The following is a 57,671-nucleotide window of genomic DNA, read 5'->3' as shown; positions in this document are numbered from 1 at the left end:
CGCCCATTCTGCCATGGATGGGGACAAGGCACACAACCAGGTCAAATTTCTTCTCACGGTGATTAAAACTACCGGGGAAACCTGGGTGGTTCGGTAATCAAACCCGAGAATCGGCTGAGAGCGCGGTCCCGTGCAAAGATTTTGGTATGACCCTTCGCCAGACACCGGTTGACCTGCCCGCCATGCAGGCGAACGCCGGGCAGCCGTTCGGGTTGTATGTGCACGTTCCGTTTTGCATAACCCGTTGCGGCTATTGCGATTTCAACACCTATACGCCGGCCGAGTTGGGCGGGGTCAACCCCGATGCCTGGTTGATGGCGTTGCGGGCGGAGCTGGAAATGGCGGCCGCGCGGGTGGCCGCACCCGTGCTGAGCACCGTGTTCGTCGGCGGCGGTACGCCGTCGTTGCTGGGCGGCGAGCGCCTGGCCACGCTGCTCGACGCGGTACGCGAGCACTTCACGCTGGCACCGGACGCCGAAATCACCACCGAGGCCAACCCGGAGTCGACGTGGCCGGAGTTCTTCGCGGCGATCCGCGAGGCCGGCTATACGCGGGTGTCGCTGGGCATGCAATCGGTGGCGCCGCGGGTGCTGGGGGTGCTCGACCGGATGCACACACCGAACCGGTCGGCCGCGGCCGCCCGGGAGGCATTGGCCGCGGGCTTCGAACACGTCAGTTTGGACCTGATCTACGGCACGCCGGGGGAGTCCGACGACGACCTGCTGTGGTCGGTCGACACGGCGATCGAGACGGGTGTCGACCATGTGTCGGCCTATGCCCTGGTGGTGGAGGAGGGCACCGCGCTGGCGCGGCGCGTCCGCAACGGTGAACTGGCCGCGCCCGATGACGACGTGCTGGCACACCGCTACGAACTGGTCGACGCGCGACTGTCCGACGCCGGGTTGGCGTGGTACGAAGTGTCCAACTGGTGCCGTCCGGGCGGCGAGTGCCGGCACAACATCGGCTACTGGGACGGCGGCCAGTGGTGGGGGGCGGGCCCGGGGGCGCACGGCTACGTCGGCACTACACGCTGGTGGAATGTGAAGCACCCCAACGCCTATGCAGAGGCCTTGGCCGGCGGCATGCTGCCGGTAGCGGGTTTCGAGCAGCTTGACGCGCAGGCACTGCACACCGAAGACGTGCTGCTGAAAACCCGTCTGCGCCAAGGGCTGGCGGTGGGGACGCTGGACGCCGCCGAACGCGAGCGCGCCGAAGCGGTGGTGTCCGATGGGCTGTTGGTGACCGAGGGCGACCGGCTGGTGCTCACCTCCCGCGGACGGCTGCTGGCCGACGGGGTGGTGCGCACGTTGCTGGGGTAGCCGTCAACTCATCGGGAACCAGTGCGCGACAACGCGATTCATCTCGACATAAAGCGGGATTCCGATTGTGACGCTGTAGGAGAACGTCAAGCCCAACGCAGCGGCCAGCGGCAGGGTCGGGCTCGCCTCGGGGATGGCCAGGCGCTGCACCGCCGGCACCGTGATGTAGGACGCCGAGCTGCAGAGCACGGCGAATAGCACATAGGTACCCGGCTGGAAGTGGGTGTCGGGCACGAGGTTGGCGTAGCCGTAGGCGGCCAGGATCCCCAGGAACGCAAACAAGTTGGGAGCCAGCAGGCCAAAAAGGATGAATCCGGGCCCGGCCGCGCGTAGGTCCTTGAGCTTGCGGGCTGCCGTCATGCCCATCTCCAGCAAAAACAGGCAAAGCGCACCGTGAAACGCCGCGATAAAGAGCTCGTTCTGGTCGTGAACCACGTTCTGGCCTTGCATCGCACTGATGAACCCGATGGCGATGCCGCCGACGAGCAGGATGAGCCCGGGATTGAGGAACACCTCCTGCAGCAGCGCAGGTGAGAAGATGGGCATCCTTTTGGCCTTCCCGCGAGCCGGGCTTTGGTCGGATTTCCAGCTCGGATGCTCGAGCTCCAACTCCTGCACCACACCGCGGGCGTGCTCGTCCTCGACGCTGCGGCCATGACTGGGATGTGCGACGGTGCCGGGCCCGATCCCGACGCCGGCCAGCAACGTGTAGCCGGGCTCGTCGGGCATGTATCCCGATTCGGTGAGGCCGCGGTGCCGCAACCGCACCACCAGATACAGCGCGACCAGGCAGCCCGGAATCTCCATGACGGCCAACAACACCGGCATGTAGGCGTTGAAGGCGATGCCGGCACCCGCCAGGACAGCCACGCCGGTGGCAAAGGTTCCCGCCGAGTCCGACGCGTAATAGCCGGCGACCGTCGCCCGGTCGACTCGGCGCACCCTGGTCATGTACTTCAACAGCAGGTAGGCCAAACCTCCGATCACGACGTTCAACAAGAAACCCATGACGGTGAAGCCGGCGATGTTGTCGATATCCTCCGGCCTGACTTTGGCGAGCTCTTCGCCGCCCTGCCAGCCAATCGCGACCAGCAGGTACATGGTGAGGCCTTGGTAGAGCACGTATGGGAATTCGAACCGCACCTTGAGGATCGGGATCAGGAAACCGAAGTAGAAAAACAGCAGGAGCGGCTTGAAGAGATTCTGGGTGACGTTCTGCCAGAACTCATCAAGCATTTCGTGCCTCTCGGTGATTCGGCCCGACAGTCGATAGCGGCGCGGCAGGCGGAAGCCGACGCCTAGCGTCGCTTAGCGTCCTGGAAACTCAGTAAGAGGTTGTCACTTCCGCGTGCCGAGTCAAGCCGTCTTACACGCGTCTTACCGGGACTTACAAACAATTAACTGTTTGCGCCCCTCCGCCGCCCGTTGTGGCCCAACCCGTTTCGTCGAGGGGTCAGGAAATTAGAACCAGTGTCCGATCAGTCGATTGATCTCGATGTAGAGCGGGATGCCGACCGTCACGTTGTACGAGAACGTCAAACCGAGCGATGCGGCCAGGGGCAGCGTCGGGCTTGCCTCGGGGATCGCCAGCCGCTGGACCGCCGGAACGGCGATGTAGGAGGCCGCACCACAGAGCACCGCGAACAGCACGTAAGTCCCCGGCTTGAAGTCGGTGTGGGTGAGGGAGGCGTAGGTGTGGGCGACGATGATCCCCAGCGGGGCGAAGATGTTCGGCGCCAGCAGACCGTAGACGATGAAACCCGGGCCCGCTGTCCGCAGGTCTCTCAGCTTGCGGGAGGCCGTCATACCCATCTCGAGCAGGAACAGACAGAGCACGCCCTGGAATGCCATGACGAAGAATTTGTCGTCGTCGGCGACGACCTTCTGTCCCTGCAGCCCGCTGATGAGGCCGATCAGAATGCCGCCGAAGAGCAGCACGAGGCCGGGGTTGAGGAACACTTCCTGCAGGAGCTCACGCGAGAAGAGGGGCATCTTCTTGGCTTCACCGATCGCGGGGGTGTCGTCGTCCTCCCAGTCCGGGTGGTCGAGCTTTTCCATCGAGAGTTCCAGTTCCTGCTCGACGGCACGCTCGGTCTCCAGGCTCTGGCCCTGCGGGGGCCGCGCGGCGGTGCCGGGACCGATCCCGACCTTGACCGGCGGCGTGTAGCCGGCCTCGTCGGGCATGTACCCCGCGTCGTCCATGCCCCGGTGCCGCAGGCGCGCCACCAGGTACAGCGCGACCAGGCAGCCCGGGACCTCCATGACGGCCAACATGACGGGCATGTAGGCGTTGAACGCCATGCCAATTGTGGTCAGCACGGCCACGCAGGTGGCAAAGGTCCCCGCGGAGTCCGACCCGTAGTAGCCGGCGACGGTTGCCTTATCGACTTTTCGCATCGAACTCAGGACATTCAGCAGCAGGTAGGCCAACAGCCCGATCACGAAATTGAACAGGAAGCCCAGGATCACGAAGCCGACGATGTTGCTGACCTCGCCGGATTTGATCTGGGCGAGCTCCTCGCCGCCATGCCAGCCGATGGCCAGCAGCAGGTACATGGTCAGCCCCTGGTAGATCACGTAGGGGAACTCGAAACGCACCTTCAGGACCGGGATCAGGAACCCAAAGTAGAAGAACAGCAGGAGTGGCTTGAACAGGTTGTGGGTAAAGTTGTGCCAGAACTCTTGCAGCACGTGGTGCCTCCCTTGACTGGTGCGTTTGATCACGGCAAGCACCGTCCGCGAGTGTTGGGAACCACGGACATCCCGATGACCGTGAAAAATTTAGCTCCGCCCTTTCCGTTGCGCCAATCGGGCAAACTCGGAAAAGCGCCGGAAGAAGCCGCGTTCACAGGAATGACTGACCAAGCAAAAGCCCTGGTCAAAGCCGCTTTCGTGGCCTCGTCAAGCGAGGTTTCGGACAAATTCAGTGTGAGTTTCCTGTGTATTGACTGTACGGCCAGCGAGCGGTCGTCACAGACCGAGGGCGTGCCCCGCGTTTGCCCAGGATGGCCGGATCGCTTTTGCTTTCGCGGTCGTCGTGGTGGCTGTTTGCCGGTGCAAGACGCGGCCGGCTGTCTGGTCGCAGTTGCTGGTGGCGGGGGGGTTGCGCGAAACTAGATAGGTTAGGCTAAATTTACTAGCCGTGACCGATGTCAGCATCAAGCCAAGCCCCGAGGACACCGCGTCACTGTCGGTACCGCTTCCGGACCACATCGACCCCGCGGATCTGGCCGCCGAGCTGGCGGTGGTGCTGCCCGAGCGGGCCGGCGAGGAGTACCTGCTCTACGAGCGTGACGGTCAGTGGGTCCTCGCCGCCGGTGTGCTCGCGATGGTCGAGCTGGACAGCGACGAATTGCGTGTCATTCGCGACGGTGTGATTCAGCGGCAGCATTGGTCGGGTCGCCCGGCGCCGGTGCTGGCCGAAGCGGTGGACCGGCTGTTGCTGGAGACCGACGAGCTTTACGGTTGGGTTGCCTTTGAATTCGGTGTCTACCGCTACGGGTTGCAGGAACGGCTGGCGCCGCGAACGCCGCTGGCTCGAATCTTCTGGCCCCGCACCCGGATCATGCTGAGCGACAACAAGGTTCAGCTATTCGGCGCCGGGCCGGACCAGCTCGAAGTGGTGCGCGGATTGCTCCGCGACGGCGTGCGGGCAGTGCCGAAAGCCCGCGGCGTTGATGTCGCGGCCGACTCGTCCGGCTATCGGGATCGGGTTGCGGCCGCCGTTCGCGAGATCGCCGACGGTCGCTACCACAAGGTGATTTTGTCTCGCCGTGTCGACGTGCCTTTTTCGCTGGACTTTCCGTCCACGTATCGGCTGGGACGCCGGCATAACACCCCGGTCAGGTCGTTTTTGTTGCGGCTGGGCGGGATTCGTGCTGTCGGGTATAGCCCGGAGATGGTCGCCGCGGTCAGCCGCGATGGTGCGGTGATCACTGAGCCATTGGCCGGCACCCGCGCACTCGGTCGTGGTTCGGCGCTTGATCGTGCGGCGCGTGACGACCTAGAGTCAAATGCCAAAGAGATTGTGGAGCATGCTATTTCGGTGCGTAGCTCGCTTCAGGAGATCACCGAGATCGCCGAACCGGGCACCGCGGCCGTCACCGATTTCATGACAGTCCGCGAGCGTGGGAGCGTGCAGCATCTCGGCTCGACGATCAGCGCGCGTCTGGACCCGTCGAGCGACCGCATGGACGCGCTGGAGGCGCTGTTCCCGGCGGTCACCGCGTCCGGTATTCCGAAGGCCGCCGGGGTCGAGGCCATCCTGCGCCTCGACGAAGGTCCACGCGCTTTGTATTCCGGTGCCGTCGTGGCGATTTCGTCGGATGGCGGACTGGATGCCGCACTGACGCTGCGCGCGGCCTACGAACAGGATGGCAGCGCCTGGCTGCGCGCCGGCGCCGGCATCATCGAGGCGTCCGAACCCGAGCGTGAATTCGAAGAGACCTGCGAGAAGTTGTCCACCCTGGCTCCGTATCTCATCGCCCGTCAGTAGCTCACGGGGTCGGCGCGGATTGAAGGTAGTCGGCCAGGATCCGACTGACCAGCGACTCGATGTTCGACTCGATCGACGACGCCAGGGTGGCGGTGACGGTTGCCACGGCTTGCGTGCGGAACCGGACCAGCATGGTGAGCAGCTCGGCGATCTCGGCGTCGGCCGGCAGCGGCTGGCCCGGCTGTACCCGGTCGAGGACGTGTTCGGCTCCGGCGCGCACCAACAGGTCGCTGATCTTGTCGATCTCCGGCACGATCTGCTCGTGCAGGTCGATTAGCTTGTCCAATTCGACGCCGTAGCCCCGGATCTCGTTGAACGCCTCGATCAGCTTGGGCCGGACGACGGTGGCCCGTGCCCCGTCGACTCGGATCAGCTGCAGGGCTACCAACCGCTCGAATGCACGCGCGTCGTCGACCAGCCGCGCGGCGTCGGCGAGTGGCATTGTCTCCGGCTTCTCGGTGGTCCAAGTCCCGACGATGGCCGATTCCAGGCCGAGAACATCCCCGAGGTTTTTGCCTTCCTCCCACGCGCTCAGCATCTCCTTCACATGCGCGATGTTGTAGCCGCGGTCGAGCATCGAGGTGATCAGGCGCAGCCGCGTCAGGTGGGTGTCGTTGAACAGGGCGATACGGCCGACACGCAGTGGCGGCGGCAGCAATCCGCGATCGCGGTACACCCGGATGTTGCGCGTCGTGGTGCCCGCCAGTCGGGCCAGATCGTCGATCCGGTACTCGCCGGATGCCGCGAGCTCGTGCGGGTTGCGCACCGCGGCGTCGAACAGCTGCGACACCGCGGTCTCGACGAGTTCACGAAACTCGCGGGACTGCCGCCGGACGCGCTTGGGCGCGCGGCGGACGTTGTGCAGCACGCTGGCGACGGTGCCGGGTTCGGGTCGTTTCGGTGCCATGAGCGTGCGGCGTCAGGCCGACGTGGCGGCCACGGCGGGCGCGTCGCGCGTGACCGCCCGATAGTCGGCGAACCGGAAATCCTTCATCTGGCGAAGATACTGCGTCGCGAACCCCGGATACATCGACCCGTTGAAGCCGTCCTTGGTGAGGTACCAGCTGCGGCAGCCCGACATCCATGTCGTCTTGGCCAGGCGCCGCTGGATGCGTTCGTTATGGCGGCGCTGGACGTCTGCGCGCACATCGAGGTAACGCAGGTCGTGGTCCAGGATCGTTCGGATGGCTCGGACGGCATAGTCGAGCTGACCCTCGACGTAGACGAGCAGCGAGTTGTGGCCGGGCCCGGAGTTGGGCCCGGTCATGAAGAACAGGTTCGGGAAGCCGTGCGCGTTGATGCTCTTGTATGCCCGTGCGCCGTCGGCCCATTCGGCGGCCAGCGACCGGCCGTTGAGCCCGGTGACGGGGAACGGCGGCCCGGTCAGGTGAACGTCGTAGCCGGTGGCGAACACGATGCAGTCGAGGTGGTGTTCGATGCCGTCGCTGGTGCGGATGCCGACGGGGCTGAGCGTCGCGATCGGCCAGTCGATGAGCTTGCAGTTGTCGCGCTGCAGCGCCCGGTAATAATCGCTGGAGACCAGCATGCGTTTGCAGCCCGGGGTGAAGTCCGGTGTCAGCTGCCGGCGCAGCCACGGATCCTTCACCTGGCTGCGTAGGTGGGCCCGCCCCAGGCGCGCCACCAGCGATGTCAGGGGAGTGTTCCACACCAGGGCCGTGGCGCTGGCCTCGTGACCCCAGAACAGAGCCTCGCGCGCAAGTTGTTGGGCGGCAGGAACTTTCGTGAACAATTCCTGCACGGCGCGCGGCGTCGGGAAGTCCAGCCGCGGCAGCACCCAGGCCGGGGTGCGCTGGAACACCTTGACGAACCCGGCCTGCTTCACCAGTTCGGGGATGATCTGGACGGCGCTGGCCCCCGTCCCGATCACGGCTACCCGCTTGCCGGTGAAGTCGTAGTCGTGGTCCCAGCGGGCGCTGTGCATCTTCGTGCCCTGGTAGCTGCCCAGGCCGCGGATGTCGGGGAAGGCGACGTCCGACAGCGGGCCGGACGCCAGCACAACGGTTCGCGCGCGGAAGCGCTTGCGGTTGCTGGTCTTTGCGGTCCAGACGCCCGCGGCCTCGTCGAAGGCGAGCTCGCTGACCTGGTGGCCGAACCGGATGCGCCGGCGAATGTCGAACCGGGTCGCGAGGTCCTCGAGGTGGCGGCAGATCTCCTGGGCCGGCGAGTATGCCCGCGACCACGTCGGGTTCTTGACGAACGAATACGAGTACAGCAGCGAGGGGATGTCGCAGCTCGCACCGGGATACGTTGTGTCGCGCCAGGTTCCGCCCACGCGTTCGGCGCGCTCCAAAATGACGAGATCGTCGGGGCCGTCCAACCCGGCCTCCGCCAGCCTGATCGCGGCTCCGAGCCCGGTGAAGCCGGCTCCGACGACGAGCGTCGCGTATATGTGTTCGCGCGCCATCGGTTACGCCGCCGGCTTGTGGGTCAGTTCCCGCGACCAGCTGGGCACCGGCTTCAGCAGCGGCCTGGGGTAGAAGTCCGACAGCCACACCATGGAGTTGGCCAGCAGCTGGTAGGGATGGCGGGGGTTGACCACCATCGCGGCGTGCCGTTTGAGCACCTGGTAGGCGGGCACCCGCCAGGTTCGCTCACCGCGCTCACCGAGTTGCTTGAAGCGCTTGACCGCGTTGTACAGCCGTTCGGGCTCCATGCCCATCCCGGCCATCTCGTTGCGGACCCGGTTGAGCAGCGGGACGTACATGACGGCGCCGATGATGAGGCCGGGCGAGGCGACGTTGCCGATGAATTCGATGGCCAGGCGGCGCGCCTTCGCGTGCCCGATCATGTCGAGGACCTCGAAATCGACTGCGATGTGCCGGGATTCGTCGTTGTTGATCTTCTCGAACACCTGGTGGCACACCGGGTCCTCGACGGTGTCCAGGAGGAACTTCAGCAGCGCGCCGTCGAGGGCGACCTCGAGCATGGGGATGACGGTGCCCAGCACCGACAGCGGCATGTCGTCGGAGTACGTGTCGAGCCATTGGATGGCCAGGCGGATGTTGACGTTCGGCTTCGGGAGTTCACCGTCGTCCAACATGTCCCAGCGCTTCATCAGCGCCAGTTCGGCGTTGGCGTGGCGCTGCTCCTCGGCGTGGAAGTAGCGGTAGATCTCCGCCAGCGTCGGGTTGGGCGCCTTCTTGGCCAGCGCCGCAAAGCCTCGGGCGCCGATGTTCTCGATCCAGCACAGATCGGCCATGAAAGCCTTGAGCTTGGGCCGGAACTCGGGCCGGATGGTGTTGGCGCCGGGGGCATCCCAGTCGATGTCGGCGAGCGCCCACTGGCGATCCTTGATCTTGGCGAGCATGGTTTCCATGTCGAGACTGTTCCGGACCACCGGAGCCCCCCTTCCGTCAGTTCCCGGCCGCCCGGGAGATCAGCCCGACCCCGCGGGTATATGCCTGCGGGGCAAGACGTTTGATGCTCCAGCCGATCTTGGAGTCGACCTGCGGCATGCAGTACAGCTCGCCACGGTCGTTCGCGTCGAGGCACATCCGGGCGACCTTCTCCGGCGAGAAGCCGATCCAGCGCATCAATTTGTGGGCCAGCTCCCCGGCCTCCTCGCTGATGCGCCCGGTCTCGACGATGTTTGTCTTGACGAACGTCGGGCACAGCACGGTGACCTTGATTCCGGTGCCGGACAATTCGGCCGCCAGGGTCTCCGACAGCGACACCACGCCGGCCTTGCTCACGTTGTACGGCCCCATGCCGGGGGCGGCGCCGAACGCCGCCGCCGAGGCGACGTTGATGATTCCCCGTGGCTTGCCCGGGGCTTCACGCAAAATCGGGGCGAACACGTGACAGCCGTGGATGGGGCCCCACAGGTTGATGCCCAGCGTCCACAGCCAATCATCCAGCGGCGTTGCACCGATGGGCGTGCCGCCCGCACCCACGCCGGCGTTGTTGATCACCAGGGTCGGCGGCGCGCCGAACCAATCCCGCGACCGGTCGGCGAGCTCGCGCACGTCGTCGAACTTGGACACGTCGCAGCGGACGGCCACCGCGTGGGCACCCAGTTCGCCGATCGCGTCGGCCGTCGCCTGGGCGGCGGCTTCGTTGATGTCGCTGCACACCACTGCGCCGCCGCGACGGCCGAGTTCGACGGCGAACGCCGCACCGATCCCGCTCCCCGCGCCGGTCACCACCGCCGACGCGCCGTGGCTGGTCTTCGATCGTCCCAGCAGCTTGTCCAGTGGCCCAAGCATTTTCAGCCCGCCTCCTCGGCGAGCGCCCGCGCGTCCTGCAACGCGTGGGCGATGAACCGCGCGACGTAGGCCATCGCCTTGGCCGCCTCCGGCGTCATCCGCGGCAACGCCTGAAAGACGTGCACCTGATGTGGCCAGATCTGCAGCTCGCAACGACCGCCCGCGGTTCGGATGTCGGCGTCGAGTTGGCGCGCGTCGTCCTGCAGCATCTCTGCTCCGCCGGCCTGGATCAGCGTCGGCGGAAGGGGCGGGCCGCCAGCAACATTCAGCTTCAGCCGATGGTGAGCCGGATCGACGCCGTCCTGGTAGAGGCCGACCAGACGCATCGCGCCGGCTGCGCTGCCCGCGGGATCTCGTCCTAGCCGTTCGCGTTCGAGGCACAGCGCGAAGCTGAGGTCGTACAGCGGCGAAAACAGCACCTGCGCGGCCGGCGGGTTCGCGGCGACTTCTCGCTGCAGGAGCAGGTCGACGGACAGGTGGCCGCCCGCGGAATCGCCGGCGATGACCAACCGTTTCGGCGATATGCCGCAGGTACTGACCAGCCAGTCCCAGCCGGCCCGCACATCGTCGGCGGCGGCGGGGAAGCGATAACGCGGCGCCAGCCGGTAGTCGAGGGAGAACACCGGCAGGCCGGTCAGCGACGACAGCCAGGACGTCAAGCGGCGGTGGGTTTTTGCCGAACAAACGGCGAAGCCGCTGCCGTGCACGTAGTAGATGACGCCCGCGCTGGTCGAGGACCGGGGAATCCCGCTTGTCGGCGTGCGTGGGCCGTACACCCACTCGCCCTTGACGCGACGCCCGTCGGGCTGCTTCGTGTCGACCTGTTCGACGCGGGTCCCGGCCAGCGAGGGCCCGAGCGTGCCCATGATCCTGGCGACGATCTGCCGCGACAGCCAGATCCCCCAAGCCCGTTCCGGCGGGATCAGCCCGGTGATCGGTCGCACCGTGAGGGCGCTGACCGCCGCGGCGGCGCGAGAGCGCAGCGACCCGCGGGCCGGAACGACGTCGTCCATGGGATGGAGTCAATACCAAATGGTGACATTAGTCAATGTCACATTTCGGCTCGGCAAGCGTCAGCTGTTCAGCCGCACCCTGACGGTGACGCCGCCCTTTTCGTCCCGCGTGGCGACCGCGTGCCCGGCGCGATCCTCGTCGTTGATGCGCAAGGTGAGCGGCGCCCCGTCGTCGAGGAAGTTGCGCCACCATGTCTTCGCGTCCGGCATGCCGACGCCGATCACCACGTCGTCGCCGGAGCGGCGATAGGACACCGGGATGCTGAACGTGCGTCCGGACCGACGTCCGGTGTAGGTCAGCATCGCGATGTTGCGGTTGATCAACCTGCCGAAGCGGGGGGAGTTGGCCAGGGCGGCTACCGGCGCATTGAACAGGGGCGCGCCGCGCAGCACCAGGCGGCCGAGGTTTTCTAGCTGCATTACCCAAGTATGGCGCGGGCGATCGCGCGTTTGTCGACCTTGCCGACCGGCGTCGTGGGTAGCGAGGCCATCGCGACCAGCATGTCGGGCCGTGCGTGCGCGGCCACGCCGCGCTCGTCGAGATACGCGTTGACCTCGGCAAGGGTCATCGGCGTCCCGGCGAAAACGATTGCCGCGCAGATCTTTTCGCCGAGGTCGGGGTCGGGCAGGGGGACCGCGGCGGCCGACCAGATGCCCGCGTGCGTCAGCAGCGGCTCTTCGATGCTTGCCGCGGAAATGGTCTCACCGCAGCGGCAGATGACGTCCTTGGTCCGGCCGGTGACCACCAGGTAGCCGTCGTCTCGGAGGCGCACCAGGTCGCCGCTGCGGTAGAAGCCGTCGGGATCAAAACAGCGCTGGTTGTCGCGCTCGGCGCGAAAGTAGCCGTTGAACGTGTACGGCCCGCGCACCAGCAGTTCGCCTTCTTCGCCGGGCGCCACCGGATGCCCGTCGGCGTCGACGACGCGCAGCTCGTCGGCCGGGCACAGTGGCCGGCCCTGGGTCTGGTCAACCAGATCCGGGGGGTCGTCGAGGCGGGTGAAGTTCAGCAGTCCCTCCGCCATGCCGAACACCTGCTGCAGGCCGGGGGTCAGCGCGGCGCGGATCAGTCGGGCGTCCTCGGCCTCCAGCTTGGAGCCGCCAACTTGTAAGAGCCGCAACGAGGTTGGTGTCACGGGCTCCCAGTCGCAGGCCCGCGCCCACAGCTTGGCCAGCGCCGGCACCAGCGCGGTGACGGTCACCCCGTGCCGTTGGATGGTGGCGAATGCAGCCTCCGGGCTCGGATCGCTACCGAAAACGGTTGTGGCGCCGACGGTCATCGCCCCGAGGATGCCGGGGCAGGCCAGCGGGAAATTGTGCGCGGCGGGCAACGCCACGAGATACACGTCGTCTTCCGTCAGCCCGCACAGCTGGGCGCTTGCGGTGGCGTTGTAGACATAGTCGTCGTGGGTGCGGGGGATCAGCTTGGATGCGCCGGTGGTGCCGCCCGACACCAACAGCAGCGCCGGGGACGCCGTGTCGGCGACCACCGTGGGCGGGTCGCCGGCGGGCAGCGCCGCCCCGTCGATAACGACATGGCGCAGTTGCGGATGCGCGTCGACCAGTTGCTCGGCCATGGTCCGGTAGTCGAAGCCGTTCGCCGTGTCGGCGATCACCAGTCCGACGGCACCGCTGACCTCCGCGAAGTGGCTGAGTTCGGCCAACCGGTGGCCGGGCAGGCACATCACCGGGATGGCGCCGGCGCGCAGCAGGCCGAACAGGGCGACGGCGAAGCGTCGCGTGTTGGGCAGTTGCAGCAGCACCCGGTCGGTGGGATGGATACCCAGGGCGGCGAAACCGCCGGCGGCTTGATCGGCCAGCCCATCCAGTTCGCGGTAGGTGTGGCAGCCCGTGTCGTCCACGACGGCGATGCGGTCGGGCCAGGTAGTCGCGGCATCGCGCAGCACGGAGTCGACCGTGCGCCCGGTCCAGTAGCCGGCCGCGCGGTACGCGGCGGCGCGCTCGGGCGGGAAACCCACGAATCCATCCGTACCTGCGGTTTCGGACGGCGGAGGCGGGTTTACAGGCACCTCGGCGGGCTCCCTCGGGGCAGGCATGGACTGGCTTGCGCCATAGGGTAGCGTACACAAAAGTTAGGACAGCCTGAGCTAAGCTACCCGACGGAGGTGGGTTGTGGTTGGCGCATCGTTCGCCCGGGTGCATTCCCGCTGTCGCGTGCGACGGGCGGGGGCGCGGTGAGCCGAACGGTAGCGATCGTCGGGGCCGGCGCGAAGGCGGTGGCCGTGGCCGCGAAGGCGACCGTGCTGCGCGACATGGGTGTCGACGTTCCCGAGGTGGTCGCCGTCGAGCGCACGGGCGTCGCGGCCAACTGGCGCGCCGGCGGTGGATGGACCGACGGACGGCAGCGGTTGGGCACCAGCCCGGAAAAGGACATCGGCTTCCCGTATCGCTCCAACTTGGTGCCGGGCCGCAACACCGAGGTCGACGAGCGGATGATGCGGTTCAGCTGGCAGTCGTATCTGGTTGCGTCGGATCAATTCGTGGGCTGGGTGGACCGGGGCAGGCCGGCGCCGACACACGACACCTGGGCTCGGTACCTGCGCTGGGTTGCCGACGAGGTGGGCCTGAAAGTCGTTCGCGGCGAGGTACTTCGGATTTCGCTCGACGAATCGCGCTGGGTGCTGGGCACTCAGGACTCGACCCTGAGCGCCGACACGCTGATGATTACCGGTCCGGGCCAACCGGAACGGTGCATCCTTCCGGGTGACCCGCGCGTGTTGTCGATCGCGCAGTTCTGGGAGCGTGCGAACAGCCACGACCGGATCGTCGCCGAAAACGTGGCGGTCATCGGCGGCGGGGAAACCGCGGCATCGATGCTCAACGAGCTGTTCCACCATAGGATTTCGACGATCACGGCGATCTCACCGCAGGCGACGCTGTTCACCCGCGGCGAGGGCTTCTTCGAGAATTCGCTGTTTTCCGACCCCGCCGGGTGGCGCAGCCTCACGCCGGCCGAGCGGCGTGAATGCATCGCCCGCACCGACCGTGGGGTGTTCTCCGCGCGGGTCCAGGAGTCGCTGCTGGCCGACGAACGGATCAAGCATCTGCGCGGGCGGGTCGCGCGGGTGGCCGACCGCGACAACCGGATCTGGATCACGCTGAGCACCGACACCAACGGAGAACCGCGCGAGATGCTGCACAACTTCGACCTGGTGATCGACGGCTCCGGCGCCGACCCGCTCTGGTTCGTGCCGCTGCTGCAACAACCCGCGATTGATGCGCTGACGCTCGGTCTGGGCGGGCCGTTGACCTGCGAGCGGCTGGAGGACTCCATCGGCCACGACCTGGCCGTTACCGGGGTGCTCCCGAAGCTGGTGTTGCCCAACCTTTCCGGCGTCAACGAAGGGCCGGGATTCCCGAACCTGAGCTGCCTGGGATTGCTGTCCGACCGCGTGCTGGGCGCCGAGTTGGTTGCCGGCGTTGTTCGCGAGCGTAACCTGGCCGCGAATTTCGACTGAGTTCTCCGCAGTGTGGTTACGCTGGCGGAGCGCCACCGAGCTTCGCCAGCACGTCCGCGATCGATGCCCCGCCCAGCAGATCCGCCACCTCTAGGTCGTAACCGAACTCGGCCTTCACGCGGCGGCGCAGCTCCAAGGCCTGCAACGAATCCAGGCCGATCGCGACCATCGGGGCGGTGAGGTCGATGGCCTCGGCACGGTCCTCGCCGAGAGCGGTGGCCAACATGGCCAGCAGCCGTCCCGAGATATCCGAATCCGCAGGGGCGGGCTGGATTTGGACGGGTGAGCCAGTCAACTGGGATATCAAAGGACCATAGCCGTAGGCCTCCAGCACCGGACGGGCGAGGTCGAAGTCGTACGCCAACACGATGGCGTTCCCGTGGAATTCGGATAGCCCCACCGCGAGCGCGTCGGCCGGGGTCATGGGAATGACACCGATCGCGGCCAGTTGCGCCGTGCTGGTCTCGTCGAGATCGAAGTGCACCGTCCACTGACCCCACTGCACCGAAACGCAGTCCAGGCCCTCGGCACGAAGCCGATGCGCCATGGCGTCGAGCATGCGATTGGCCGCCGCGTAGACGATCTGGCCGCGACCGCCGATCGTCGCCCGCGCCGAGGAGCACAGCAAGACGCGGCAGTTGTCGGTACGCGGACACGTCTCGAGCACCCGGGCGATGCCGACGACCTTGGCCCGCATCGCCTGGTCGACCTTTTCGACGGTGATGTCGGCGAGCTCGATCGCCGAATAGTCAACGGCGGCATGGATTATCACATCGGCCGCGGGGCCCTCGGCGGTCAGTCGTGCCACCGCCGCCTCGTCGCCCACGTCGCACCGGACGACTCGAATGTCGGTGTCCGTGGACGAACGGATCTCACGCAGCCGATCACCGACGGCAGTCTCACCCGATCTGCTCACCAGCGTGATGCACCGCGCACCCCGCCGTGCGAAGTGACCGCAGAACTCGAGGCCGAGATTGCCGGTGCCCCCGATGATCAGGACATGGTCGGGCGGGTCACCAACAGCCGCGACGGTGTCACCCGGTGCGATCCGCTTCGCGTACAGCCCGCCGTTGCGCAGCGCCAGCTCCGGCTCGTCGCCGGTGTGCAGCGCGGCGAGGATTCCGTTGGCGGCTTCGGATGCGGTGGCGCCGACGGGCAGATCGAGGTGTTTGAATCCCACGCCCGGATGATCGGCGCCGATGCTACGGAAGCCCGCACTCACCGCCGCATGCACGGGATCGGGCGGCGCGTCGTCGGCCACGGCCGCCTCGCCGCCCACCGTCACCAACCAGTAGTCGGCGATCGCGCCGTCAACGCCCGGCCACCACGTGCGCTGCGATAAAAACGATGCGACCTCGGCCGCGGCGGCGTGGTCGTCCAGCTTCGGGGTTTGCGGCAGCAGGATCACGACGGTGTCGAGAACGGTTGAGCCGCTGTCGATCACGCGAGCCGTGGCGCCGATGTCTCCCGCCGCGCGGCACACGGCGGCGGACAGTTCGGCGCAGGCACCGGTGTGATCGACGATGCCGATGGCGCGCGGCGGCACCAGTGAGCGCTGCGACAGCCGCACCCACTCCTCGACGAACAGTCGCGCCTTGGGTTCGGGGGTCGGCTCCGGCGTCGGCAGGCCAACCGGGCGGTAGAGCTGCCACAGCCGGGTGTCTTTCATCCGGGTGTTCGGGAAATCGAGCAGTGGCAGTCGGGCGGCGCCGTCGGGCTCGGTGCCCAGGCATTCCCACGGGTAGTCCAGGTCGTTGACGGCCAGTTGCGCGAGATTGCGGGTGAACTCGCTCAGATCGGTGGCCGTCCGCAGCGAGGTACCGACCACCAGCGCATCGTTGGAAGCGGCCGCGAGGTTCTCCTGGATCGCCAATTGCAGCGTGGGGTGCTCCGCCAGTTCGACGAAGGTGTCGATGCCCGCGGCCAGCGCCGCGGCGATCGCCTTGTCGAATCGAACGGTGTTGCGCAGGTTCCAGAACCAGTATTCGTCGGCCGGCAGGTCCGAAGTGATGGGTCCGCCGAGAGTGCTGCCCAGGCAGTCGATCTCGGCATCGAGGAACTTCGGATTTTGCAGTTCGCGCCGCGTAGCCGCGCGCACCTTTTCGCCGAGCCCGTTGATCAAGCTGGTGTGCGCCGGATATTGCACGCGTATGGCCCGGGCGAACGTGCCTCGCGCCGCGAACGTGTCGATGACATCCTGGACCGTCTCCCGGTCGCCGGAAATTCCGACCATGCCCGGTGAGTTGATTCCCGACAGCTGTGCCCAACCCGGGCAACGCGCCAGCACGTCTTCGCAGGCGTCGCGGTCCGCGGCGACGACAGCCATTGCGTAGTCGCCGGATTCGAATTCGTCGGCGGCTGTCGCGCGGATGCCGACGACGCTGACCGCGTCGGCCAACGTGATCGCGCCGGACACGTACGCCGCGGCGATCTCGCCCTGGCTGTGCCCCAGGGTGATGGTCGGCGTGATCCCGAACGAGCGCCACATCGCGGCCAACCCGGCCATCTGGGTGAACAGCGCCGGTTGGACGGTGCCGGCGTCATCGTCTGGCGAAACATGCTCGTCGAGAAGATAATCCAGCGGAGATTTGCCGAGCCGGTCGGCGAAGGCCTCGGCGCAGCGCTCGACTTCTTTCCGAAACGCGGGGACCGCGTCATAGAAGACCCGGCCCATCCCGGGTCGTTGGCCGCCCTGCCCGGGGAAGACATAGGCGAGTTTTCCTGCCCTGGCGGCGGTTTCGGTGCGGACCAGGCGAGGATGTTCCGCGCCGTCGAGAACGGCCCGCAGCGCGCCGAGCAAGTCGTCGCGGTCGGTGACCATGGCCAGCGCCCGGTGCCGACGAGCGACCCGCGTCCGGAACAGTATGTCGGCGATCTCCTGCGGAGCCACCTCGGGATGGTTGGCGGCATAAGCGAGTAACGCCGCCGCCTCGTCGTGCAGCAGCTCGCGGCTATCCGCCGATACCAGAACGGGAGTCCGCTGGTTCGGCAGCCGGTAGGTCAGCGGCTTCATCCGCTCACCCCCGCGGGCATGGCGATGATGGCGTGGGCGTTGGCGCCCCCGGCGCCGAACGACGAGGCCGCCCCGTAGCGGATACCGTCCTTGGGTTCCCAGGCCTGTAGTTTCGTGGCCAGTCGCAGCCCCGTCGAGTCCCAGTCCACCGTCTTGGTTGGGTTGTCCGAGAACAGGGTTGGCGGAATCTGGCCGTGCTGGCCGGCCAGCAGCAGCTTGGTCAGCCCGAGCATGCCCGACGCCGCCTGCGCGTGCCCGACGTTGGACTTGATCGAACCCAGCAGCGCCTCGGATCCGGCCGCGCCGTAGGTGGCGAACAGGGCGGTCAGTTCCTGTGGGTCACCCGCCAGCGTGGCGGTGCCGTGCCCCTCGATCATGCCGATGTCGGCCGCATCGATTCCGGCGGCATCCACCGTCTTGCTGACCAGTTGCGCCTGCGCCCGGGTGCGGGGGACCAGGATCGGCTTGCCCTTGCCGTTGTGGTTGGTGCGGATCGCCATGATGCGCCCGTAGATTCGGTGCCCGAGCTGACGGGCCCGTGATTCGCGTTCGACGACGACCATTCCCGCGCCTTCGCCCCACACGGTGCCGGTGGCGTCGTCGGAGTAGGCGCGGCAATGCCCGTCCGTCGAGATGGCGTTGAGTCGGGAGAACTCGTAGAAGGCCGTCGGTGCGCCCAACACGCATACCGCGCCGGCCAGCGCCCAGTCGCACTCGTCCAGCTGAATCGCGTTGGCGGCCAACTGCACTGCGGTCAGCGACGACGCGCACGCCGTATCGATCGATATCGACGGGCCAATTAGCCCGAGGCAGTGCGAGATCCGACCCGCGCCGCCCAGTTGTCCCATGCCGACGGTCCGGAACCCGGTGTAGTCGTCGGTCGTCGTGGTGCGTTGGCCGTACTCGGTCATCGACATCCCGACGAAGCAGCCGGCCTCGGCGCCCTCGAGCGTCGCGGGATTGATCCCGGCGTTCTCCAGCGCCTTCCACGCCACCCGCATCGCGACCCGCTGCTGCGGGTGCATCACCATCGCCTCGTGATCGGTCAAGCCGAAGAAGGACGCATCGAATGATGCTGCGCCGTCCAGGAATCCGCCGGAGTCGCAGACCTGTCGCCAACCCTCTTCGACCCGGGAAGCGGACAGGAGATCGTCGACGGTCCACCCGCGATCGCGGGGAAACGGGCCGAGCAGCTCGCGCGCCTCGGTGAGGGCCGACCACAGGGCGCCGGGGCTGTCGATTCCGCCCGGCGCCTCGACGGCCAGGCCGGAGATGACGATCGGGTCGGTCACGCGGATTGCCCGCACTGCGCGCTCGACGCCAACAGCTCGGCGACGGCATCGATGTGCGACTGGAGGTAGAAGTGCCCGCCGTCGAACATGGTCACCTTGACGGTGTCGGTGTGTTTGCCCCAGCCATACAGGTCGCCGAGGGTGATGTAGGGGTCCTGATCCCCGCCCATCGCGTGAATCGGGGTGACCACCTTGATGTCGTCGGCGCAGGAGTACGCGTCGAAGGCGTCGTAGTCGGCCTTGATGACGGGCAGCGCCAGCCGCATGAGTTCGCGGTTGGCGATCACATCGGAATCGGTGCCCTCCAGCGCCGCCAGATGGTTGAGGATTTCCTCATCATCCTTGGGGTGCGCTGGCTTGTCCGCGGCGTTGCTGGGGGCAACGGCGGCGGAGGCGTGCAGATGCCGCACCTCGATACCGTTGGCTTCGGCGAGCCGGACGAACTCGAAGGCGACCAGCGCGCCCATGCTGTGCCCGAACGTGACCACCGGAACGGCGCGGTCGTGATCGGCGAATTCGGTGAATGCGCCCGCGGCGATCTCCCCCAGCGAGCCCAGCGCGGGTTCGGTCGCCCGGTCCTGGCGCCCCGGATATTGAAAGACGATGACGCTGAACTTCGTGCTCAGGACCTTCGAGAAGTCGCGGTAGGCCGATGCGCCGGAGCCGGCGTGCGGAAAGACCAGCAACGGAATGCTCTCGGGCGAGGCCGGTTGGTGGAACTGCCTGATCCACCCCAGCGTGCGCGGCATTGCACCACCTCTCGATCACCTCGGTTCGACGGCCGCGGGGCGCCCCGAACTTAGCGAAGGCTAACATAAGCTGTTCCCGCGGTGCCGAGGAAGCTGGAAGGGTTCATTCGAATGCGGATCGTCATGTTCGGGTTTCAGACCTGGGGGTATAAAACCCTGCGGGCTCTGATCGACCTTGACCACGAAGTCCTGCTCGCGGTCACCCATCCGGCCAGTGCGGACTCGTATCGGGCCGTCTTCTCGGATTCGGTGGAGGAGCTGGCGCGGGCGCGCGGCATTGCGGTCCATCTCACCGAGCGAGTCGACGCCGAGACCATCGACCTGGTTCGGCGCGCGGCGCCCGACGTCATCGTCGTCAACAGCTGGTACACCCGGATGCCGCCGGAGCTATACAACCTGCCGCCGCACGGCACGCTCAACCTGCACGACTCGCTGCTGCCGAAGTTCACCGGGTTTTCCCCGGTTTTGTGGGCGCTGATCAGTGGTGCATCCGAGTTCGGCCTCACCGTGCACCGAATGGACGACGGCCTGGACACCGGCGACATCCTGATCCAGCACGCACTACCCATCAAACCCACCGATACCGGCACCGAGCTGGTGCTCCGAGGCATGGACCTGATACCCAGTGCGCTGCGGGATGCGTTGAGCGCGTTGGAGTCTGGCACCGCGGTCTGGCGCCCGCAGAACAAGGCCGAACGGACCTACTTCCATAAGCGGTCCGAGCGCGACAGTTTGATCGACTGGGGCTGGCCCGCCGAGGATCTGGAAAGGTTCGTGCGTGCGCTGTCCGCGCCGTACCCGCGACCGTTCACTTTCTATCGCGGGGAACGCATCGAGGTGCTCGAAGCGCGGGTCTCCGAGGCTTGCTACGGCGGGACGCCCGGCCGGGTGATCGTGCAGGAGGGTGGTGGTGCGGTGGTATCGGGGCCGGAGGCATATCGCGGCGGCAATCGCGCCCTGGTGGTCACGTTGGTCCGCACCGCGGATGGGGTCGAACGCCGCGGCGACGAGTTCTTCGTGCGCGGCGGATATCTGAACGACCGGATCTGATCCGACGAAAGTGAGACCGACGATGCCGGACAGGGCAGAAACGGCGGCCGTGGTGGACGAAGCCAAGACGATGCAGGAGCGCCGCCGCGAACTGCTGCGTCGACGCATCGCCGAAAGCGGCATGGCCGCAGCCGAATCGGCGCGCCGGCCCGAGATCCACGCCGGCGAACGCTATGCGTTGTCGGCCGGCCAGCGTCGGATGTGGTTTCTGCAGGCCATGGACCCCGCCGACGTCACGCTCAACATCTGCGTTTCCTATCGGCTCACCGGCGCCCTGGACGAGGCCCGCCTGCACTCGGCTCTCGGTGATGTCGTTGCACGCCATGCCATTTTGCGCACCGTGTACGGGGTGGACAGCGAAGGCGAACCCTACCAAGTCTTTTCCGACAGTGTTCAGATCGGTTGGCGAACCGACGATGTGACGGCGCTCCCCGCGGCCGAACAGCGGCATCGGATCGAGGCGCTGGCCCGAGAAGAGTTCGGCCGCCCATTCGACCTGACCACCGAGCCGCCGCTACGGGCGACCCTGATCCGCAGCGGCACGGACGATTTCGTGCTGCTGCTCACGGTGCACCACATCTGTTGGGACGACGATTCGTGGGACGTCTTCTTCGGGGAACTCAGTGCCGCTTACAACGGTGACCAACCAAGCACGCCCGCGCCACAGTTCGTCGCCGTCGAGGTGCTTGAATCCCCTTCGGAACCCGGCATCGCCGACGTCGGCTACTGGGCCGACGTGCTGCGCCCGTCACCCGAACCGCTGGAGCTACCCGGCGTCAGAGCCGCGCACCCGTCCAGGCGAGCCGAGCGCCGAACCCGGATTCTGCCCGCCGACCTGTTCGGCCGGGTGGAACGCTTCGCGCGCGAGCAGGCCGCCTCGCCGTTCATGGTGCTGCTGGCTAGCTTCGGTGTGTTGGTGCGCCGCTACACGGGCGCAACGGATTTCCTGGTTTCGGTACCGGTGACGGATCGTGGAGCTTCGGCGCAGGCCGCCATCGGGTACTTCGGCAACACGCTGCTGCTACGGATCTCCCCACGACCGCACGACACCTTTACCTCCTTCGTCCAGGCGGTGCGCGAGACATGCCTGAACGGCTTCGCCCATCAGTCCGTCGGCATTGATCGGGTGGTGCGCGAGATCAACCCGGAGCGCATGGGACACGACGGCATGGATCACCTTGTCCGCCTTGGGTTTAGCATGCGAAAAAGCACGAGTGGCCTTGCGTTGGACGGCGTTTGCGTGCGACAGCTGGAGCTGGGCGCGGTAACCGCACATCTTCCGCTTGCGCTCGCGGTGGTGCTGAACCCCGACGGCGTGCTCGTCGAGTTCGAATACCAGACCGACGTGCTGAGTGCCCCGCTCGTCGATCAGATGCTGGCGCACTACGTTTCGCTGCTGGACAACGCCGTCAGTGCCCCGGATCGCCGCATCACCAGCCTGGACATGCTCGACAGCGGCGAGCGGGAACGCGTCCTGCAGCAGTCGCACGGCGACCTGGTTCCGATGCCGGCCACCACGATGGTCGCCATCCTGGAATCGGCGGCGGCGGCCAAGGCGGACGCGGTCGCGCTGGCTTCCGACGAGGAACAGCTGACGTATGCCGAGCTGCATCGGCGCGCGAATCGCCTGGCGCACTGGATGATCAATCAAGGGTTCGGCCCCGACGATATCGTCGGCCTGCGCATGACCACCTCGATCGAGTTCGTCGTGGCGATGCTCGCCGTGCTGAAGGCCGGCGCGGCGTACCTGCCGATCGACCCGGCCTACCCGGACGAACGCATCGAATACCTGATCTCCGACGCCGATCCGAGAACGGTCATCGGGCGCGGCGAATTCGACGCGGCGGAAAGCGAAGCGGCACGGTTGCCCGACGTCGCGCCCACCGACGACGACCGTCGGCGTCCGCTGCTTCCCGCGCACCTGGCCTATGTCATCTACACCTCCGGCTCGACCGGCCAGCCGAAAGGTGTGGCGGTCTCGCACCAGGCGATCGCCGAGCATGTCGAGTCTTTCGCCGCCGAATGGAGCATGACCGCCGAAGACATCCTGTTGCAGTCGTCGTCGGTGAGCTTCGACGCCTCGCTGCTGGACCTGTTCATCACGTTCGTGCTTGGCGCCCAGCTGATCGTGCCCCGGCCTGATGCGTTCAGCGACACCGCCTACATCTCCGACCTGATCAGCCGCCACCGCGTCACCGTGCTGCACATGGTGCCCTCGATGCTGAGCACCTTGTTGCTGCTGCCGCAGATCCGTGACGTCGATGCATGGCGCCAGCTGCGCCACGTGCCGGTGGGCGGAGAAGCGCTACCGGGCGAGGTGGCCGAGAAATTCGCCGGCTATTTCGACGCGGAATTGCGCAACCATTATGGTCCGACGGAGGCGGTGGTCTGCTCGACGCACATGCAGGTCCAGGGCCCCCAAGGCAATCGCGTGGTGCCCATCGGGGTGCCGAACCGCAACGTCTACGCCTATGTGCTCGACGAAGAGTTGCATCCGGTTCCCGCCGAGGTGATCGGTGAGCTCTACCTGGGTGGCGTCCAGTTGGCGCGCGGATACCTGGGGCGTCCAGGTCTGACCGCCCAGCGATTCGTTCCCGATCCGTTCAACCCCGGCATGCGCATGTATCGGACCGGAGACCTGGTCCGCCGCAACATCTCCGGCCAATTGGAATTCGTCGGGCGGGCCGACGAGCAGGTCAAGATCCGCGGCTTCCGCATCGAACTCGGCGAAGTCGAGGCCGTGATCGCGTCGCATCCAGCGGTCCGACACTGCCTCGTCGTCACCGAAGACTCCGAGGCCGGGCCGATGCTGGCCGCCTACCTGGTGCCGGTGACGGGGTCCGCCGAAATCGACCTGGACGAGATACGGGCGCACGCCGCGTCGGCGCTGCCGGAATACATGGTGCCCAACGCGTTTGCGGTGATCCCCGAGATCCCGTTGACCGTGAGCGGCAAACTGGACAAGCGGGCACTGCCCGCGCCGACCCCGGTGGCGGTGCGCGCCTACCGCGAGCCGGCGACGCCCACCGAACGCCGGATGTGTGCGATCTTCGCCGAATTGTTCGGCTGGGAGCGCGTCGGCGCCGACGACTCGTTCTTCGGGCTGGGCGGCCACTCACTGCTGGCGGCGCGTTTGGTCGCGCAGATCCGTGCCGAGTTCGGGGTGGAGCTGGCCGTGCGCGCCGTGTTCGACACCCCGACGCCGGCGGGACTGGCGGCCCGGTTGATAGAGCAGTTCCGCGCCGAGTTCGACATCGACCTCGACGAGATGGACGCCGGCGAGCAGCCACCGGAGTCCGCCCGCCCGCAACTCGCTCCGGCTGTGCGCCCGCAGCGACCTCCGTTGTCGTATTCGCAGCTCGCCGCGTGGTTGATGTACCGGCTGGAGGGCGCGCGCGACGGCTTCAGCATGCCGTTGGCCCTGCGCTTCACCGGTCCGCTGGACATCGCCGCGCTCGCCGAGGCGCTCAACGACGTGGTGGCGCGGCATGAGTCGCTGCGCACCAATTTCGCTGAGCACGAAGGTGTTCCGTACCACATCGTGCATCCCGCGCTGCGGGTGGAACTGCCGGTGAACCACGTCAGCGCGGACCGGCTCGACGAGACGATCGCCGAGCTGCGCCGGCACGTGTTCACCCCCGAGTCCGGACCGCTCATCAAGGCCACCCTGTTGGCGCTGGGTTCCGACGCGCACGTGCTGGTCATACTGGTCCACCACATCGTCAGCGACCACGCCTCACTCGGCATCCTCTTCGACGACCTCGTCGTGGCCTACCGTGCCCGGCTCGAGGGCCAGGCCCCGCACTGGGCCGTCCTGCCCGCCCAGTTCGCGGATTACGCTCTGTGGCAACGGCAGGCGTTCGATGCCGACACCGAATGGGGACGGGCCCAACTGGCGTACTGGCGTGCCGCGCTGGCCGGCCTGCCCGACGAGATCGCGGTGGCGGCCGACCATTCGCGCCCGCCGGTCATCGGAAAGGTCGGGGAGGTGGTGAGTTTCATGGTGTCGGCCAGTCGCCGCGCCGCCCTCACACAGCTCGCCGAGCAAAGCGGCGCCACCGAGTTCATGGTGTATCAGGCCGTGCTGGCGGTCCTGCTGCACAAGCTCGGCGGCGGCGCGGACATTCCGATCGGCAGCCCGGTCATCTCCCGGGTCGACCCGGCCACCGACCACCTGGTCGGCCTGTTCGCCAACATGGTGGTGCTGCGCAACGATCTAACCGGCGACCCGAGTCTGCGGTCCCTGGTGGGCCGCAGCCGCGACGTGGTCCTCGATGCGTTCGCACACCAGGAACTGCCGATCGAACGCCTGGTTGAGGCGCTCAACCCGCCGCGGTCGCGGTCCCGGAACCCGCTGTATCAGACCATGATTCACTTCCGCGGCGAGGACTGGGCGCTGGTTCCCCGTGACCTCACGACGACGGGCGATACCACGGTCGTTCCGCTTCGGATCGACTTCGAGGTGTCGCTGCTGGATCTCGACGTCGGCATGAACGTAACACCCGACGGGGAACTCGACGTGCGGATCGTCGCCAATGCCGACCTGTACGAGCCGCGCACGGCCGCGCGCATCGCCGACGCCCTGAACGCGGCGTTCGACGCGTTCGCGACGACACCGGACGCCGCGCTGTCGGCCGTGGAGTTGTTGCCCGCCGCCGAAATGGACAGGCTGCTCGCACCGCCGACCCCGAAACCCGGTGCGCCGTCACGGCCTGCCGCCGAGCCCGCAGAGGCCTCCGAGCCCACGCTGCGGCTGCTGATCACCTCGTTGGAGGAGTTGCTCGACATCAGCGGCGTCGACGCGGAGGACAACTTCTTCGCCCTCGGCGGTGACAGCATCATCTCCATCAAATGGGCGGCCCAGGCCAACGCGAACGGGCTGGCCATGACCCCACCGATGGTGTTCGAGAACATGACCATCGCCGAGCTGGCCGCGGCGGTGGACGCCGCCACCAACCAGCCTGCGGCCCAACCGAATCCGGAACACGAGCAGCAATACACGCCGATGAGCGCGTCGGGCCTGAGCGCCGACGCGCTGGCCGAGCTGACCGCGTCCTGGGAACAACAGTCGTGAGGCCGCGTTCGTGACGCGGGCTCCAAAGGCTTCGCAGGCCCCACAGATCGAGGATGTCCTTGCCCTCAGCCCGCTGCAGGAAGGGCTGTTTGCGCTGTACCGGCTGGCCACTGAGCAGCACAACAGCCTCGACATCTACAGCATGCAGTTCGTGGTCGACATCGACGGACCGGTCGACGTCGCGCTGCTGCGCCGCAGCGCCCAAGCGATGCTGGACCGCCACCCGAACCTGCGTGCCGCCTTCTGGGATCGCGACGTGCCCAAGCCGGTGCAGATCGTGCCGGCCGAGGCGGAACTACCGTGGTCCGAACGCATTGCGGCGCCAACCGAATTCGATGCCATCGCGCGCTCGGAGCGGCGCCGGCCCTTTGATTTGAGCCGCGGTCCCGCGCTGCGAGTCGTGTTGCTCACGGTTCCCGGCGAGAGCCGGCGCCGCATGATTTTCACCGCGCACCACATCCTGGTGGACGGCTGGGCGCTCGCGGTCTTCTTCACCGAGATGCTGGCCGTGTATCGGGCGGGCGGGTCGGCCGAAGCGCTGCCACCCGCGCGGCCCTACCGCGACTACATCGTCTGGCTCGCCGGCCAGGACCGGGCGGCCGCCATCGCCAAGTGGGACCGGTACCTGCGCGGCGCGTCGGGCCCGCTGATGGTCGCCGACGCCGCGGCCGACGGCGTGCCGCAGAAGACGGAACTACTGTTGCCGGAGGAGGATACGGCACGCTTGCGGCAGTGGGCCGGCCGCCACGGCCTCACCCTGAACACCGCCGTGCTGTTCGCCTGGACCGTCGTACTCAGCAGGCTCACCGACCGTCGCGACGTCGTCTTCGGCACGATCGTCTCCGGCCGCCCCGAACAGCTGCCGGGCGTGGACACCATGGTCGGACTGTTCATCAACGCCGTCCCGGTGGTGCACACGGTCAGCCCCACCGAATCCGTGGTCGAACAATGCCTGCACCTGCAGCGCGAATCGTCGGCGATGCGCGACATCGGTTACCTCAGCCTGTCCGAGCTGCAGCGCGAACACGGCCGCGGCGCCCTGTTCGACAGCATGTTCGTGTTCGAAAACGCCCCCATCGAGGACGCCATCCGCGAGGTCACCGAACCGGACGGGGCCCGCTTCTCCCCGATCGAAATGGAGAGCCTGACGCACTACCCGCTGACGGTGGTTGCCCACCTGAAAGGCGACGGGCTGGTCGTCCTCGTCGAGGCGATTCGTCAAGCGCTGCCCCATCTTCGGCCCGACCAGATCGGGGAGCGATTGCTCGGCGTGCTGCGTCAACTCCCCGACATCGGTGATGGAACCCCGGACGCGCTGGATATTCTCACCTCCGCCGAGCGCGCCGAATTCAGCGACCTGCCGGCCGTCCCGTCGCCCGGGACCACGGTATGGGAGACGTTCGAGGCGCAGGCCCGCGCCACCCCCGACGCCGTCGCGTTGACCACCGGCCGCGGCGAGCGGTACACGTACGCCGCACTGCATGCCGACGCCAGCCGACTGGCAGCGGAGCTGGCGAAACTCGGTGTCGGTCCGGAAACCGTCGTCGCACTCCTGATGCCGCGCTCCAGCCGATCGATTGTCGCGATCCTGGGGGTGCTGGGTGCGGGCGCCGCGTACCTGCCCGTCGACATCACGCTGCCGGCGGCTCGGGTGGAATCCATTCTGCGGCAAGCCAAACCCGCGCTGGCCATCACCGCGGCCGATCACGCGGCATCGGCCGAGGGACTTCCCGCCCTGGTGCTCGACGATCCCGCTGTGGCCGAACGCATTTCGCAACGCCCGGCAACCGCGCCCGCGGTGCGCCGTCATCCTGAACACAGCGCCTACATCATCTTCACCTCCGGCTCGACCGGCGAGCCCAAGGGCGTCGTCGGCACCAACGCCGCGCTACTCGCCTACCTCGCCGACCATCGTGACCGGGTCTACCGCGCGGCCTCGGCACGGCTGGGCCGTCCGCTGCGCATCGCGCACGCCTGGTCGCTGAGCTTCGACGCCTCCTGGCAGCCGATGATCGGGTTGCTCGATGGTCACGCTCTGCACCTGTTCGACGCCGAGGAGATGCGCGACGCCGACCGGCTGGTGAAAGGCATCGCGCGCCAGCGGATCGACATGATCGACACCACCCCGTCGATGCTCGTGCAGCTGCGCGCCGCCGGCCTGCTGGACCATCCGCTCGAGGTGCTCGCCCTGGGCGGGGAAGCGATCGATACCGCGCTGTGGCAGCAGTTACGCGCGCTGGCGCCTGCGGTGTTCAACTGCTACGGGCCCACCGAGGTGACCGTTGAGGCGGTGGTGGCGCCGGTCAAGCAGTACGAGACACCGACCATCGGCACGGCGAACGCCGGAACCATCGGCTACGTGCTGGACTCGGCGCTCCGGATGGTGCCCGCCGGTGTGGTCGGCGAGCTTTACCTGTCCGGTGCGCAACTGACCCGCGGCTACGTCGGCCGATCATCAGTGACCGCAAGCCGATTCGTGGCCGACCCGCACCGCGCGGGAGCACGCATGTACCGCACGGGTGATCTGGTGCGTCGCCTGCCGCACGGCGGATACGCCTACCTGGGCCGCGCCGACGCCCAGGTCAAGATCCGCGGGTATCGCGTCGAGATCGGCGAGATCGAGGCCGTCCTGCGGGACCGGGCCGACGTGCACGATGCCGCCGTCGCCGTGGTGCGCCGCGCAACGGGAACCAGCCTGGTGGGTTTCGTTGTGTGGCAACAGGGTATCGCCGGCGATGCGGTCCGGCTGCGGGCCGCGCTCGCCGAACGCCTGCCGCTGTACATGGTGCCGGCCCGGATCGTGCCATTACCGCGGCTGCCGGTCAACACCAACGGCAAGCTCGACGGCCACGAGTTGGACCGGCTGGCCTCCGACGTGCTGTCGCGGGTCAGTGCGGACGGCGCGGCGGCATCCACCGAGACGGAAAAGACACTGTGCGACGTGTGCAGGGAGCAATTCAACGGCGTGACGCCGGGCATCGACGACGACCTCTTCGGTCTCGGCTTGGACAGCATCGTGGCGATCTCGTTGGTCCACAAGGCCCGGCGGCGCGGGCTCGCCATGAGCCCGCGAATGGTGTTCACCACGCCGACCATTCGCGAACTGGCCGCGGCGATCGACGACGCCGCCCCGCATCCCCCCGTCGAGGATGACGAATACGGCGAGGTGCCGCCGCTTCCGATGGTCTCCTGGCTCTACGAATACGGCAAATACCGCCGCTTCACCCACACCGTCCTGCTCGCGCTACCCAGCGAAATCGACGGCCCGGCAATCGAGTCAACGCTGCAAATGCTGCTCGACGGACACGACACATTGCGGTCGATCCTGACCGACACCGCCGAGGGTCCGCGGCTGGTCACCCGCGGGCCCGGCGTGGTCCGCGCCGCCGACGTGCTGTCCCGCGTACAGGTGCCGAGCGCGACCGATGCCGAGTTATGTTCGGCCATCACGGAATCCGCCCGCGTCGTCACCGAGGCGATCGATCCGCGCGCCGGTGCGATGCTGCGGGCCGTCTGGTTCCGCGGCCCGACGCGTGGCGACGTGCTGCTGATCACCGCGCATCACCTGGCCGTCGACGTGGTGTCCTGGCACATCATGCTGGGCGATATCGCCGAGGCGTGGCGCTCGGTGCAATCCGGCAGCGCGCCCACCACCCCGAAGATGTTGCCAGAGTTCACCTCCTACCGGCGCTTCTCGCAGCTGATGTGGGAGCGCACCGCCGAACCGGACGTGCAGAACCAGCGTGACTATTGGATCGCGCAGGTCCGCGAGCCCGATCCCGCGCTGGGCCGACGACATCCGGACCCCACCCGTGACACGTGGTCGACGCTGCGAGTGAGCCAGGTCATCACCCCGGTGCCGGACACGGAGCGCGTCGGCATACGCGAATTTCTCTTGACCGCAACAACCATCGCGGCCGCGAGTTGGCGTCGAGAGCGCGGACAGGATCCGGGAGCGGGCGCGCTCATCGCACTGGAAGGACACGGGCGCTGCGATGCGGAGCTGGACACCGATACCACGAACACCGTCGGCTGGTTCACCGCCGCATTCCCGGTGCGCCTCGGAGCGGGCGCCGGGGCCGTCGACGTCGAGCGGGCCGAGGATGATCCGGACGCGGTGCGGGCGCTGCTGGACTCGGTGACCGCTCACGTGCGCGCGATCCCGCACGAGGGAGTGGACTACGGGCTGCTTCGTTATGTCGACTGCATTCCCGAGCTGCAGCGCGGGGCCGAACCGCAGATTCAGTTCGGCTATCTGGGCCGCCTCGACCTCACCGGGGCGGCGGATCAGCCGTGGTCACTGTTGACCGCCCCATACATCGACGCGCTGCCGGTCGATCCCGAACCCGATCTGCCGCTGCGCTTCGCGCTGAACATCAGCGTGCTGGTGGGTGCGACACCCGAGGGTCCGCAGTTGATCGCGAACTGGCGGTGGAGCGATGCGCTACTCGCGCAGAACGACATTGACCGTCTGACGCAGTTCTGGCAGCGCGGCATAGCCGCGCTCGCGGCAAGCTTGGCATAGGGGAGAGCACCGACATGGAGATCAGCCGGGACGAGATCAGGGCCGCGATCGCGGCCCAGCTCGGGACCGATGTGGTCACCGAGATCGCCGACACCGACGATCTCATCCAAATGGGCCTGAACTCGATGCGCATGATGGCGCTGGCAGGGGGGTGGCGCAAGCGGGGATCCGGCATCACTTTCGCCGATCTTGCCGCCAGCCCCACCATCGAATCCTGGCACGCACTGCTGGGCAGTGACGAGAATGCCCGTGTCGCAACACCCGCGGGTCCCGAGCCCGACCAGGCACTGGAACAAGAGCCATTCCCGCTCGCCACGATGCAGCATGCGTACTGGATCGGCCGCTCCGACGAACAGGAGCTGGGTGGTGTCGCCGCCCACCTCTACGTCGAATTCGACGGTGGCCCCGTCGATCCGACGCGACTACAAGAAGCGGTGGCGCAGCTTGTCGCGGCCCATCCGATGCTGCGCACCCGATTCCTGCCGGACGGAACGCAACAGACCATGCCCAAACCGGGCCGCCCGGTCTTCGGCGTGGTCGACCTGCGCGGACAAACTTCGGACGCGGTGCACAACGCACTGGCGGAGTTGCGCGAACGGAAAACGCATCAGCGGCTGGCAATTGAGGACGGCCAGGTTCTCGACGTCACGCTGACCCTGTGGGATCAGGAGCGCAGCCGACTGCATCTGGACATCGACATGCTGGCCGGCGACGCGTTGAGCTATCGCGTGCTGGCCTCCGAGCTGGCCGCGTCGTATCACGGCACGACGCTGTCGGCCCCCGGCTACAGCTACCGTCGCTACCGCACCGAACGGCAGCCCGATCCCGCCGCGCGCGAGCGGGACCGGGATTGGTGGCAACGCCGCTTGGTCGAGCTGCCCGGCGCTCCCGAACTGTCCACCGTGCCGCTCGGCGAGCGCACGGCGGCGCATCGCACCGTCCGCTACGACCATTGGCTGTCGCCGGAGGCCAAGCAGACGTTGGTGTCCGGCGCGCACCAGCGCGGCATCACACCGGCCATGGCGTTGGCCGCGGTCTTCGCCGACACCATCGGCGGCTGGTCGTCGCAGAGCAGGTTTCTGCTGAATGTGCCGCTGTTTCACCGCGAAGCGGTGCACCCGGACATCGACCGGGTGGTCGGGGACTTCACGTCGTCGATCATGCTCGAGGTGGACGTCAGCGCCGACGTGTCGGTGGCCGATCGCGCCCGGCAACTGCAGCGCACGATGTACGAAAGCGGCTCGCACGCAAGCTATTCCGGGCTCGAGGTGCTCCGTGATTTGGGCCGGCATCGAGGCGATCCGGTGCTGGCGCCGGTCGTTTTCACCAGCGCCCTCGACCTCGGTGAGCTGTTCGCCGACAACGTGATCGAGGCATTCGGCCCGCCGGTGTGGATTATTTCGCAGGGCCCGCAGGTGCTGCTCGATGCGCAGGTCACCGAGTTGCGGGGCGGACTGCTGCTCAACTGGGACGTCCGCGAGTCGGCGTTCCCGCCCGGCCTGATCGACGCCATGTTCGCCACGTTCACCGAGGCGGTCGAACGGCTCGCCGGAGGCGATGCCGGCTGGGACGCCGATGCGGCGGTGCGTCTGCCCATTGACCAGGCCGAGGTGCGTGCCGCGGTCAACGCGACCGACGGCCCGGTCAGCGGGCGGTGTCTGCATCAAGGCTTCTTCGAGCATGCGGCGAGCAACCCCGGCGCTCCCGCCGTGGTCTGGGGTGTCGGCGACGATGCGGGCGAGTGGACCTACCGGGAGCTCGCCGACCGCGCGCTTGCTGTCGCGGGAGCCTTGCACGCCAACGGGGTACGTCCCGGCGACGCGGTGGGGATTCAGCTGCCCAAGGGACGCGATCAGGTGATGGCCGTGCTCGGCGTGCTCGCCGCCGGCGGGACCTACGTGCCGATCGGCTTCGATCAGCCGGATGCGCGCCGCGCCAAGATCCTGCAGTCCGCGGACATCGTCGCGGCGCTGACGGCCGACGGCGCAAACCTGGGCGCGGGCATTGCATGCCTATCGATCGACGCGGCGCGCGCGCATCCAGAACCGTTGACAGCAGCGGTCTTTCCCGACACCACGCAGATCGCATACGTGATCTTCACGTCCGGTTCGACCGGCCAACCGAAGGGTGTCGAGGTCGCCCACGGCGCGGCAATGAACACCATCGACGCGGTGAACGACTGGTTTGGCGTCGGCAGCGCCGATCGGGTGCTGGCGTTGTCCGCCCTGGAGTTCGACGCGTCGGTCTACGACATCTTCGGCATGTTCTCGGTGGGCGGCTCGCTGGTCGCGGTCGACGCCGACGAGAAGGCCGCGGCGACCGTATGGGTGGACCTGCTGCGCCGCCACCGGGTTTCGATCCTCAACTGCGTGCCGAGCATGCTGGACATGATCCTCGAACTCGGCGGTGACCGGCTGGGCGATTCGTTACGCGCCGTCACCCTCGGTGGCGACTGGGTGGGCGCCGACCTGGCCCGCAGGCTGGCGAGGCAGGTCCCCGGATGCCGCTTCGCCGGCCTTGGCGGCGCGACCGAAACGGCCATCCACAACACTATCTGCGAAGTGGTCGGCGAACCGCCGGCGCACTGGGCGACGGTGCCCTTCGGCGTTCCGCTGCGCAACGTCCGGTGCCGGGTGGTATCGCCGTCGGGCCGCGACTGCCCCGACTGGGTTCCCGGCGAACTCTGGGTGGGCGGCGCGAACGTCGCGGCCGGATACCGCAACGATCCCGAACGCACGGCGCAGCGATTCGTCGAACATGACGGCATCCGCTGGTACAAGACCGGTGACGTGGCCAGATACTGGCCCGACGGCACCATCGAGTTCCTCGGCCGCGCCGACCATCAGGTGCAGATTCGCGGATACCGCGTCGAGCTGGGCGAGGTGGAAAGCGCGCTGCGCGCCGTCCCCGGGGTGCGGCACGCGGTCGCCACCGTCGTCGACGCCGGCGCGCCCAAGCTGGTCGCCGCCGTCGCGGCCGATCCACATCAGGTCGGCGACATCACGGCCGCGGTCGCCGAACTGCTGCCGTCCTACATGGTCCCCACGCGCACGGTGTTTTTCGAGCAGTTTCCGCTGACCGCCAACGGCAAATTGGACCGCCGCGCGGTGGCCGCGCTGCTCGAACCGGACGCTGCCGAAGCTCCAGCGGACGGTGCTCCCCGCAACGATGTGGAGGCCGCGCTGGCCGACATCGTCGCCGAAGTGCTCGGCGTGAATGCGGTTGGCATCCATGATGATTTCTTCGCGCGTGGCGGGGATTCGGTGTTGGCCACCACTGTCATCGCCCGGGTGCGCGACTGGCTGGACACCGATGATGCGGTGGTCGCGGACCTGTTCGCCACGCGGACCGTGGCCGGTTGCGCCGAGCGGCTGAACAACCGAGAAGCTCAGCGCGGCACACCCGACCGGCTCGCCGTGATCGCGCGGCATTACCTCGATATCGCCGCCATGAGCGACCAAGAGGTGCTGCTGGAGGGTTAAGCTCGGCCTGGCGAGCCGACGATGATGCTGCCGACGCTGCACTCCTGTAGTTCGTCGGCTCCGGTGGCCGCGACGAATGCGGCTGTGTCACTGAAGCCTTGGGCGCAGGCGCCCAGGCCCATCGCGGTGGCGACCAGGTAGATGGTCTGCATCAGGACGCCGACGTCCTTGAGGATCGCGGCGTAACCGATCTGCTCATACGTCCACATGATGCGGCCCGCGCGCGCGGCCATGACGATCAGGATCTGCGGCTCGGCACCCCCGGACAGCGTCGCGGCCGCCGGTTTCATCAGCTGCGACACGGCCTTTGAAGCGTTCGAGTCTGGGCCGGCCACCGGACGCAGCGCATGCGCGAACGAGTCGTAATGGTACATGCCCGCCTCGAGCCCGGCGACATTGCGCACCACGGGGTAGAGCTCAAGTTCGTAGATGCCGCCACCGGACGGGTACGGACGCGACAGCAGCTCTTCGCCCTCACCGACCGGCACAGTCGCGCGGGTCCGTGAAGAGCGGTACAGCAATTCGGCGAGTTGGTCGACGGTGATCGGCTGTGTGTCGTCGAATGTCCTTGTGGACACTCGGTCTTCGAGGACGCTGGTCAGCGTGGGGTCGTGGGCCCGCTTGTCGGCCAGGTCGGGGACGGACAGGGCGATCGGTTCGCCGAATTGTTTCGTTGTGCGCGCTGGAGGTTGGGGGAACCGACCCTTGGCCCACTTGGTCGGGCCGAAATGCTCCCAGGTGACGTTGCGTTCTCCGAGTGTGCTGCGGCGGTGAAACCACAGATCTGGCGGGCTCCAGCTGAGCGACTCGAACCTTTGATCCTCGTCACCCACCGCAACGAGCATCCCAGCCCAGCGCAGGTCTTCGATGAACTGCGCCGCGACGGCGTCCGGCACGTCGGCGCTTTCCAACCCGTCGAGCAAGGGGAGCAGACGCGCGTCGTTGATCCGCACGTCACACCACGACAACGGATGCTCCAGGACGAAGCCCTCCGAATCACGGTGCAGCACAGTGAATTTCGATAGCACTACAGCAGAGGACGAGGACGGACGTTGCGGTGGTTGTCCACACGGCACAATGGAATACCAGTCCCGCTCGCCGTCACGCACCGCTACCGTCAGCCAGCCCCCGACCGCTAGTTGGCTAATCAGCGGGGCGACCTCGGTTGCGGTGGGCAGCTCGGAAAGCGTTGCCGGTCCTAGGTTCAGCACTTTGAGCGCCTCTAGTTGCCCCGCGGTCAACCGGTTCAGCTTCTCGCTGCGCGGAGGATTCAGCAGCACCGCTCCGGCCGGTGTGGTCAAGCAGGTGACTCCGGAGCGGAAGGCGAATCTTGTTTGATCGGGGTATGTCACGCCGCGCAACCGCGATCCTTTCTCTGTAAAAGCTGACAAGCCAGTCAGCGAATTTGGCTGCCACACAGCTGCGGCACAGATTACTCAGTCATCTTGCACAGGCGCCCTGGGTAACGTCACGGCACTGGCGCACGAAGTACCGGTCACAAACCGCACGCCATACAAAGGGGGAGACCTGACCATGCAGACAACCATGAAATCCATCGCCACCAGCGCCGCGGCGGTGGCCGCAATCGGGGTGGCGGCCGCCTTCGCAACATCCAGCGTGACCTCGATCGCGTCGGGAGCGGCGCCGACCGTGCGGGTGCAGCCGGTCGCCGTCGGCGCCCCGCTGCCGCAGGATCCCGTCCCATCGCCGGCCCCCGCCGTGAACGTTCCGACCGCGGGTCAGTTGACCGGCCTGCTGAACAACCTTGCCGATCCCAGCGTTCCGTTCGCCAACAAGGGCAACCTGGTTGAGGGCGGCATCAGCGGGACGGAGGCGCACCTTGCCGATCACGAGTTCAAGAAGGCCGCCAAGAACGGCGACCTGCCGCTGATGTTCAACGTGTCGAACATTCAACCGGGCGCGGCTCCGGGTTCGGCCACGGCCGACGTCGCCGTTTCGGGTCCCAAGATCCCGAGCCCGGTCACCCAGAACGTCACGTTCGTCAACCAGGGCGGCTGGGTCTTGTCGCGGGCCTCGGCGATGGAGCTGTTGCAGGCCGCCGGGCACTGACACCCCCAGGGCAAGCTTTCCAAATAGCTGCGGCAACGTGACCGCCCTGAGACTCAAACACCAGGTAAACGGGGAACACTGACACCGTCTCGCCAGGAGAAGACCGTCGGTCACCTCCCATCCCGGGCCTGGCGGATCGAAGGGGGAACCGTGAAATCCATCGTCATCGGCGCCGCCGCGGCGCTTGCCGTCGCTGGCGGCGCAGCAATCGCGTTGCCAATCGGTCTGGCGCAAGCGGACCCGGTGCCACCGCCGCCGGGGCAAGCGCTGCCGACGCCTGACGAGCTGTCCACCTTGTGCACGCAGGCCACCGATCCGGGTGTGTCGTACACGACCAAGACCAATCTGGTGCAGAACGGCATCGCCCCGGACGAGGGTCATCTGGCCGACCACGAACTGCGCAAGGCGTACCGGGAGGGGAAGTTTCCCGAGACGTTCGCGGTGACCAACATCGCGCCGGCCGGTCCGGACGCGGCGCAGGCTGACGTCGCCATTTCGGGTCCCAGGTTCGCCGGGCCGGTCACGAAGCACCTCGCCTTCGTCAACCAGGGGGGCAACTGGGTGCTGCAGCACGACGCCGCGCTCGCCCTGCTGCAGGCGGCGACGGGCTAACCGATCGCCGGCAGGTCGATCCGCGCGATGCGCCGGGGGTCGGCCAGTACGTCGATCGCGGCGACCCGTCCGGCGCGGACGAGGAAGCCCATGATCGCGGTGGGTTGGCCGGCGACCAGAATGACGGCGCCGGCGGCGCCGTTGACGGTGGCGGCGCGCACCTCGCGCTCGGGTCCGGCGTAGCTGCGGGCCTGCTTGGCCACGGCGGCCGCGCCTTCGACCCGGATCACGCCGCGACCGAAGTCGCCGCGCAGCACCACGCCGGGGTCCAGCGCCGACACCAGCCTGTCGAAATCGCCGTCGCGCCCGGCCGCGAAAAAGGCGTCGACGGCCTCGCGCTGCGCGGCCATGCCGGCGTCGGGAACGGGATCCGCCTGTTCGATCCGCCGGCGTGCGCGGCTGGCCAGCTTGCGCGTCGACTCGGGAGTGCGGTCCAGGATTGGTGCGATGTGATCGAACGGCACCCTGAAGACGTCGTGCAACACGAATGCCAACCGCTCGGCGGGCGGCAGGGTGTCCAGCACCACGAACAACGCCACGCCCACCGCGTCGGCCAGCAGCGCCCGGTGCTCGGGGTCGGATTCGCCCTGCGCCTCGACGATCGGGTCGGGCAGCTGCGCGACCAGCTCCTCGCGGCCACCGGCCCGCCGATCGCGCAGTACGTTCAGGCAGATCCGGGCCACCACGGTGGTCAGCCACGCATCGAGGTTCTCGATGTCCTTCGCGCCGCTACCGCTCAGCCGCAGCCATGCCTCCTGGACCGCGTCCTGGGCGTCGTCGATCGAGCCCAGCATGCGGTAGGCGATGGCACCCAATCGGGGCCGGGCCGCCTCGAATCGCTCGGTCAGTGCGGTATCCAGTGAATCCCCCACGGTCACCTTTCCGGCAGCGCGCACACCATGCCCTCGGACAAGCCCGAGGACCCGATGCCGAGCGCGAGATTGAACCGGGCACGAAGGTTGCCCAGCGTGATGACGTGGGTGAGCCCGACGAGCTGCGCGGTGTCGAAATGCGCACGCAGCGCCTCAAAAAGCTCATCGCTCACCTCGACCGGGGTGCGGGTGATCGCCGTGGCGTACTCGAGGATCAGCTTGTCGACATCGGAAAAGCAGGAGGCGTTCCGATAGTCGGACAGGGCGAGCAGTTCCGCGTCAGTCAAGATCCCCGACGCGCGCGAGATCTGCGAGCCCAGGTCGATGCAATACTCGCAGCGCGCCGTCGTCGCCGACTTGAGTTCGGCCAGCGCGCGCACCCGCGGACTCAGGATGTCCAGTTTGGTTTCCGCCTGCTCCAGTCCGCCGATCGCCCTGAGCAACCTGGGGATGTGCGCGTACATCCGCAGCGGTTCGAGCATGGTGGCGGTTTCGCGCCCGGTCATCTGCTTGAACCGACGCTTGGTGAAGAACAACGCGATCTTGGCCACCAGCCCGGCATCGCGGTCGGAGATTCCGGTGAGTCGTGCCACGACTGACCTCCTCGGCTTGTTTCGCCCCCGTTTGAGGACCCTCACTACCTCGACACGCGGCGGGACCGAAACGTGACCGGCTCTAGGCGTGGCCGGCGTGTCCGGCGTGTCCGTCTAGGTCCATGTCGAACACCCGCGCGTGCAACACGGTGCGATTCCGCAGCGCGGCGCGCACGGCCCGGTGCAGGCCGTCCTCGAGATAGATGACGCCCCGCCACCGCACCGCGTGCGGAAAGAGGTCGCCGTAGAACGTGGAGTCCTCCGAGAGCAGCCGGTCCAGGGCGAGCACCGTGGTGGTGGTGACCAGTTCGTCGAGCCGGATCTGCTGCGGAGGGATCTGGGACCAGTCCCGGTAGGACAGCCCGTGCTCGGGGTACGGCTTGCCCTCGCGCACGCCCTTGAAGATCATCGGCGGATCCTCGGGATCATGCTGGACAGGCTAGCTTGAAACGTCGGGTGAATGCCGCAGCACGGCTGCGACGGTCAGTGGCGTCTGACACCATAAAATGAACGAAATCGGAGGAGGTGAACGGGCGATGGGCAGTGCCGACGACCGACGCTTCGAGGTGCTGCGCGCCATCGTCGCCGACTTCGTGTCGACCAAGGAGCCGATCGGTTCGAAAACCCTGGTGGAGCGGCACAACCTGGGCGTTTCCAGCGCCACCGTCCGCAACGACATGGCGGTGCTGGAGGCCGAGGGGTACATCACCCAGCCGCACACCAGCTCCGGGCGGGTGCCCACCGAGAAGGGGTATCGCGAGTTCGTCGACCGGCTCGAAGACGTCAAGCCGCTGTCATCGGCCGAACGGCGCGCGATCCTGGGCTTTTTGGAGTCCGGGGTCGACCTGGACGACGTGTTGCGGCGCGCGGTGCGGCTGCTCGCCCAGCTGACCCGCCAGGTGGCGGTGGTGCAGTACCCGACCCTGTCGACGTCCACCGTTCGCCACTTAGAGGTGATCGCGCTGACACCGGCCCGGCTGCTGATGGTGGTCATCACCGAGTCCGGCCGGGTGGATCAGCGCATCGTCGAACTCGGCGATGTCATCGACGATCATCAGCTCTCCCAGCTGCGTGAGGTCCTCGGCCAGGCGCTGGAGGGCAAGAAGCTGTCGGCGGCCTCGGTCGCGGTGGCCGATCTCGCCGAGCAATTACACGGCGCCGGCAGCCTGGGCGACGCCGTCGGCCGCGCCGCCACGGTATTGCTGGAGACCCTGGTGGAGCACACCGAAGAACGGCTGCTCATGGGCGGCACCGCCAACCTCACCCGCAACGCGGCGGATTTCGGTGGTTCGCTGCGTTCCGTCCTGGAGGCCCTCGAGGAGCAGGTGGTGGTGCTGCGGTTGCTGGCGGCTCAGCAGGAGGCCGGCAAGGTGACCGTGCGCATCGGTCACGAGACGGCGTCCGAGCAGATGGCGGGCACCTCGGTGGTATCCACCTCCTACGGCACGCTGGACACCGTGTACGGCGGGATGGGTGTGCTGGGACCCACTCGGATGGACTATCCGGGAACTATCGCCAGCGTCGCCGCAGTTGCTCTCTATATTGGCGAAGTCCTGGGTGCCCGATGATCGCGCACCTGCTACGGAATTTGAGGACAGCCGCCTGAGGGGCGGCAATAGAAAGGTAAAGCGTGGCACGCGATTACTACGGGCTGCTCGGGGTCAGCAAAAACGCGACCGACGCGGACATCAAACGCGCCTACCGCAAGTTGGCGCGCGAACTGCATCCCGATGTCAACCCGGACGAAGCCGCGCAAGCGAAATTCAAGGAAATCAGCGTCGCCTACGAGGTGCTCAGCGATCCGGAGAAGCGCCGCATCGTCGACCTGGGCGGTGATCCGCTGGAAAACGCGGCCGCATCCGGCGGTTTCGGTGGTTTCGGCGGGTTGGGCGACGTCTTCGAGGCCTTCTTCGGCGGCGGCTTCAGCGCGGGCGGCACCTCGCGCGGCCCCATCGGACGGGTCCGACCGGGCTCGGATTCGCTGCTGCGGATGCGGCTCGACCTCGAAGAGTGCGCGACCGGCGTCACCAAGCAGGTCACCGTCGACACCGCGGTGCTGTGTGACCGGTGTCAGGGCAAGGGCACCAACGGCGATTCCGCGCCGATTCCCTGCGACACCTGCGGTGGTCGCGGCGAGGTGCAGACCGTGCAGCGTTCGCTGCTGGGACAGATGATGACGTCGCGGCCGTGTCCCACCTGTCGCGGTGTCGGGGTAGTGATCCCCGACCCGTGCTATCAGTGTGTCGGGGACGGCCGGGTGCGGGCCCGTCGGGAGATTAGCGTCAAGATCCCCGCCGGCGTCGGCGACGGCATGCGCGTCCGGTTGGCCGCCCAAGGCGAAGTCGGCCCCGGCGGCGGGCCGGCGGGTGACCTCTACGTCGAGGTGCACGAGCAGGCCCACGACATCTTCGTCCGCGACGGCGACGACCTGCACTGCACGGTTTCGGTGCCGATGGTCGACGCGGCGCTGGGCACCACGCTCACCGTGGACGCCATCCTGGACGGCATCAGCGAGATCACCATTCCGCCTGGCACACAACCGGGTTCGGTCATCACGCTGCGGGGTCATGGCATGCCGCAGCTGCGTTCGAGCACGCGAGGCAATCTGCACGTCCACGTCGAGGTGGTGGTTCCCGCCCGATTGGACCACCAGGATGCCGAACTGCTGCGCGAACTGAAGAGCCGACGCAGCCGCGACGTGGCCGAGGTCCGTTCGACGCACAGCGCCGGTGGTGGATTGTTCAGCCGGCTGCGCGAGACATTCACCGGGCGGTAACGCCTGCGCATGGCGGCCGGAATTTCGACGCTGTTCTACGTCGACGCGTTGCCCGCCACCGGTGAGCTGGCGGTGGTGGGCGGCGACGAAGGATTCCACGCCGCCACCGTCCGCCGCATCCGCCCCGGCGAGCAAGTGGTGCTCGGCGACGGCGCCGGCGGCCTGGCCGACTGTGTGGTCGAGCACGCCGGTCGCGACGGGTTGCGCGCCCGGGTGCTGGACCGCTGGAGCGTCGCACTCCCCGGGCCGCCGGTGACGGTGGTGCAGGCGCTGCCGAAGTCCGATCGCTCCGAGTTGGCCATCGAGCTGGCCACCGAGGCGGGCGCGGACGCGTTCGTCGCGTGGCAGGCGGCCCGCTGCGTGGCCAACTGGGACGGCGCCCGGGTCGACAAGGGGCTGCGCCGCTGGCGTGCGGTGGCCCGCTCGGCGGCCCGGCAATCCCGCCGGGCGCACATCCCGGCCGTGGATGGCGTGCTGTCCACCGCGGTGTTGACCCAGCGCATCCGCGACGAGGTAGCCGCCGGCGTGACGGTGTTGGCCTTGCATGAATCGGCGACCGTCCGGCTGACGGATGTTCCTCTGGCACAAGCGAAATCGCTGACCTTGCTGGTCGGCCCCGAGGGCGGCATCGCACCGGAGGAGGTCACCGCGCTCACCGACGCCGGTGCCGTGCCGGTGCGGCTGGGCCCGACGGTGCTGCGCACGTCGACCGCGGCCGCCGTGGCATTGGGCGCGCTGGGCGCGCTCACCACCCGCTGGGATCGACGTTGTGGGCAATGACCGGCCCGGATCCGGCTGTCGCGAATCTTTGGGGAGCGATCCTGACCAGCGGTAGACTGACGCTCAACATTCACCGGCCCAGAAAGCAGGCATCGGACAACACGTGACGCCCCGCGAGACCAGCGCTGCTGACGCAGCTGGAGCCCGGCAGGCCGACGCTCAGGTTCGCAGCAGCATCAATGTTCCGCCCGATCTCGTCGTGGGCCTGCTCGGTTCGGCAGACGAGAACCTGCGCGCCCTCGAGCGCATCCTCAGCGCCGATCTGCATGTCCGTGGCAATGCGCTCACCCTCTCGGGTGAGCCGGCCGATGTCGCGCTCGCCGAGCGGGTGATTTCCGAACTGGTCGCCATCGTGGCCAGCGGCCATCCGTTGACACCGGAGGTGGTCCGCCACAGCGTCGCCATGCTCGTCGGCACCGGCAACGAGTCGCCCGCGGAGGTGCTCACCCTGGACATCTTGTCGCGCCGCGGCAAGACAATCCGGCCCAAGACGCTGAACCAGAAGCGCTACGTCGACGCCATCGACGCCAACACCATCGTCTTCGGCGTCGGGCCGGCGGGTACCGGCAAGACCTATCTGGCCATGGCGAAGGCGGTCAATGCGCTGCAGACCAAGCAGGTCACCCGCATCATCTTGACCCGGCCGGCGGTGGAAGCCGGTGAGCGCCTTGGCTTTCTGCCGGGCACCCTGAGCGAGAAGATCGACCCGTATCTGCGGCCGCTGTATGACGCGCTGTACGACATGATGGATCCCGAGCTGATCCCAAAGTTGATGTCCGCCGGGGTCATTGAGGTGGCCCCGCTGGCGTACATGCGGGGCCGCACGTTGAACGATGCCTTCATCGTCCTTGATGAGGCACAGAACACCACGGCCGAGCAAATGAAGATGTTCCTCACCCGGCTCGGGTTCGGATCGAAGATCGTCGTCACCGGCGACATGACACAAATCGACCTTCCCGGTGGCGCGCGATCCGGCCTGCGCGCGGCTGTCGACATCCTCGAAAACATCGACGACATCCATGTTGCGGAGCTGACCAGTGTGGACGTCGTGCGCCATCGGTTGGTGTCGGAGATCGTGGACGCCTACGCGAAATTCGAAGAGCCGGGCTCGGGGATGAACCGGGCGGCCCGACGGGCGGGCGGTCCCCGCGGCCGGCGATGATGAGCGTTTCGTGAGCATCTTATGAGCATCGAAGTATCCAACGAGTCGGGCATCGACGTCTCCGAGGCCGAACTGGTCAGCGTCGCAAGGTTTGTCATCCACAAGATGGACGTCAACCCCGGCGCCGAGCTGTCGATGGTGCTGTTGGACACGGCGGCGATGGCCGATCTGCACATGCGCTGGATGGACCTGCCCGGCCCGACCGACGTGATGAGCTTTCCGATGGACGAGCTCGAGCCGGGGGGTCGTCCCGATGCGCCGGAGCCGGGGCCGGCCATGCTGGGCGATATCGTGCTGTGCCCCGAATTCGCGGCCGAGCAGGCCGCCGCGGCGGGCCACAGTCTCGGACATGAGTTGGCGCTGTTGACAATTCACGGAGTGCTGCACCTGCTGGGTTACGACCACGCCGACAGGGACGAGGAAAAGGAGATGTTCGGCCTGCAGAGCCGGCTGCTGGAAGAGTGGGTTGCCGAACAAGTCGAGGCTTACCAGCTGGACCGCCAGGAGGAGCGGGACCGCCGGCTGCTGGATAAGTCAAGGCATTTCGACCTTTGACCGGCCTGTCGCAGCTGGTCGGCGCGATCGCGTTGATCGCTCTGGGCGGCCTTTTCGCCGCGATCGACGCCGCGATCAGCACGGTGTCGCTGGCCCGGGTGCAGGAGTTGGTGCGCGACGAACGGGTTGGCGCCAGGCCCCTGCTCAAGGTGGTGACCGACCGGCCACGCTACGTGAACTTGGTCGTACTGCTGCGCATCACGTGCGAGATCTCCGCGACTGTACTGCTGGTGGTGTTTCTCTACGACAACTTCGGCCTCACCAGGGGGTTGATCGGCGCCGCGGCGATCATGGTGATAACCAGCTTCGTGGTCATCGGTGTGGGGCCACGCACGCTTGGCCGCCAGCATGCCTACTCCATCGCGCTAACGGCTGCCCTTCCGCTGCAGGCGATCTCGCGGCTGTTGATGCCGATCCCGCAATTGCTGGTCGTCGTGGGCAATCTGCTGACCCCCGGTCGCGGCCTGCGGAACGGACCGTTCGCGTCCGAGATCGAGCTGCGCGAAGTGGTCGACCTCGCCCAGCAGCGCGGCGTCGTTGCCGCCGACGAACGCCGGATGATCGAGTCGGTCTTCGAGCTCGGTGACACCCCGGCCCGTGAGGTCATGGTGCCGCGCACCGAAATGATCTGGATCGAGGACGACAAGTCCGCCGCCCAGGCCACCACCCTGGCGGTGCGCAGCGGGCATTCCCGCATCCCGGTGATCGGTGAAAACGTCGACGACATCGTCGGCGTCGTCTACCTGAAAGACCTTGTCCAGCACGCGTTTTTCTCCGACGATCGCGGCCGGCGCACCAAGGTGGCGCAGGTGATGCGTCCTGCGGTGTTCGTGCCGGACTCCAAACCACTCGACTCGCTGCTGCGCGAAATGCAGCGCGACCGCAATCACATGGCGCTGTTGGTCGACGAATATGGTGCGATAGCCGGCCTGGTCAGCATCGAAGACGTACTCGAGGAGATCGTCGGCGAGATCGCCGACGAGTACGACGACGCCGAGACGGCGCCGGTAGAAGACCTGGGCGACAAACACTTCCGGGTATCGGCGCGGCTGCCGATCGAAGACGTGGGTGAACTGTACGGCATGGAATTCGATGACGATCTGGACGTTGACACCGTGGGTGGCCTGCTGGCTCTGGAGCTGGGCCGGGTCCCGCTGCCCGGGGCCGAGGTGGTGTCACATGGCTTGCGGTTGCGCGCCGAGGGTGGTCCCGATCACCGGGGCCGGGTGCGGATCGGCACCGTCCTGCTCAGCCCGGCCGACACCGACGGCGCCGAGGAGCACCGAACGTGAACTCACGGCGAGAATTGTCACGAAAAATCGCCCTGCGTTCACGCTCGGCGAGCGAGCGCTCATGACCGAATTCCATTCGGGTTTCGTGTGTTTCGTCGGCAGGCCGAATACCGGAAAGTCGACGCTGACCAACGCGCTGGTCGGCACCAAAGTGGCGATCACCTCGATGCGGCCGCAGACGACCCGGCACACCATTCGCGGAATCGTGCACCGGGAGAACTTTCAGATCATCCTCGTCGACACCCCGGGCCTGCACCGGCCGCGCACCCTGCTGGGTAAGCGGCTCAACGACCTGGTTCGCGACACCTACTCCGAGGTTGACGTCATCGGGCTGTGCGTCCCCGCCGACGAGGCGATCGGGCCGGGGGACCGGTGGATCGTCGAGCAGATCCGTTCGGTGGCGCCCAAGACGACGCTCGTGGTCGTCGTCACCAAGACCGACAAAGTCTCCAGGGATCGGGTGGCCGCACAGCTGGTCGCGGTCGCCGAATTGGCGGGCACCGCAGCCGAAATCGTGCCGGTCTCGGCGGCCACCGGTGAGCAAATCGATGTGTTGGTCGACGTGCTGGCCGCGGCGCTGCCCGAGGGCCCCGCGTACTACCCCGACGGCGAACTGACCGACGAACCCGAAGAGGTCCTGATGGCCGAGCTCATCCGCGAGGCCGCCCTGGAGGGAGTGCGCGACGAGTTGCCGCACTCGCTGGCGGTGGTGATCGACGAGGTCAACCCGCGGGAGGGCCGCGATGACCTCATCGACGTGCACGCGCTGCTCTATGTCGAACGGGACAGCCAGAAGGGGATCGTCATCGGCAAGGGCGGGGCGCGGTTGAAGGAAGTCGGGACCGCCGCGCGTGTGCAGATCGAGAAGCTGTTGGGCACCAAGGTCTATCTCGACCTACGCGTCAAGATCGCCAAGAACTGGCAGAGTGACCCCAAACAGCTTGGCAGGCTTGGGTTTTAATCCCTATTGTGGACGGCGCCGGCCGGTAACTGCCGACCTGGGCAACTTGCCGGCACGCGAGTACCCCGTCATGGTGTCACCGTCGCACACCACGTCGAAGGTCAGATTCAGCCGCATCGGCTTGCGCACCGATTGACACCACGTCACCCGCAGGCCCTCGGTGACGCGCTCGGTCGTGATGTCCTGCAAGGCAACCGTTTCGTCCTTGTGGGTCGCGGTTCCGACCGGGCCGGCGGGCCCCTGGGTGAAGACATACTGGGTGACAAGTGTGCCGATCGGGGTTTTGATCGTCACGTCCCAGTCGCCAATAATGCTCACGTAGCTCAACTCAAGCTATCCCTCCACTGGTTCTCGGCCGATGTTGCGCCATACCGTTCCTCGTCGTTCGTACTCGAATAGTCGCTCGACCGCGTGCGGGATGCGCGGGCCGTACCACCGGTCGAGCAGGTGCAGCGCCAAGTCCAGCCCGGATGTGACGCCACCGGCGGTAACCAGGTCGCCGTCGTCGACCACCCGGGCCGCCACGGGGACGACGCCGGCGGCGTCCAGCAGGTCCATGCCCAGGTAGTGGGTGACCGCGTGACGCCCCTCGATGAGCCCGGACATCGCCAGCACCACCGCACCACCGCACACGGTGGCGACCGTGATGTCCGGATTGTCAAAGGCCTTGCTCAACAACGGTGTTAGATCCGTCTGCGCCGCCCGGGCGAGCAGCACGGGAATGGTCTCGACACCGTCGTCGGGATCTCCGTCAACCGGGCCGCTGGCACCGGGCACGATGATGCAGCCGGGGCTGTCGGGGTCGATCGCGGCGGAGGCATGCAGCGTGACACCGTGAGTGCCGCTGGTCACGGCGCGCGGCCCCTCGGCGGACACCAGCGACACCTGCAGATCGCCAGCCATGTATTCACCGCCCGCGGCGAGAACTTCGAACGGAGCGATCGCGTCGAGCGGGTCGAAGCCGTCGTAGAGCACGATTTGCGCATGCATGCCGTCGATCATCGCCGGTTCCCCCGCCGCCGACCAGTGGCCGGATCGCCATATAGCGCCGGTATATTGCCAAACTGTGCATGCAGTGGCGGTCTTGGCCGAACCTGACGTCATCGCGTTCGATCTGGCCATCGCGGTCGAGACTTTCGGTCGGGTCCGGCTGGCCAATGGGGAGCCCGGCTACCAGGTTCGGGTGTGCGGCGCCGAGCCCGTCGTCACGGCCGGGCCGATCCGAATTGCAACCGACTTCGGTTTGACGGAACTGGCCAACGCCGACACCATCGTCGTGCCCGGACGCAACGACGTCGTGACGCCGACCCGCGGTGATGTCGTGGTCGCGCTGAAGTCGGCGCACCGCAACGGAATTCGCATCGCATCCATCTGTAGCGGCGCCTTCTCGCTGGCCGCCGCGGGAATTTTGGACGGCAAGCGCGCGACTACGCACTGGGTGGCGGCCGAGGCGTTTTCCGCGGCCTATCCCGCGGTCCGGGTGGACGCCGATCTGCTGTACGTCGACGAAGGCCAAATCCTGACCTCGGCCGGAGCGTCGGCCGGCCTCGACCTGTGCCTGCACATGGTCGCGCGTGACTACGGTTCCGCTGTTGCCGCCGATGCGGCGCGGCTGGCGGTCGCCCCGTTGCGCCGTACCGGTGGACAGGCGCAGTTCATCGTCCGCAACCGCCGCGAAGTCTCCACCGAGCTCGACGGTCTGCTGGCCTGGATCGAGACCAACGCGGATCTGCCGTTGACGCTGGGCGACATCGCACGCCAGGCGTCCACCAGTGTCCGGACGTTGAACCGTAGTTTTCGGCGCGAGACCGGTCAAACGCCGATGCAGTGGGTCAATGGTGTTCGGATCAGGCACGCCCAGGAACTGCTGGAGGCGACCCGCGACGGCATCGAAAGTATCTCGCGCCGAGTCGGTTTCGCTTCACCCGCCAACTTCCGCGACCAATTCCGCCGAGTGGTCGGCGTGTCGCCGCAGAGTTATCGCAACACCTTTCATAAGGAGGGCGATACCTAGCGCCGTCAGTCGCCGTTCCACCACACCGTGGGTTGTTGGGACGCCCAGCCGCAGATCGCCTCCAGCTCGGCGGCCAACGAGATCAGCATGCCCTCGCTGTTGGCCGGTCCCATCAACTGCACGCCGATCGGTAGACCATCGGAGGTGAAGCCCGCGGGCACGTTGATCGATGGCCAGCCCAACACATTCCACGGCCAGGTCACCGGGCAGGCGCGGATCATGGCGCGGTCGGTGGCGAGGCCGCCGAGTCGGTCGAAGGAGCGGGCCAGCGGCGGTGGCTGCGCGGTGGTGGGTGCCAGCACGACGTCGACGATGTCGAAGATCGAACCCACCCGTTGTTGGTCGGCGGCCTCATGGCGGCGCGCGCTTTTCAGAATCGCCTGTCCCAGAACGGCTCCCGTGCGCAGATTGGCCAGCGTGCGACGGTCCAGGATGACGCCGTCACCGAGGCGCTCCTCCCAGTCCCGCAGACCCGATGTGGAGCGGGCGAGAAAGTCCCACGACAACCGCAGGCCGTAGTCCGGGTTGCCCTCGACGACGTTGTGGCCAAGCAACTCGAGCTGCTTGCCCACCGCCTGGGTCGCGGCCAGGATCTCGGGGTGCAACTTGGCCCGAAAGAACGTGTAGGGAAACCCGGTCGACAGCGCGATGTTCAGTGGGCCCGGCGCCTTGCCGACGTAATCCGATGCCGTCAGTGGGGGCGGCTTGTGCAGGTCGCCCTCGACGTTGCCCGACGCCGCGTCGAGCACCAGGGCGGCGTCGGCCACCGTGCGGGCCAGCACACCGTTGACCGTGATGCCGTTGAACGCCTCCGGCAACGGCCAGGTCGAAATGCGGCCGCGCTGTGGCTTGATGCCCACCAAATGGGTCCACGCCGCGGGGATGCGCACGCTGCCGGCGCCGTCGGAGCCGATGGCTGCGGTGACCAGGCCGGCGGCCACCGCGGCCGCGCTTCCGCCCGACGACCCGCCCGGGGTGTGCCGGCGCGCCCACGGGTTGCGCGTGTGCCCGAACCCGGGCCCGCTGGTGAACGGCCACTGACCCAATTCGCAGGTGTTGGTCTTGCCGACGATCACGGCGCCGGCCGCCTTCAGCCGGCGCACCACCTCGGCGTCCTGAGTGGCGGGCCGCACGTGTCCCTCGGTGCCGAAGGCGGTCGGCACGCCAGCAATGTCGACGTCGTCCTTGACCGCGATCGGGATGCCCAGCAACGGCGCCGTGTCGCCGGCGGCGCGTCGCCGGTCGGCCGCCGCCGCGTCGGCCAGCGCGGACTCGGTGAGCACCACCCGGAAGGCGTTCAGCGTGGACTGGCTCATGTCGATCGCATGCAGGGAACGGCGCACCAACGTGTCGGAAGTCACTGAGCCGGCAGCAAGCTTGTAGAGCAGGTCAGTGAGGGTGGGCAGGCGCTGGTCACGGGATCCGGAGCCCGACCCGGAAAGGGCCCCGGAAGGTGGCCCAGAAGCGCCAATCACGGGGTACGAGACTAACGGCGCGGATACCCGTAATGTCGCGCCGGGGTGCAAAACTATTGTGATGCGGCTGTATCGAGACCGGGCTGTAGTGTTGCGCCAGCACAAGCTCGGCGAAGCCGACCGAATCGTGACCCTACTGACCCGCGAGAACGGGCTGGTTCGCGCGGTGGCCAAAGGCGTGCGGCGCACCCGCAGCAAATTCGGCGCGCGGCTGGAGCCGTTCGCGCACATCGACGTGCAACTGCACCCGGGCCGCAACCTCGACATCGTCACCCAGGTCGTCGCGATCGACGCGTTCGCCAGTGACATCGTCAGCGACTACGGCCGGTACACCTGCGGGTGCGCCATGCTGGAGACCGCCGAACGCCTCGCCGGTGAGGAGCGGGCGCCCGCCCCGGAACTGCATCGGCTCACGGTGAGCGCCCTGCGGGCGGTGGCCGATGGGCGCCGGCCCCGGGACTTGCTGCTGGACGCCTACCTGTTGCGTGCCATGGGCATCGCCGGATGGGCGCCGGCGCTGACCGAGTGCGCCCGCTGTGCCACCCCGGGTCCGCATCGGGCGTTTCACATTGCCGCCGGGGGCAGCGTGTGTGCGCACTGCCGCCCGGCCGGTTCGACGACGCCGCCGCTGGGTGTGCTGGAACTGATGTCCGCGTTGCACGACGGCGATTGGGAGGCCGCCGAGGAGGCGCCGCAGTCCCACCGCAATCACGTCAGCGGATTGGTGGCCGCACACCTGCAATGGCATCTGGAACGGCAGCTGAAAACCCTGCCGCTGGTGGAGCGAACCAATCAGGTGATCGACCGCTCGGTCGCCGATCGGCGCGCGGCGCTGATCAGACAGGATATGGCCTGTGGCTAAGATCGCGCGCAAGCAGCAGGGCTACCCGCAACTGCCCGCCGCGCCCGAGGACTACCCGACCTTTCCGGACAACTCAACGTGGCCCGTCGTCTTCCCGGAGCTGCCGCCCGCTGCGGACGGCGGCCCCTGTCGCCCGCCGCAGCACACCTCGAAAGCGGCGGCGCCGCGGATTCCGGCCGACCGGGTGCCCAATCACGTCGCCATCGTGATGGACGGCAACGGACGCTGGGCCACCCAACGCGGCCTGTCGCGCACCGAGGGGCACAAGATGGGCGAGGCCGTGGTGATCGACATCGTCTGCGGCGCAATAGAACTCGGGATCAAATGGCTCAGCCTGTATGCCTTCTCCACCGAGAATTGGAAGCGTTCCGCCGAAGAGGTCCGCTTCCTGATGGGCTTCAACCGCGACGTGGTGCGACGCCGTCGGGAAAATCTCAAGGCAATGGGGGTGAAGATCCGATGGGTGGGCTCACGCCCGCGGCTGTGGCGCAGCGTCATCAACGAGTTGGCCATCGCCGAGGCCATGACGGCGGGCAACGACGTCATCACGGTCAACTACTGTGTCAACTACGGTGGGCGTACCGAAATCGCTGAGGCCGCAAGGGATATCGCTCGTGAAGCGGCGGCGGGAAGGCTCAACCCGGAACGCGTCACCGAGGCCACCGTTTCCCGACACTTGATGCGGCCCGACATCCCCGACGTCGACCTTTTCCTGCGGACCTCGGGGGAGCAGCGGTCCAGCAATTTCATGCTGTGGCAGGCCGCCTACGCGGAGTTCATCTTTCAGGACAAGTTGTGGCCCGACTATGACCGCCGCGATTTATGGGCGGCGTGCGAGGAGTACGCCTATCGCGACCGACGGTTCGGGAGCGCGTAGTGGGGACCGGAAGCGCGGCGGAGCCGGGCGCACCGGGTCCCCACGGGAAGGAACCAGTGGGGACCGGAAGCGCGGCGGAGCCGGGCGCACCGGGTCCCCACGGGAAGGATCCAATGCCGTCCCTGCAGAATCGCCTCGAATCGATACTCCGCGAAGTCATGCCCGTGCAGGAGGAACCCGACGGCGGGATCACCGTGCGCCATGACGACACGTTCGCCTCGTTGCGGGTGGTGAACATCGTCGAGGATCTCGATCTGGTGTCGCTCACTCAGGTTCTGGCGTGGGATCTGCCGCTCACCAAAAAGGTCAGCGACCAGGTGGCCAAGCATGCGCGCGACACCAACCTCGGTACGGTGACCCTGGTGGAGAAGGTCTCCCAAAAGCCCGATGCGAAGGCCGCGCAGCGCAACTCCGGCAGGGGCGCCGCAAAAACCGCAGATGTGATGCTGCGCTACAACTTTCCCGGTGCCGGCTTGACCGACGACGCGTTGCGCACCCTGATCCTGCTGGTGCTGGACACCGGCGCCCAGATACGCCGCGCGTTGTCGGGCTGAGCCGGGCGCGGCCGGCTAGGACCGGCAGTCCGAGCAGGTGCCGAAGATCTCGATGGTGTGGCTGACGTCGGAGTATCCATGCTTACTGGCGACTTCGGCCGCCCACAGCTCGACCTCGTGATCGCCGACCTCGATGGCGGCGCCGCAGCTGCGGCACACCAGGTGATGGTGATGGTGCTCGGAGCATCGGCGATACACCGACTCGCCGGTGTCGGTGCGCAGCGTGTCGAGCAGCCCCGCCGCAGCCATCGATTGCAGCGTGCGGTAGACGGTGGTCAGGCCGATGTTCTCGCCGCGCCGGCGCAGCTCGTCGTGCAGGTCTTGCGCGGAGCGGAACTCGTCAAGGGTCTCCAACAGCGTCGAAATCGCGGCTCGTTGGCGGGTGGCGCGGACGCTGGTCCCCGTATCCGTCATCGGGTCACGACCTGTCCTCGCCGGCGTGGGTGACCGCGTCCACGACGATGTGCGCCAGGTGGTGGTCGGCAAGCCGGTAGAGGACCTCACGGCCGGAGCGCTCGCCGGCGACCACACCCGCGGCCTTGAGGATCTTCAGATGCTGGCTCACCAACGGCTGAGGCACGCCCAGCGCGTCGACCAGTTCATGCACGCAACGCTGCGACTCACGCAACTGCAGCACGATGGCGATCCGCACCGGCGCGGCCAGCGCGCGCAGCAGCTCGCCGGCGGCGTCCAAAATTTCGCGGGGTGGCGGCGCGGGATACGCATCGAGCCCCGGTAGTCCATCGGGGCCGTGCTCGTGGCCGCCGAGCAGATCGGCGGTCGGTGTCGAGGACATCGACATATGAAGTCATCACCCGCTGTTAGGAAAGATTCGGCTGACTTCCACTGTCACATGCGTGATGACGCATGTCAAAGACCGCCGGGTCGATCGCTACCATGACTGATGTTTTGGGCGCAGCGGTCCGCTACCGCGCGCTCGCCCCAATCCGGAAGGAAGTGGACATCCCTGTGGCGTCCGTCATCGACACGGTAGTCAACCTGGCCAAACGGCGCGGCTTCGTCTTTCCCGCGGGGGAGATCTACGGCGGCACCAAATCGGCCTGGGACTACGGTCCGCTGGGTGTGGAACTCAAGGAGAACATCAAGCGGCAGTGGTGGCGCGCGGTGGTCACCGGCCGTGACGACGTCGTGGGGCTCGACTCGTCGATCATCCTGCCGCGACCGGTGTGGGTGGCCTCCGGCCACGTCGAGGTCTTTCACGACCCGCTGGTCGAGTGCCTGAACTGCCACCACCGGCATCGTCAGGACCACATGCAGGAAGCTTATGCAGCAAAGAAGGACATCGCCGACCCCGATTCGGTGCCGATGAGCGAGATCGTCTGCCCCGACTGCGGCACCAAGGGGGAGTGGACCGAGCCGCGCGAGTTCAACATGATGCTCAAGACCTACTTGGGCCCCATCGAGACCGACGAGGGGCTGCACTACCTGCGCCCGGAGACCGCGCAGGGCATCTTCGTCAACTTCGCCAACGTGGTGACCACCGCGCGCCGCAAGCCGCCGTTCGGCATCGGGCAGATCGGCAAGAGCTTCCGCAACGAGATCACCCCGGGCAACTTCATCTTCCGGACCCGCGAGTTCGAGCAGATGGAGATGGAGTTCTTCGTCGAACCGTCGTCAGCCAAGGAGTGGCATCAGTATTGGATCGACACCCGTCGGCAGTGGTACGTCGATCTGGGCATCGACCCGGAGAATCTGCGGTTGTACGAGCACCCCAAGGAGAAGTTGTCGCACTACTCCGACCGCACCGTCGACATCGAATACAAATTCGGTTTCCAGGGCAACCCGTGGGGTGAGCTGGAAGGCGTCGCGAACCGAACCGACTTCGACTTGTCAACGCACTCAAAGCATTCCGGTGTTGACCTGTCCTTTTACGATCAGGTCAACGACACCCGGTACACGCCCTACGTGATCGAGCCCGCAGCGGGGTTGACCCGCTCGTTCATGGCGTTTTTGATCGATGCCTACGCCGAGGACGAGGCCCCGAACGCCAAGGGCGGCGTGGACAAGCGCACGGTGCTGCGGCTGGACGCGCGGCTGGCGCCGGTCAAGGCCGCGGTGCTGCCGTTGTCCCGCCATGCCGACCTGAGTCCCAAGGCCCGCGACCTGGCCGCGGAACTGCGGAAAAACTGGAACATCGACTTCGACGACGCCGGCGCCATCGGGCGGCGCTATCGACGCCAGGACGAGGTCGGCACGCCGTTTTGCGTGACGGTGGATTTCGACTCGCTCGAAGACAACGCCGTGACCATCCGCGAGCGTGACGCCATGACGCAGGAGCGCGTCGCGATCAGCAACGTCTCCGACTACCTGGCGGTCCGCCTGAAGGGCGCCTAACGCCGCTCTCTTCGCCGCAATCCGACGCCGCTGTAACGCCTGGCGGTGTGTGCGGGATTAATCCTGCGAAGGAGGGGCGATGAATTTTTCGGTGTTGCCGCCGGAGATCAATTCGCTGCGGATGTTTTCGGGCGCGGGTTCGGGTCCGACGCTGGCGGCTGCGGCGGCGTGGGACGGGCTGGCGGCGGAGTTGGGTTCGGCGGCGGATTCGTTTGCGTCGGTGACGTCCGATCTGGCGGGCCAGGGATGGCGCGGGAGTGCGTCGGCGGCGATGATGGCCGCCGCGCGGCCGTACGCCGGGTGGTTGAGCGCGGCGGCGTCGCAGGCCGCGGAGACGGCGGCGCAGGTCAAAGCGGTGGCCGGGGCGTTCGAGGCGGCGCGGGCGGCCATGGTGCATCCGGTGACGGTGTCGGCGAATCGCGGCGTGTTGGTGAAGTTGGTGGCGTCGAATCTGTTCGGGCAGAACGCCGCGGCGATTGCGGCGGTGGAGGGCCAATACGAGCAGATGTGGGCCGCCGATGTCAGCGCGATGGCGGGTTATCACTCGGCGGTCTCGGCGTTGGCCGCACGGTTGGTGCCGTGGCAGGGCGCCGCGGCGGCCGCCTTCGGAAGCGTCAACCTGGGCCCCGGAAATATCGGCAGTTTCAATATCGGCGGTGGGAACAACGGCAGTCTGAACTTGGGCAGTGGCAACACGTCTGGTCACAACGTCGGCAGCGGTAATTTCGGCAATAGCAACATCGGCAGCGGCAATATCGGCAGCGGCAATATCGGCAGCGGAAATATCGGTGACCGAAATCCCGGCAGCGGAAACTTCGGCAGCGGCAACGTCGGTAGCGGCAATATCGGCAGCCTCAACTACGGCAGCGGCAACTTCGGCACCCTCAACTTCGGCAGCGGCAACAACGGCGACACCAACTTCGGCGGCGGCAATTTCGGTACCTTCAACCTCGGACTCGGCAATCTGGGTAGCACCAACCTGGGCTTCGGTAACCACGGCAGCGGCAACATCGGCTTCGGCAACACCGGCAACGACAACATCGGCATTGGCCTCAGCGGCAACGGTCAGCGCGGGTTCGGCGGCCTGAACTCCGGCTCCGGGAACATCGGCTTCGGCAACTCGGGTACCGACAACATCGGCTTCTTCAACTCGGGGCACGGAAACATCGGCATCGGGAACTCGGGTAACGGTAACGTCGGATTCGCCAACTCGGGCAACGTCAATACCGGCTTCTGGAACTCGGGCAATACGAACAGCGGCTTCGGCAACGCGGGTGTGGGAAACTTCGGCAACTTCAACGCCGGCAACTTGAATTCGGGCAGCTTCGACGCGGGTTTCTATAACACGGGCGCCATGAATTCAGGTGCCGGAGACACCGGATTCTTCAATTCGGGCAACTTGAACACCGGCATCGCAAATTCCGGTAACACCAACACCGGGTTCGGAAATTCCGGAAATACCAACACCGGCGGGTTCAACGCCGGCACACTCAACACCGGATTCGGCGGCACCCTGACCCAAACCGTCGACAATTCTGGCTTCGGCAACCAGGGCACCGGCAACTCGGGATTCGGAAACGACGACCCGGCGGGCTTCGGGAACTCGGGATTCTTCAACGCCGGCTCGGGCAACTCCGGCTTCTCGAACACCGATGACCCGGCACAGCTCAACTTCACGTCCGGGTTCCGAAACGTCGGCATCCGCGACGCGGGCTTCATGAACTCGGGCACCGGGCTCGTGGGGATCGGGAACTTTGGCGCCGACAGCTCCGGCATCTCAAACATGGGCGACACCAACTCCGGTGGATTCAATTCGGGTTCCGGGCTCGCCGGCTTCTTCCGGTGACTCATCGGGTGCGGAAGGGGCGCTGATGAATTTTTCGGTGTTGCCGCCGGAGATCAATTCGCTGCGGATGTTTTCGGGCGCGGGTTCGGGTCCGACGCTGGCGGCTGCGGCGGCGTGGGACGGGCTGGCGGCGGAGTTGGGTTCGGCGGCGGATTCGTTTGCCTCGGTGACGTCCGATCTGGCGGGCCAGGGATGGCGCGGGAGTGCGTCGGCGGCGATGATGGCCGCCGCGCGGCCGTACGCCGGGTGGTTGAGCGCGGCGGCGTCGCAGGCCGCGGAGACGGCGGCGCAGGTCAAAGCGGTGGCCGGGGCGTTCGAGGCGGCGCGGGCGGCCATGGTGCATCCGGTGACGGTGTCGGCGAATCGCGGCGTGTTGGTGAAGTTGGTGGTGTCGAATCTGTTCGGGCAGAACGCCGCGGCGATCGCGGCGGTGGAGGGCCAGTACGAGCAGATGTGGGCCGCCGATGTCAGCGCGATGGCGGGTTATCACTCGGCGGTCTCGGCGTTAGCCGCGCAGCTCACGCCCTGGCACGCCGCGAGCATCGGCAACGCCGGCGGCCTCAACCTGGGCCTTGGCAATATCGGCAGCTTCAACCCGGGCAGCGGAAACCGCGGTGATCTCAATCTGGGCAGCGGCAACATCGGTGACCTCAATCTGGGCAGCGGCAACATCGGCCAGGCCAACCTGGGCAGCGGCAACAAGGCCGGCCAGGCCAATCTGGGTAGCGGCAATGTCGGCAGCTTCAACCTGGGCAGCGGCAACATCGGCGAAGCCAACCTGGGCAGCGGCAACAAGAACGGCGAGTTCAACCTCGGCAGCGGCAATGTCGGCAGCTTCAACCTGGGCAGCGGCAATATCGGCGACAAGAACTTCGGCGGAGGAAATCACGGCGATCTCAACTTGGGCGGCGGAAATACCGGCAGCAACAATGTCGGGTTCGGGAACAGCGGCAGCGGCAACGTCGGCTTCGGGAACTCCGGCAATGACAACATCGGCATCGGCGTCACCGGCAACGGCCAGATCGGCATCCATCTGAACTCCGGCACCGGCAACATCGGATTCGGTAACTCCGGCAACGGCAACGTCGGCTTTTTCAACTCGGGTAGCCACAACGTGGGAATCGGGAACGCGGGCAGCGGCAACTTCGGCTTCGGCAACGCCGGCGACGTCAACACCGGCTTCTGGAACGGCGGTAACACCAACACCGGCCTCGCAAACGGCGGCAGCGGAAACACCGGCAGTTTCGACGGCGGCAGCACGAATTGGGGCGCCTTCAACGCCGGTTCGCGAAACTGGGGCTACGCGAACGCGGGCGACGGCAATTCCGGATTCTTCAATGCCGGCGAGGTCAATACCGGCCTATGGAATGCGGGCGACACCAACACCGGTTTCGCGAACGCGGGCGATATCAACACCGGCGGGTTCAACGCGGGGAAGCTCAACACCGGATTTTTCAGCCCGACGACCCAAGCCGTCCTGAATTCCGGATTCTTCAACGACGGCACGAACAACTCCGGCATCGGTCAAAACAACCCCGACGGCAGCGGAAACTCCGGCTTCCAGAATTCCGGCTTCGGCAACTCCGGTCTGGTCAACACCAGCACCACCGATGCCATGCCGGGAAACTCGGGAGTCCGCAACGCGGGCATCGGCAATTCGGGCTACACCAACGCGGCGATCAACGACACCGGCTTCTTCGTCGCGGGGGTGGCGAGTTCGGGCTATTTCATCTCCGGCAGCGGCAGCTCGGGCGTGGGCAACAGCGGCGACGGGCTTTCCGGTGTCTTCCACAACCTTTTCTAACGGCACGGGGCGGGCGAGTCCCGCCGGCGCGAAGCCGCGACCGCGGTTTGCCGGATCGGTCCAACACGTTCGGTGAAACCACGGGATTTTTGGCCGGGATTGACATACGATCCGGCAGTGGGGTTTGTCACGCGGGGGGACGTTGCGCGTGACAGTCGGGATGTCCTGTTGGCGGCGCCGCGCAGGCGGCTGGCTCGGTTGGGGTTGTGATGGTTTTGGATTTTGCTCGGTTGCCGCCGGAGATTAATTCGGCGCGGATTTTTGCTGGTGCGGGGTCGGGGCCGTTGCATGTGGCCGCGACGGCGTGGGATGGGTTGGCGCAGGATTTGTCGGCGTCGGCGTCGTCGTTTGATTCGGTGATTGTGGGGTTGACGTCGGGGCCGTGGGCGGGTCCGGCGTCGGCGTCGATGGCGGCTGCGGCGGCGCCGTATGTGGCGTGGTTGACGGCGGCGGCGGGTAAGGCGGCGTTGGCGGCTGCGCAGGCGCGTGCGGCGGCG

General features: G+C 67.1%; 45 protein-coding genes (1 of these 45 only partly in view). 24 read left to right on the top strand and 21 right to left on the bottom strand.

Translation table 11 applies throughout. The annotated features are described in order from the left end of the window. Window positions 1-146: 146 nt before the first annotated feature. Window positions 147-1,319 carry a radical SAM family heme chaperone HemW gene (gene hemW, locus G6N66_RS17650; protein ID WP_085235417.1) on the top strand — a complete coding sequence of 391 codons (1,173 nt, stop codon included), beginning with the start codon at window positions 147-149 and terminating at the stop codon, window positions 1,317-1,319. Window positions 1,320-1,322: 3 nt separating this feature from the next. On the opposite strand, the gene G6N66_RS17645 is transcribed toward hemW, so the two are convergent. Together G6N66_RS17645 and G6N66_RS17640 are read right to left on the bottom strand one after the other, a co-directional pair. Continuing rightward, a complete protein-coding gene (locus tag G6N66_RS17645; RefSeq protein WP_085235416.1) occupies window positions 1,323-2,555 on the bottom strand; it encodes a sodium-dependent bicarbonate transport family permease in 1,233 nt (410 codons plus the stop codon). Between the two features lie 225 nt (window positions 2,556-2,780). Beyond that, window positions 2,781-4,010, bottom strand: a complete 1,230-nt coding sequence (locus G6N66_RS17640; protein ID WP_085235415.1) for a sodium-dependent bicarbonate transport family permease — start codon at window positions 4,008-4,010, stop codon at window positions 2,781-2,783. Window positions 4,011-4,461: 451 nt separating this feature from the next. Here G6N66_RS17640 and G6N66_RS17635 point away from each other — a divergent pair, with 451 nt between their 5' ends. Beyond that, window positions 4,462-5,814, top strand: coding sequence for a salicylate synthase (locus G6N66_RS17635; RefSeq protein ID WP_085235414.1), 1,353 nt, complete (start codon window positions 4,462-4,464; stop codon window positions 5,812-5,814). Between the two features lies 1 nt (window position 5,815). On the opposite strand, the gene G6N66_RS17630 is transcribed toward G6N66_RS17635, so the two are convergent. The 7 genes from G6N66_RS17630 to G6N66_RS17600 are packed head-to-tail and all read right to left on the bottom strand — an operon-like array spanning window position 5,816 to window position 13,080. Beyond that, window positions 5,816-6,721 (bottom strand): MerR family transcriptional regulator, encoded by a 906-nt coding sequence (locus tag G6N66_RS17630; RefSeq protein ID WP_085235413.1) that lies wholly within the window; start codon window positions 6,719-6,721, stop codon window positions 5,816-5,818. Window positions 6,722-6,733: 12 nt separating this feature from the next. Beyond that, window positions 6,734-8,239 (bottom strand): flavin-containing monooxygenase, encoded by a 1,506-nt coding sequence (locus tag G6N66_RS17625; RefSeq protein WP_085235412.1) that lies wholly within the window; start codon window positions 8,237-8,239, stop codon window positions 6,734-6,736. 3 nt (window positions 8,240-8,242) lie between these two features. Continuing rightward, window positions 8,243-9,151: a ferritin family protein gene (locus tag G6N66_RS17620; protein ID WP_085235442.1), complete on the bottom strand. Its 909-nt coding sequence runs from the start codon at window positions 9,149-9,151 to the stop codon at window positions 8,243-8,245. A 37-nt stretch (window positions 9,152-9,188) separates the two neighbouring features. Next, window positions 9,189-10,040 carry an SDR family NAD(P)-dependent oxidoreductase gene (locus G6N66_RS17615; RefSeq protein WP_085235411.1) on the bottom strand — a complete coding sequence of 284 codons (852 nt, stop codon included), beginning with the start codon at window positions 10,038-10,040 and terminating at the stop codon, window positions 9,189-9,191. 2 nt (window positions 10,041-10,042) lie between these two features. Beyond that, entirely contained in the window at window positions 10,043-11,053 is a 1,011-nt protein-coding gene (locus G6N66_RS17610) for an alpha/beta hydrolase (RefSeq protein WP_085235410.1), read from the bottom strand. A 60-nt stretch (window positions 11,054-11,113) separates the two neighbouring features. Then, a complete protein-coding gene (locus G6N66_RS17605) occupies window positions 11,114-11,473 on the bottom strand; it encodes a nitroreductase/quinone reductase family protein (protein ID WP_085235409.1) in 360 nt (119 codons plus the stop codon). Next, entirely contained in the window at window positions 11,473-13,080 is a 1,608-nt protein-coding gene (locus tag G6N66_RS17600; RefSeq protein ID WP_232079346.1) for a (2,3-dihydroxybenzoyl)adenylate synthase, read from the bottom strand. Before G6N66_RS17600 ends, G6N66_RS17605 begins: the two co-directional genes overlap by 1 nt. A gap of 165 nt (window positions 13,081-13,245) precedes the next feature. Between G6N66_RS17600 and mbtG the strand changes: the two genes are divergently transcribed. Next, window positions 13,246-14,529: an NADPH-dependent L-lysine N(6)-monooxygenase MbtG gene (gene mbtG / locus G6N66_RS17595; protein WP_139825445.1), complete on the top strand. Its 1,284-nt coding sequence runs from the start codon at window positions 13,246-13,248 to the stop codon at window positions 14,527-14,529. A gap of 16 nt (window positions 14,530-14,545) precedes the next feature. Here the strand turns inward: mbtG and nbtC are convergent, their stop codons facing one another. Genes nbtC through G6N66_RS17580 form a run of 3 tightly spaced genes read right to left on the bottom strand, consistent with a single transcriptional unit; the run spans window position 14,546 to window position 19,583 of the window. Continuing rightward, the gene (gene nbtC, locus G6N66_RS17590; RefSeq protein ID WP_085235407.1) at window positions 14,546-17,542 is read right to left on the bottom strand and encodes a nocobactin polyketide synthase NbtC; all 2,997 of its coding nucleotides are present in this window, start codon (window positions 17,540-17,542) and stop codon (window positions 14,546-14,548) included. Next, window positions 17,539-18,849 carry a beta-ketoacyl [acyl carrier protein] synthase domain-containing protein gene (locus tag G6N66_RS17585; protein ID WP_085235406.1) on the bottom strand — a complete coding sequence of 437 codons (1,311 nt, stop codon included), beginning with the start codon at window positions 18,847-18,849 and terminating at the stop codon, window positions 17,539-17,541. Before G6N66_RS17585 ends, nbtC begins: the two co-directional genes overlap by 4 nt. Further along, window positions 18,831-19,583, bottom strand: coding sequence for a thioesterase II family protein (locus tag G6N66_RS17580; protein ID WP_085235405.1), 753 nt, complete (start codon window positions 19,581-19,583; stop codon window positions 18,831-18,833). The genes G6N66_RS17585 and G6N66_RS17580 overlap by 19 nt, the downstream gene beginning before the upstream one ends. A 111-nt stretch (window positions 19,584-19,694) precedes the next feature. On the opposite strand from G6N66_RS17580, the gene G6N66_RS17575 reads away from it, so the two are divergent. The 4 genes from G6N66_RS17575 to G6N66_RS17560 are packed head-to-tail and all read left to right on the top strand — an operon-like array spanning window position 19,695 to window position 33,714. Continuing rightward, window positions 19,695-20,633, top strand: coding sequence for a methionyl-tRNA formyltransferase (locus tag G6N66_RS17575; protein WP_085235404.1), 939 nt, complete (start codon window positions 19,695-19,697; stop codon window positions 20,631-20,633). A gap of 49 nt (window positions 20,634-20,682) precedes the next feature. Beyond that, window positions 20,683-25,707 carry a non-ribosomal peptide synthetase gene (locus G6N66_RS17570; protein WP_085235440.1) on the top strand — a complete coding sequence of 1,675 codons (5,025 nt, stop codon included), beginning with the start codon at window positions 20,683-20,685 and terminating at the stop codon, window positions 25,705-25,707. 10 nt (window positions 25,708-25,717) lie between these two features. After that, on the top strand, window positions 25,718-30,232 hold the full coding sequence (locus G6N66_RS17565) for a non-ribosomal peptide synthetase (protein ID WP_085235403.1): 4,515 nt from the start codon (window positions 25,718-25,720) through the stop codon (window positions 30,230-30,232). Between the two features lie 14 nt (window positions 30,233-30,246). Continuing rightward, window positions 30,247-33,714 carry a non-ribosomal peptide synthetase gene (locus G6N66_RS17560; RefSeq protein ID WP_085235402.1) on the top strand — a complete coding sequence of 1,156 codons (3,468 nt, stop codon included), beginning with the start codon at window positions 30,247-30,249 and terminating at the stop codon, window positions 33,712-33,714. Here the strand turns inward: G6N66_RS17560 and G6N66_RS17555 are convergent. Next, window positions 33,711-35,075: a SagB family peptide dehydrogenase gene (locus tag G6N66_RS17555; protein WP_179968287.1), complete on the bottom strand. Its 1,365-nt coding sequence runs from the start codon at window positions 35,073-35,075 to the stop codon at window positions 33,711-33,713. The two genes, G6N66_RS17560 and G6N66_RS17555, sit on opposite strands and share 4 nt — an antisense overlap. A gap of 172 nt (window positions 35,076-35,247) precedes the next feature. Here G6N66_RS17555 and G6N66_RS17550 point away from each other — a divergent pair, with 172 nt between their 5' ends. Both G6N66_RS17550 and G6N66_RS17545 read left to right on the top strand, forming a co-directional pair. Continuing rightward, entirely contained in the window at window positions 35,248-35,784 is a 537-nt protein-coding gene (locus tag G6N66_RS17550; protein ID WP_085235401.1) for a hypothetical protein, read from the top strand. Between the two features lie 150 nt (window positions 35,785-35,934). Next, the gene (locus tag G6N66_RS17545) at window positions 35,935-36,396 is read left to right on the top strand and encodes a hypothetical protein (protein WP_085235400.1); all 462 of its coding nucleotides are present in this window, start codon (window positions 35,935-35,937) and stop codon (window positions 36,394-36,396) included. Here G6N66_RS17545 and G6N66_RS17540 read toward each other — a convergent pair. The 3 genes from G6N66_RS17540 to G6N66_RS17530 all read right to left on the bottom strand — a co-directional run bounded on the left by G6N66_RS17540 (window position 36,393) and on the right by G6N66_RS17530 (window position 38,270). Beyond that, window positions 36,393-37,268, bottom strand: a complete 876-nt coding sequence (locus tag G6N66_RS17540; protein WP_372515680.1) for a sigma-70 family RNA polymerase sigma factor — start codon at window positions 37,266-37,268, stop codon at window positions 36,393-36,395. The genes G6N66_RS17545 and G6N66_RS17540 overlap by 4 nt on opposite strands. Before the next feature lie 2 nt (window positions 37,269-37,270). Then, window positions 37,271-37,861, bottom strand: coding sequence for a carboxymuconolactone decarboxylase family protein (locus G6N66_RS17535; RefSeq protein ID WP_085235399.1), 591 nt, complete (start codon window positions 37,859-37,861; stop codon window positions 37,271-37,273). 82 nt (window positions 37,862-37,943) lie between these two features. Further along, on the bottom strand, window positions 37,944-38,270 hold the full coding sequence (locus tag G6N66_RS17530) for a type II toxin-antitoxin system VapB family antitoxin (RefSeq protein WP_085235398.1): 327 nt from the start codon (window positions 38,268-38,270) through the stop codon (window positions 37,944-37,946). 127 nt (window positions 38,271-38,397) lie between these two features. Here G6N66_RS17530 and hrcA point away from each other — a divergent pair, with 127 nt between their 5' ends. The 7 genes from hrcA to era all read left to right on the top strand — a co-directional run bounded on the left by hrcA (window position 38,398) and on the right by era (window position 45,387). After that, complete coding sequence (hrcA, locus tag G6N66_RS17525) at window positions 38,398-39,429, top strand: heat-inducible transcriptional repressor HrcA (RefSeq protein ID WP_085235397.1); 1,032 nt, start codon at window positions 38,398-38,400, stop codon at window positions 39,427-39,429. Between the two features lie 62 nt (window positions 39,430-39,491). Then, on the top strand, window positions 39,492-40,637 hold the full coding sequence (gene dnaJ, locus G6N66_RS17520) for a molecular chaperone DnaJ (RefSeq protein ID WP_085235396.1): 1,146 nt from the start codon (window positions 39,492-39,494) through the stop codon (window positions 40,635-40,637). A gap of 9 nt (window positions 40,638-40,646) precedes the next feature. Continuing rightward, entirely contained in the window at window positions 40,647-41,417 is a 771-nt protein-coding gene (locus G6N66_RS17515; protein WP_085235395.1) for a 16S rRNA (uracil(1498)-N(3))-methyltransferase, read from the top strand. A 103-nt stretch (window positions 41,418-41,520) separates the two neighbouring features. Beyond that, window positions 41,521-42,579 (top strand): PhoH family protein, encoded by a 1,059-nt coding sequence (locus G6N66_RS17510; RefSeq protein ID WP_085235394.1) that lies wholly within the window; start codon window positions 41,521-41,523, stop codon window positions 42,577-42,579. 21 nt (window positions 42,580-42,600) lie between these two features. After that, window positions 42,601-43,134, top strand: coding sequence for an rRNA maturation RNase YbeY (gene ybeY, locus G6N66_RS17505; protein WP_085235393.1), 534 nt, complete (start codon window positions 42,601-42,603; stop codon window positions 43,132-43,134). Beyond that, window positions 43,131-44,426, top strand: coding sequence for a hemolysin family protein (locus G6N66_RS17500; protein WP_085235392.1), 1,296 nt, complete (start codon window positions 43,131-43,133; stop codon window positions 44,424-44,426). The genes ybeY and G6N66_RS17500 overlap by 4 nt, the downstream gene beginning before the upstream one ends. Window positions 44,427-44,487: 61 nt before the next feature. Next, entirely contained in the window at window positions 44,488-45,387 is a 900-nt protein-coding gene (gene era / locus G6N66_RS17495; protein WP_085235391.1) for a GTPase Era, read from the top strand. 3 nt (window positions 45,388-45,390) lie between these two features. On the opposite strand, the gene G6N66_RS17490 is transcribed toward era, so the two are convergent. Beyond that, window positions 45,391-45,705: a hypothetical protein gene (locus G6N66_RS17490; protein WP_085235437.1), complete on the bottom strand. Its 315-nt coding sequence runs from the start codon at window positions 45,703-45,705 to the stop codon at window positions 45,391-45,393. Between the two features lie 15 nt (window positions 45,706-45,720). Further along, window positions 45,721-46,377: a DJ-1/PfpI family protein gene (locus G6N66_RS17485; RefSeq protein ID WP_085235436.1), complete on the bottom strand. Its 657-nt coding sequence runs from the start codon at window positions 46,375-46,377 to the stop codon at window positions 45,721-45,723. A 76-nt stretch (window positions 46,378-46,453) separates the two neighbouring features. Between G6N66_RS17485 and G6N66_RS17480 the strand changes: the two genes are divergently transcribed. Continuing rightward, a complete protein-coding gene (locus tag G6N66_RS17480) occupies window positions 46,454-47,401 on the top strand; it encodes a GlxA family transcriptional regulator (protein ID WP_085235390.1) in 948 nt (315 codons plus the stop codon). 5 nt (window positions 47,402-47,406) lie between these two features. On the opposite strand, the gene G6N66_RS17475 is transcribed toward G6N66_RS17480, so the two are convergent. Next, the gene (locus G6N66_RS17475) at window positions 47,407-48,876 is read right to left on the bottom strand and encodes an amidase (protein ID WP_085235389.1); all 1,470 of its coding nucleotides are present in this window, start codon (window positions 48,874-48,876) and stop codon (window positions 47,407-47,409) included. A gap of 61 nt (window positions 48,877-48,937) precedes the next feature. Between G6N66_RS17475 and recO the strand changes: the two genes are divergently transcribed. From recO to G6N66_RS17460, 3 genes are all read left to right on the top strand, one after another. Then, complete coding sequence (gene recO / locus G6N66_RS17470; RefSeq protein ID WP_085235388.1) at window positions 48,938-49,738, top strand: DNA repair protein RecO; 801 nt, start codon at window positions 48,938-48,940, stop codon at window positions 49,736-49,738. Then, a complete protein-coding gene (locus G6N66_RS17465; protein WP_085235387.1) occupies window positions 49,731-50,615 on the top strand; it encodes a decaprenyl diphosphate synthase in 885 nt (294 codons plus the stop codon). The genes recO and G6N66_RS17465 overlap by 8 nt, the downstream gene beginning before the upstream one ends. Window positions 50,616-50,728: 113 nt before the next feature. Then, entirely contained in the window at window positions 50,729-51,169 is a 441-nt protein-coding gene (locus G6N66_RS17460) for a hypothetical protein (protein WP_085235385.1), read from the top strand. Window positions 51,170-51,184: 15 nt separating this feature from the next. On the opposite strand, the gene G6N66_RS17455 is transcribed toward G6N66_RS17460, so the two are convergent. Together G6N66_RS17455 and G6N66_RS17450 are read right to left on the bottom strand one after the other, a co-directional pair. Continuing rightward, window positions 51,185-51,583: a Fur family transcriptional regulator gene (locus tag G6N66_RS17455; protein WP_085235384.1), complete on the bottom strand. Its 399-nt coding sequence runs from the start codon at window positions 51,581-51,583 to the stop codon at window positions 51,185-51,187. Window positions 51,584-51,587: 4 nt separating this feature from the next. Next, window positions 51,588-51,971, bottom strand: a complete 384-nt coding sequence (locus G6N66_RS17450; protein ID WP_085235383.1) for an ArsR/SmtB family transcription factor — start codon at window positions 51,969-51,971, stop codon at window positions 51,588-51,590. Window positions 51,972-52,126: 155 nt separating this feature from the next. On the opposite strand from G6N66_RS17450, the gene G6N66_RS17445 reads away from it, so the two are divergent. The 4 genes from G6N66_RS17445 to G6N66_RS17430 all read left to right on the top strand — a co-directional run. Beyond that, on the top strand, window positions 52,127-53,524 hold the full coding sequence (locus G6N66_RS17445) for a glycine--tRNA ligase (protein ID WP_163645962.1): 1,398 nt from the start codon (window positions 52,127-52,129) through the stop codon (window positions 53,522-53,524). 79 nt (window positions 53,525-53,603) lie between these two features. Then, window positions 53,604-55,370 (top strand): PPE family protein, encoded by a 1,767-nt coding sequence (locus G6N66_RS17440; RefSeq protein WP_085235382.1) that lies wholly within the window; start codon window positions 53,604-53,606, stop codon window positions 55,368-55,370. 25 nt (window positions 55,371-55,395) lie between these two features. After that, window positions 55,396-57,174, top strand: a complete 1,779-nt coding sequence (locus G6N66_RS17435; protein WP_085235381.1) for a PPE family protein — start codon at window positions 55,396-55,398, stop codon at window positions 57,172-57,174. Window positions 57,175-57,383: 209 nt separating this feature from the next. Continuing rightward, a protein-coding gene (locus G6N66_RS17430; protein WP_085235434.1) for a PPE family protein crosses the window boundary here: on the top strand, window positions 57,384-57,671 show its 5' portion. It continues 945 nt past the right edge of the window; 288 of the gene's 1,233 nt are visible here — the first part of the coding sequence; it begins with the start codon at window positions 57,384-57,386; its stop codon lies off the right edge, out of view.

The sequence above is a fragment of the Mycobacterium conspicuum genome, from assembly GCF_010730195.1.
In the GTDB taxonomy this organism is placed as follows: Bacteria; Actinomycetota; Actinomycetes; order Mycobacteriales; family Mycobacteriaceae; genus Mycobacterium; species Mycobacterium conspicuum.
The sequence above is the reverse complement of the archived record's forward strand: the minus strand, read 5'-3'. Positions and strand labels throughout refer to the sequence as shown.

Coding starts and splice junctions, on each gene's coding strand:
- G6N66_RS17615 (WP_085235411.1), bottom strand. CDS start 10,040: ATGCTTGGGCCACTGGACAAGCTGCTGGGACGATCGAAGACCAGCCAC.
- G6N66_RS17620 (WP_085235442.1), bottom strand. CDS start 9,151: ATGGAAACCATGCTCGCCAAGATCAAGGATCGCCAGTGGGCGCTCGCC.
- G6N66_RS17515 (WP_085235395.1), top strand. CDS start 40,647: ATGGCGGCCGGAATTTCGACGCTGTTCTACGTCGACGCGTTGCCCGCC.
- nbtC (WP_085235407.1), bottom strand. CDS start 17,542: ATGAAGCCGCTGACCTACCGGCTGCCGAACCAGCGGACTCCCGTTCTG.
- G6N66_RS17550 (WP_085235401.1), top strand. CDS start 35,248: ATGCAGACAACCATGAAATCCATCGCCACCAGCGCCGCGGCGGTGGCC.
- hemW (WP_085235417.1), top strand. CDS start 147: ATGACCCTTCGCCAGACACCGGTTGACCTGCCCGCCATGCAGGCGAAC.
- G6N66_RS17630 (WP_085235413.1), bottom strand. CDS start 6,721: ATGGCACCGAAACGACCCGAACCCGGCACCGTCGCCAGCGTGCTGCAC.
- G6N66_RS17580 (WP_085235405.1), bottom strand. CDS start 19,583: ATGCCGCGCACGCTGGGGTGGATCAGGCAGTTCCACCAACCGGCCTCG.
- G6N66_RS17560 (WP_085235402.1), top strand. CDS start 30,247: ATGGAGATCAGCCGGGACGAGATCAGGGCCGCGATCGCGGCCCAGCTC.
- ybeY (WP_085235393.1), top strand. CDS start 42,601: ATGAGCATCGAAGTATCCAACGAGTCGGGCATCGACGTCTCCGAGGCC.
- G6N66_RS17440 (WP_085235382.1), top strand. CDS start 53,604: ATGAATTTTTCGGTGTTGCCGCCGGAGATCAATTCGCTGCGGATGTTT.
- era (WP_085235391.1), top strand. CDS start 44,488: ATGACCGAATTCCATTCGGGTTTCGTGTGTTTCGTCGGCAGGCCGAAT.
- G6N66_RS17435 (WP_085235381.1), top strand. CDS start 55,396: ATGAATTTTTCGGTGTTGCCGCCGGAGATCAATTCGCTGCGGATGTTT.
- hrcA (WP_085235397.1), top strand. CDS start 38,398: ATGGGCAGTGCCGACGACCGACGCTTCGAGGTGCTGCGCGCCATCGTC.
- G6N66_RS17575 (WP_085235404.1), top strand. CDS start 19,695: ATGCGGATCGTCATGTTCGGGTTTCAGACCTGGGGGTATAAAACCCTG.
- G6N66_RS17485 (WP_085235436.1), bottom strand. CDS start 46,377: ATGCATGCGCAAATCGTGCTCTACGACGGCTTCGACCCGCTCGACGCG.
- G6N66_RS17455 (WP_085235384.1), bottom strand. CDS start 51,583: ATGACGGATACGGGGACCAGCGTCCGCGCCACCCGCCAACGAGCCGCG.
- recO (WP_085235388.1), top strand. CDS start 48,938: ATGCGGCTGTATCGAGACCGGGCTGTAGTGTTGCGCCAGCACAAGCTC.
- G6N66_RS17460 (WP_085235385.1), top strand. CDS start 50,729: ATGCCGTCCCTGCAGAATCGCCTCGAATCGATACTCCGCGAAGTCATG.
- G6N66_RS17450 (WP_085235383.1), bottom strand. CDS start 51,971: ATGTCGATGTCCTCGACACCGACCGCCGATCTGCTCGGCGGCCACGAG.
- G6N66_RS17605 (WP_085235409.1), bottom strand. CDS start 11,473: ATGCAGCTAGAAAACCTCGGCCGCCTGGTGCTGCGCGGCGCGCCCCTG.
- G6N66_RS17625 (WP_085235412.1), bottom strand. CDS start 8,239: ATGGCGCGCGAACACATATACGCGACGCTCGTCGTCGGAGCCGGCTTC.
- G6N66_RS17530 (WP_085235398.1), bottom strand. CDS start 38,270: ATGATCTTCAAGGGCGTGCGCGAGGGCAAGCCGTACCCCGAGCACGGG.
- G6N66_RS17645 (WP_085235416.1), bottom strand. CDS start 2,555: ATGCTTGATGAGTTCTGGCAGAACGTCACCCAGAATCTCTTCAAGCCG.
- G6N66_RS17610 (WP_085235410.1), bottom strand. CDS start 11,053: ATGGACGACGTCGTTCCGGCCCGCGGGTCGCTGCGCTCTCGCGCCGCC.